We start from the raw sequence: 57,671 nt of genomic DNA, 5'->3' as shown, positions 1-57,671 counted from the left end.
TGGGCGGTCCACGCCACCCGGGCCGCGCCCGCGATCAGGCCCTGTACCCGGGCCACATGGGTGGCCGTCAGCCGGTCGGCGCGCAGCGCGGAGAACTGCCCGACCTCGATGAACGCGTGCAGCACCTCCGGCGGTCCGGCCAGCGCGACCTGGGCGGCCGCGGACAGCTCGGGCCCGCCGCTCTCCTTCAGCTGCACGGCCCGTACGCGCTCGTCGGTGGTCCGGGCGGTGAAGTAGCCCGTGGTCAAGAACTCCCGCATGCGGTCGGTGGAGTTGGAGTCCAGCGCGGCCTGCCCGGCCTCCTTGACGCCGGGACCGGCCCCGTCGAGGAGCTTGGTGATCTCGACGCGGTAGTCGTTCGCCGCGGCCTTGTGCTGGCCGGTCGTCAGGAACGCGCGGATCGCGGCGGTGTCCCCGTCCAGTGCCGTCTCGGCCGCCGTGCGCACGGTCGCGGAGCCCGCGTCGGTGGCCAGCTGGTCGACGCGGCCCCGCTCGTCCTGCTCCTGCGCCCGCTTCAGGTCGGTCCGCAGGTACGCCACGACCTCGGTGTCCGAGGAGGACAGCGCGACCTCGGCGGCCGTCACGCTCCACGGACCGCGGGTGTCCGCGATGTGCAGGGCCACCTTGCGGCCCTTGGCGGCGGCCTCGGGGATCTCCACGGCGGGGGACGCCGCCTCCTCGGCGAGCGCGGCGGCCTCGGCGTCCTTGGCCCGGGCCTCCTCGGCCTTGGCCCGCTCGCGCGCCTCGCGCTCCTCGGTCAGCCGCTTCAGGTACTCGGCGCGGGCCGTGGACTGCGCGCTGCGGGCGGCAAGTTCGGCCGCCTCCACCTCGCGGGCCAGGTCGAAGGTCGTACGGGCCTTGGCCACGGCCGCGGTCGCCGCGTTGGCGGCCTCGGTGGCGGCGTTGGCGTGCTTGGTGGACTCCTCGGCGGCCTTGGCGGCGTCGCCCGCGTGCTTGGCGGCCTCCTCGGCGGCGGTCGCCGCGTTCTCGGCGTGCACGGCGGCCGAGTTGGCCGCGTCCCGCGCCTCGTAGGCCGCCTGCGCCGAGCGCGTGGCCAGCGCCTCGGCCCGGTTGGCGGCGGCGGTCGCGTCCGCCGCGTGCCGACGGGCGTCGGCGGCGGCGTCCCGGGCCCGCTGGGCCTGGGCGTCCGACACGCCCGCGTATCCGCTCGCGGCCGTCGCCGCCGCGGCCGCCGCGTCCGCGTTGGCCCCGGCGCTGAGGGCGGCCTTGGCAGCCTTGCCGGCCTCGGTGGCGGCCACGCCCGCGTGGTTCGCGGCCTCGGCGGCCTTCTTCGCGCCCTTGGCCGCGTCCCGGGCCTTCGCCGCGGCCTTGTTGGCGGCGTCCGCCTTGGTCGCGTCGGTCGCCGCGTCCGCCGCGGCCGAGCGCGCGCTCGACGCGGCCTGGGCGGCAGCCGCGGCGGCCGAGGCCGCTTGCGCGGCGGCGTTCGCGGCGATGCGCGCCGAGGTGTTGGCGGCGCGCGCGGAGGCGATGGCCTGCTCGGCGGCGCGGGCCGCGCCCCGGGCCGCGTCCGCCGCCCGGCCCGCGGCGCCGGAGGCCCGCTGGGCGTCGTCCTTGGCGGCCTCGGTCTCCCGCGCGGCCTTCTCGGCGGCCTCCTTGGCGAGCTCGGTCGCCGCGATCGCCTTCTCCGAGGCGTCCTTCGCGGCCTCGGTCTCCTCGGCGGCCTGCCGACCGGCCTCCGTCGCCTGCTCCGCGAGCTGGGCGATGGTGGCCTGTTCCTGGTCACGGGCGCGGGCGATGTGCTGGCCGACGGCGAGGAACTCGCGTACGTCGTCCATCGTGCCGTTCAGTGCCGCCCGGCCCGCCTCCCGGGTGGCCTGGCCGCCGGTGCTGATGATCTGCACCACGGCCACGCGGTCGTCGTTGTCGCGGGCCGCGTACTGGCCCTCGTTCAGGAAGGCCCGGACGTCGTCGATGCTCCCGTTCAGCGCCGCCCGGCCCTTGGCCTGCACCTCACGGCCGCCGAAGGCCACGACGCGTGCGGCCTGGACCCGCTGGTCCTCCTCCAGAGGCTGTTTCCAGCCGTCCTTCAGGAACGCCGTCAGCTGCTCGGACGTGCCCGCGAGCGCGGTCTCGGCGGCCTCGCGGACCGCCCGCCCGCCCATCGACAGGATCTGCACGGTGGCGACCCGGTCGTCACTGAGCTGCGCGACCACCCGCTCCTGGTCCAGGAAGCGGCGTACGGCCGTGTCACTGCCGGTCAGCGCGGCCTCGGCGGCCGCGCGCACTCCCGGCCCGCCGGTCTTCCACAGTGCGACGACCTTGCCCCGGTCGGTCGCCGGTATGTGTTCCAGGCCGGTCGGCTCGGGTTCGACGGGGTCGTCGACGGCCGCGGCGGGCGCGGCGGACAAGAGCCCTGCCAACAGGGCCGGCAGCAGGGAGAGACCGACGGCCGTGGTCAGCCGCCTCCCCCTGCCGAGCAGTCTATTTCTCAATTGAGAAGCAACCTTCCGCTTCCCGGCCGTTCCCCTGGCCGGGGGTCGGATCTCGACCGGGAGAGCATACGCTTTGCCTCTGCTTTGTGAGCGCTTTGTTTTTGCTCCGTGCTTTGTTATGTTCGCTTTCCGCAACGGGGAGGCGGATGCCCTGCGGTTACAGCGGGCAAAGGGGGCTTTCGTCATTCGCTCTGTGTGGCGAGTGACGCACATCACTTTTCCTTTCCTTTTTCTGCTTCATTCCTGCTGCGTCCTATTTCGCGCATTCACCGGAAGGGAAACTTTGTGATATCCAGAACCCGCAGGCTGCTGAGCGCCGGTCTCGCCGGTGCCGCGGTCCTGGTCGGTGCCGCCGCCTACGCCGTCGCCGCCCCGCCCGACGCCGTCCGGACCGCGGCCGACGACGTCCCGCCGGTCGCCGTGGAGGACTTCAACTACCCCGGCGCCGCGAAGATCCTCGCCGAGCAGGGCATCACCCTCAAGCGCGGCGACGGCCGCATCACCCTGGCCGCCTGCAACGCGGCCGCCACCGACCAGATCGAGGTCTGGACCCGGAACAGCGCCGACGGCAAGTTCTGCTTCCGCTCCACCGCCGCCACCGGCTGGCTCACCCTGGAGATCCCCGAGGTCTACGCCCTTGCCACCGAGGCCCGCGCGGTCCGCGCCGAACTGAGCGCCGAGGGCCAGACCCAGACCGTCGACGTCGCCAAGGGCGAGTTCAAGGGCGTCGGCGAGGGCGTCGGCGATGCCCCCACCATCCTGCTCGAACTCCGCGTCACCGGCTGACCTCCGCGCACCCGACTCACAAGGGACAACTTCACCGTGGCCCACCACAGACCCCGTACGGCGCTCACCGGCGCCCTGCTCGCCGCGTCCGTCGCGCTCGGCGTCGCCGGCCTCACGCCCGCCGCCCACGCCGTCGCGGGCGACCCCGCCGCCGACGGCGCGTACGCCTTCACCGCCCGGCTCGACATCGGCGACGGCGCCCGCCGCTGCTCCGGAGCCCTGGTCGACCCGTACTGGGTGCTGACCGCCGCGAGCTGCTTCGCCGACGACCCCTCCGGCAGCTTCCAGATCCGCGCGGGCAAGCCCGCCCAGGCCACCACCGCGGTCATCGGCCGCACCGACACCACCACCACGAGCGGCCAGTCCCGCACGGTCGTCGAGCTCGCCCCGCGCACCGACCGCGACCTCGTCCTCGCCCGGCTGAACAGGCCGGTCACCGGCATCGCCCCGGCCGCGATCGCCACCGCCATGCCGACCGCGGGCGAGAGTCTCGTGAGCACCGGCTACGGCCGCACCGCCACCGAGTGGGCGCCCCTGCGCATGCACCAGGGAACGTTCACCGCCGACACCGTCGGCGTGACCACCCTCGCCGTCACCGGCAAGGACGGCGACGCGATCTGCGCCGGCGACACCGGCGGCCCCCTCTTCCGCACGGTCAACGGCAGCACACAGCTCGCCGGGGTCAACAGCCGTTCCTGGCAGGGCGGTTGCTTCAACTCCACGGAGACCCGCACCGGCGCCGTCGCCACCCGCCTCGACGACATCCGCGACTGGGTCACCACCCGCGTCCAGGCCGCCCACGTCGTCGACTTCAACGGCGACGGCGTCCGCGACACCGCGATGGCGGACCCGCAGGCCGCCGTCGGGACCGTCGCCAAGGCAGGTGTCGTCCACATCGTCCTGGGCGGCGGCAAGGGCACCCTCGCCCTGTCCCAGAACACCGCGGGCGTGAGCGGCGGGGCGGAGGAGAACGACCAGTTCGGCTCCGCGCTCGCCGTGGTCGACCACAACCTCGACGGCTACACCGACCTGGTCGTCGGCACCCCGGCCGAGGACATCGGCAGCGCCGCCGACGCCGGTCTCGTCCAGGTGCTGTACGGCTCGGCGGAGGGCCTCACCAAGGGCCCCGCCGAGCTCGCCCTGGAACAGGGGCAGGGCGCCGGCTCGATCCTCGCCTCCGCCTCCGAGGCCGGCGACCGCATGGGCCACTCCCTCGCCGCCGGCGTCACCACCGCGGGCGACCCCTACCTCGTCATCGGCGTCCCCGGCGAGGACCTCGACGGACTGGCCAACGCGGGCAGCAGCTTCTACCTGCGTGGTTCCACCAACCGGGCGATCAACCAGGGCTCGGCCGGAGTCCACGGGACGGTGGAGGCCGAGGACCGCTTCGGCACCACGGTCGCCGCCTCGCCGCAGCACCTCGCGATCGGCACGCCGTACGAGGCCATCGGCACCGCCGACGACTCCGGCGGCCTGGAGATCCTCAGCCACACGCTCAGCGCGGACGGCATCCCGACCCCGCTGGCGGGCATCGACCAGGACAGCACCGCGCCCGAGATCAGCGGTGCCTCGGAGGCCGGCGACAAGTTCGGCTTCTCCCTCGCGATGACGTCCTACCGGGCCACCGCGTCCTCCTCCACCGCCGCGACCGACTCGATCCTCGCGGTCGGCTCGCCCGGCGAGGACAACAGCACCGACGCGGACACCGGCCGGGTGGTGAACCTGCGGATCACGGCCGCGGGCGCGGTCAGCGAGCTGGCCGAACTCAACCAGGGCTCGGCCAACGTGTCAGGTGACCCCGAGACCGGTGACCGCCTCGGCGAGCAGGTCTCCGCGGTCTCGCTCGCGCCCGGCGCCGTCGCCTCGACGAAGAACACGCTGATCGCGGTGGGCGTCCCGGGCGAGGACATCGGCACCGTCGCCGACGCCGGATCCGTGACGGTCTTCACCCCGATCGGGGCGCCCGGCGACAACGAGGTGGTCGTCGAGCCCGGCAAGGCCGGCGTCCCCGGTGCGGCGGGGGCGGGACAGCAGCTCGGCGGGTACATCGCCGCCGGTGCCACGCACCTGTACCTGGGCATGCCCAAGGGGCCCGGCACGCGCGGGTCCGCCTACGCGGTGCCGTGGGGCAACGTGACCAACGCGGGCGCGGAGACCGTCGTGACGTACGCGCCGGGCGCGGACGGTGTGCCCGCGGCGGGGGTGGCTTTCGGCACGGTGGTGCGCTGACCGGATCAGCGGTTCACGTGGTACCCCGCGTCCCCGAGGGGCGCGGGGTACCACCGTGTCGGTCAGCTCTTCCGGCGTCCTATCAGGCGCGGCTTCGCCTCCAGGCCGTCCAGGCCGTGCCATGCCAGGTTCACCAGGTGTGCCGCCACCTCCGCCTTCTTCGGGCGGCGCACGTCCAGCCACCACTGGCCGGTCAGGGCGACCATGCCGACCAGGGCCTGGGCGTAGAGGGGGGCGAGCTTCGGGTCGAAGCCGCGTCGCTTGAACTCGCGGCCCAGGATGTCCTCGACCTGGGTCGCGATGTCCGAGATCAGGGAGGCGAAGGACCCCGTGGACTGGGGGATGGGGGAGTCGCGCACCAGGATGCGGAAGCCGTCCGTGTACTCCTCGATGTAGTCGAGGAGGGCGAAGGCCGCCTGTTCGCACAGTTCACGGGGGTGCCCGGCGGTCAGGGAACTCGTCACCATGTCCAGCAGGCGCCGCATCTCGCGGTCCACGACCACCGCGTACAGGCCCTCCTTGCCGCCGAAGTGCTCGTACACCACCGGCTTGGAGACGCCCGCCTTCGCCGCGATCTCCTCCACCGACGTGGCCTCGAAGCCCTTCGCGGCGAAGAGCGTGCGACCGATCTCCAGAAGCTGGGCGCGACGCTCGGCACCCGTCATCCGGGTGCGCCGGGCACGCCGCGGCTTCGCCTCGTTGCTCGGGGTACTGCTGGAGTCGGTCGCCACGGCGTCCATCATGCCGCCTCGGCGGTCTCCTCCTTGCGCCGGGAGCCGTCCCCGCCCGTGTTCCGGCGTGAATCGATACGCGAGCGTGACGGCCAGCGCACGTCGTACGCCCAGCCGAGCATCTCGAACCAGCGGATGATCCGTGCCGAGGAGTCCACCTGCCCGCGCATCACACCGTGCCGGGCCGAGGTCGGGTCGGCGTGGTGCAGGTTGTGCCAGGACTCACCGCAGGACAGCACGGCCAGCCACCACACGTTGCCCGAACGGTCACGGGACTTGAAGGGCCGCTTGCCCACCGCGTGGCAGATCGAGTTGATCGACCACGTCACGTGGTGCAGGAGGCAGACGCGGACCAGGGAGCCCCAGAAGAAGCCGGTGAACGCGCCCCACCAGGACATCGTCACCAGTCCGCCGATCACGGCGGGCAGGGCGAGGGAGAGCATCGTCCAGTAGATGAACTGGCGGGAGATCGACCGGATCGCCGGGTCCTTGATCAGGTCCGGCGCGTACTTGTCCTGCGGGGTCTGCTCCTCGTCGAACATCCAGCCGATGTGGGCCCACCACAGGCCCTTCATCAGCGCCGGGAGCGTCTCGCCGAACCGCCACGGCGAGTGGGGGTCGCCCTCGGCGTCGGAGAACTTGTGGTGCTTGCGGTGGTCGGCCACCCACCGCACCAGCGGCCCCTCGACCGCCAGCGACCCCATGATCGCCAGCGCGATCCTGAGCGGGCGCTTGGCCTTGAAGGAACCGTGGGTGAAGTAGCGGTGGAACCCGATCGTGATGCCGTGACAGCCGAGGTAGTAGAAGAAGACCAGAAGGCCCAGGTCGAGCCAGCTCACGCCCCAACCCCAGGCCAGCGGCACGGCCGCGAGCAGGGCGAGGAACGGAACGGTGATGAACAGGAGCAGCGTGATCTGCTCGAGCGAGCGCTTCTGCTCACCACCCAGGGTCGCGGAGGGCGGTGTCGAGCCGTCGGTCGCCTTCGGGGCGTCTGCGATCACATCGGAGCGCGTGGTCATGGGCGTCCCCTGTGGGGTTTCGAGGGTTTGAGACAAGTGCCGGGCTGCGGGAATCCTTCCCGGGGTCCGTTACGACGGTCCCTACGGTTCCGTAACCTACGGCGTCGTAAGTATGGCAGTGCGGCGCCTTGCGGCAAGAGCCCGAGAGTCTGCGCGTCCGCATGGACACCTATCCTTGGAGTCGGTCGGACAGCGCGGTCCGCTCTGATTTCTTCCCGGATGTCCGGCCCGTATGCGGCGGCTGCCGCACGACCGACCTCCGGGTTCCCTCCAGACGAGCTTCAACACTGCAAGGAGCCGCACCTGTGAGCAGTGCCGACGACCTGACTACGAGCGCCACGTCGACCAGTAGCGAGCTGCGCGCCGACATCCGCCGGCTGGGCGACCTCCTGGGCGAGACCCTCGTCCGCCAGGAGGGCCCCGAGCTGCTGGAACTCGTCGAGAAGGTGCGCCGCCTCACCCGCGAGGACGGCGAGGCCGCCGCCGAGCTGCTGCGTGGCACCGAACTGGAGACCGCGGCCAAGCTGGTGCGCGCCTTCTCCACCTACTTCCACCTGGCCAATGTCACCGAGCAGGTGCACCGCGGCCGCGAGCTGCGGGCCCGGCGCGCCGCCGAGGGCGGACTGCTCGCCCGCACGGCCGACCGGCTCAAGGACGCCGACCCCGAGCACCTGCGCCAGACCGTCTCCAACCTCAACGTCCGCCCGGTGTTCACGGCCCACCCCACCGAGGCCGCCCGCCGCTCGGTGCTGAACAAGCTCCGCCGGATCGCCGCGCTCCTGGAGACGCCGGTCATAGAGGCGGACCGGCGCCGCTACGACACCCGTCTGGCCGAGAACATCGACCTCGTCTGGCAGACCGACGAACTGCGCGTGGTGCGCCCCGAGCCCGCCGACGAGGCCCGCAACGCCATCTACTACCTCGACGAGCTGCACGCCGGCGCCGTCGGGGACGTGCTCGAGGACCTCACGGCGGAACTGGAGCGCGTCGGCGTCCGGATCCCCGACAGCACCCGCCCGCTCACGTTCGGCACCTGGATCGGCGGCGACCGCGACGGCAACCCCAACGTCACCCCCCAGGTCACCTGGGACGTCCTGATCCTGCAGCACGAGCACGGCATCAACGACGCCCTCGACCTCATCGACGAGCTGCGCGGCTTCCTGTCGAACTCCATCCGCTACACCGGCGCCACCGAGGAACTCCTGGAGTCCCTGCAGGCCGACCTGGAGCGCCTCCCGGAGATCAGCCCCCGCTACAAGCGGCTCAACGCCGAGGAGCCGTACCGGCTCAAGGCCACCTGCATCCGGCAGAAGCTGGAGAACACCAAGACCCGGCTGGCCAGGGGCATCCCGCACGAGGACGGCCGCGACTACCTCGGCACCAGCGAACTGCTGCACGACCTGACCCTGATCCAGACCTCGCTCAGGGAACACCGCGGCGGCCTGTTCGCCGACGGCCGGATGGACCGCACCATCCGCACCCTGTCCGCCTTCGGCCTCCAGCTCGCCACCATGGACGTCCGCGAGCACGCCGACGCCCACCACCACGCCCTCGGCCAGCTCTTCGACCGTCTCGGCGAGGAGTCCTGGCGGTACGTGGACATGCCCCGCGAGTACCGCGCCAAGCTGCTCGCCAAGGAGCTGCGCTCCCGCAGGCCGCTGGCGCCCACGCCGGCCCCGGTGGACGCGGCCGGCGAGAAGACCCTCGGGGTCTTCCAGACCGTGAAGCGGGCGCTGGAGGTCTTCGGACCCGAGGTCATCGAGTCGTACATCATCTCGATGTGCCAGGGCGCCGACGACGTCTTCGCGGCCGCGGTGCTGGCCCGCGAGGCCGGTCTGCTCGACCTGCACGCCGGGTGGGCGAAGATCGGCATCGTGCCGCTCCTGGAGACCACCGACGAGCTGAAGGCCGCCGACACCATCCTGGAGGACATGCTCTCCGACCCGTCGTACCGCCGCCTGGTCGCGCTGCGCGGGGACGTCCAGGAGGTCATGCTCGGCTACTCCGACTCCTCCAAGTTCGGCGGCATCACCACCAGCCAGTGGGAGATCCACCGGGCGCAGCGCCGCCTGCGTGACGTCGCCCACCGCTACGGGGTCCGGCTGCGCCTCTTCCACGGCCGCGGCGGCACCGTCGGCCGCGGCGGCGGCCCCTCGCACGACGCGATCCTCGCCCAGCCCTGGGGCACCCTGGAGGGCGAGATCAAGGTGACCGAGCAGGGCGAGGTCATCTCCGACAAGTACCTCGTGCCCTCGCTGGCCCGGGAGAACCTGGAGCTGACGGTCGCGGCCACCCTCCAGGCGTCCGCCCTGCACACGGCTCCCCGTCAGTCCGACGAGGCGCTGGCCCGCTGGGACGCCGCGATGGACATCGTGTCGGACGCCGCCCACGCCGCGTACCGCAGGCTCGTCGAGGACCCGGACCTGCCGACGTACTTCCTCGCGTCGACGCCGGTGGACCAGCTCGCCGACCTGCACCTCGGCTCACGGCCCGCCCGCCGTCCCGGCTCGGGCGTCTCCCTCGACGGACTGCGCGCCATCCCGTGGGTGTTCGGCTGGACCCAGTCCCGGCAGATCGTGCCCGGCTGGTTCGGCGTCGGCTCGGGGCTGAAGGCGCTGCGCGAGGCGGGCCCGACCGCGACGTTGGGGGGAGAGGGCGTGCTCGACGAGATGCACGAGCAGTGGCACTTCTTCCGCAACTTCATCTCCAACGTCGAGATGACGCTCGCGAAGACGGACCTGCGCATCGCCCGCCACTACGTCGAGACGCTCGTCCCCGCCGAGCTCCAGCACGTCTTCGCCGACATCGAGGCCGAGCACGAGCTCACCGTCCGCGAGGTCCTGAGGATCACCGGCGAGTCCGAACTCCTCGACGCCACCCCGGTCCTCAAGCAGACCTTCGCCATCCGCGACGCCTACCTGGACCCGATCTCCTACCTCCAGGTGGCCCTGCTCAAGCGTCAGCGCGACGCGGCCGCGGCCGGTGAACAGCCCGACCCGCTGCTCTCCCGCGCGCTGCTGCTGACCGTCAACGGCGTGGCCGCCGGCCTGCGCAACACCGGCTGACCTCCGCACGGAGAAAGGCGGAAGGCGGTGCCCCCGGGATTCCGGGGGCACCGCCTTCCGCCGTCTGCGTCAGGCCCGGCGCCGCCTGACCACGAGGTAACCGCCCGCCGCCACCAGCGCGGCGGCGAGCCCCGAGAGCAGGCCGACGGGAGCGCCGTTGCCGGTCTCGGCGAGGTCGCCGGTGGAACCCTGCGCGGAGGCGGAGGAGGAGGCCGACGCGGAGGCGCCGGCCTCGGTGGACTCGCTGGGCTCGGCGCCGGGCCCGGTGGTGGGCGAGGCGGACTGGCCGGGGGTGGCCGAGGCGGTGGGGGTGGCCGACGTGGTGGGCGTGGCCGTACCGCCGCCACCGCCCTGCTCGTCCTCGCAGTCCGTCCAGAACACCTTGTGCTTGGCGGCCCCCTTCTCGCCGTCGAAGTTCCAGAACAGCTTGTAGTGCCCGTCGGGCAGCGACAGGTCCTCGGTGCGGCCGTGGCCGTCCGCGTCCAGCGTGATCTCGCCGGACTTCACGGTCTCGCCCTTGACGTCGGCCGTCGGGGCCCAGGCCTCGATGTGCCAGTCGACCTCCTGGACGGCGTCGAAGCCGAAGGCGTCCAGATAGAAGGTGCAGACGTGCGGCTCGTTCTTGCGGAGCTCTTCGCCGGTGGTGGCGTCGTGGATCTTCACGGTTCCGTTGTCACCGGGAGCGGTGGCGTGGGCGACCGGCGCGACCAGGAAGGCCGCCGAGGCGACAGCGGACAGGACGCCGAAGCGGGTGAGGGTGCGCATGGGGCAGTGATCCATCTTCGAGAGTGAAACGGGAAGATGTGGAGGGGGCGGCTCAGCTTCCAGCCCCCATTGACCTCTGGTCAATCACGAACAGACAACAGTCACGTTCTCCACAGAAACAGAGAACGGCGAAAGCTGTCAGATGGTCACGAAAGCCGCCGTGAGCAGTGCGACCCCCGACCCTGCCAGCACCCACGCGAACCGGGTCCTGCGCAGCCCGCCCGCCACGACCACCGACGCGAGCAGCAGCGCCCCGCCCATCGGCACCCAGGAATAGAGCACTCCGGCCGGTCCGGACCGTACGACGTCATCGGTGCCGGGCTTGACCACCACCGTGTAGGTCCGCCCCTTGCGCACGGCCACCGTCTTCTCGATGGCGACCCGGTCCCGCGCCTCGGACCCGTGCGACAGCGGCGTGTACGGCCCGCTGCACTGGTCCTGCGAGCACCGCGCGACCTCGATCGTGCCGCGCTCCCGGCCCTTGGTGAGCATCACGTACTGGGCGCTGCCCCAGGAGGCCCACACCCCGGCGATCAGGATCACCAGCGCGACCGTGCCCATCGACGCCAACCGCCCGAACCGCAGCGCGGCCGTCGAGGTCTGGCGGGCTGACGCGGCGATGGCAGGCATGGCCGGGATCATTGGCCATGGCATCGCTCGAAGTCAATGCGGGCTAGGAGTTGTAGGTGCTCTGTGCCCGCTCCAGACCCTCGATCACCAGCGCCTCCACCGCGTCGGCGGCCCGGTCCACGAAGTAGTCGAGCTCCTTGCGCTCAGTCGACGAGAAGTCCTTCAGCACGAAGTCCGCGACCTGCATACGGCCCGGAGGACGCCCGATCCCGAACCGCACCCGGTGGTACTCCGCCCCGAACGCCTTCGTCATCGACTTCAGCCCGTTGTGGCCGTTGTCCCCGCCGCCCAGCTTCAGCCGCAGGACGCCGTAGTCGATGTCCAACTCGTCGTGGATCGCCACGATGTTGGCGACCGGCACCTTGTAGAAGTCCTTGAGCGCGTTCACCGGACCACCGGACAGGTTCATGTACGACATCGGCTTCGCCAGGACCACCCGCCGGTTCCCCGGCCCCGGCGGCCCGATCCGCCCCTCCACGACCTGCGCCTGCGCCTTCCCGGCCCGCTTGAACCGGCCCCCGACCCGCTCGGCCAGCAGATCGGCCACCATGAAACCCACGTTGTGCCGATTGCCCGCGTACTCGGGCCCCGGGTTCCCGAGGCCGACGATCAGCCAGGGGGCGTTGGCGGGGGTAGTCACGTCCATCTCTCCTCTGCACAAGCCGCAGCCGCCGCCCCCTGGACAGGGGGCGGCGGCTGGAGCGTATATCGCTACCGCACTGCCGGGCGCCGGGGAAGCGGCGGCACGACAGTCACGGCCGAACCGCCGGTCAGGCCTCCGCGGCCTCGTCGCCCTCGGCGGCCTCGCCCTCGGACTCCTCGGCCTGCGCGGCCAGGACCTGCAGGACGACGGTGTCCTCCTCGACAGCCAGCTTGGTGCCCTTGGGCAGCGGGATGTCCTTGGCGAGGACGGAGTCACCGGCCGTCAGACCCTCGACGGAGACCGTGACGGACTCGGGGATGTGGGTGGCCTCGGCCTCGACCGGAAGCGCGTTCAGGACGTGCTCCAGCAGGTTGCCGCCCGGGGCCAGCTCGCCCTCGGTCTGGACGTAGATCTCGACGTTGACCTGCTCGCCGCGCTTGACCAGCTGAAGGTCGACGTGCTCCAGGAAGCCCTTGATCGGGTCGCGCTGCACGGACTTCGGGATGGCCAGCTCGTTGGTCTTGCCGTCGATGTCCAGGGAGATCAGGACGTTCGGCGTGCGCAGCGCGAGCAGCAGGTCGTGGCCCGGGAGGGTCAGGTGCAGCGGGTCGGAACCGTGACCGTACAGAACACCGGGGACCTTGCTGTCGCGGCGGATACGGCGGGCGGCGCCCTTGCCGAACTCGGTGCGGGTCTCGGCGGTGAGCTTGACCTCGGACATGCGGATCACTCCTCGTAGAAAGAGAACGGACGTGGTCACCCGGCCACGAACGGCCTGCTACGAAGAGCGCGTCGATAACGGATCGCCGTATCCATGGATACGGCCTCCCTCGCCGAGCAACTTGGACAGTCTACTCAGCCAGGGAGGCCACAGAAAAATCGATCATGCAGAAGCGTTTTTCGGCTTACTGCTCGTCGAAGAGGCTGGTCACGGACCCGTCCTCGAACACCTCACGCACCGCGCTCGCGATCGTCGGCGCGATCGACAGGACCGTCAGCTTGTCCAGGTCCCGGCCCAGCTCACCCGGGGTCGGCAGCGTGTTCGTGAACACGAACTCGCTCACCCGGGAGTTCTTCAGCCGGTCCGCGGCCGGACCCGAGAGCACGCCGTGCGTCGCGGTGACGATGACGTCCTCCGCGCCGTGCGCGAACAGCGCGTCCGCGGCCGCGCAGATGGTGCCACCCGTGTCGATCATGTCGTCCACCAGGACGCACACACGACCCTTGACCTCACCCACGACCTCGTGGACGGTCACCTGGTTCGCCACGTCCTTGTCACGCCGCTTGTGCACGATCGCGAGCGGCGCGCCCAAGCGGTCGCACCAGCGGTCCGCGACCCGCACCCGGCCCGCGTCCGGGGAGACGACGGTCAGCTTGTTCCGGTCCACCTTCCTGCCCACGTAGTCCGCCAGCAGCGGAAGGGCGAACAGGTGGTCGACCGGCCCGTCGAAGAAGCCCTGGATCTGGTCCGTGTGCAGATCCACGGTCAGGATGCGGTCCGCACCCGCCGTCTTCATCAGGTCCGCGATCAGCCGCGCCGAGATCGGTTCACGGCCACGGTGCTTCTTGTCCTGCCGCGCATAACCGTAGAACGGCACGATCACCGTGATGGAGCGCGCCGAAGCCCTCTTCAGCGCGTCGATCATGATGAGCTGCTCCATGATCCACTGGTTGATCGGAGCCGTGTGGCTCTGGATCACGAAGCAGTCCGCACCTCGCGCCGACTCCTGGTAACGGACGTAGATCTCACCGTTGGCGAAGTCGAAGGCCTTCGTCGGGACGACCCCGACACCCAACTGCTGGGCGACCTCCTCGGCAAGCTCGGGGTGGGCGCGGCCGGAGAAGAACATCATCTTCTTCTCGCCGGTCGTCTTGATCCCGGTCACAGCACTGTCTCCTCAGAGGTGTCACAGCTTGATGCCGACAGACCGCGCCGCTGGGCGCGACGGGCCGTCTCAGCTGGTGGGGTGCGGGTGTGCACTTATCACGGTACGACGACTTCGGCGCACGTGTTTCCGGTCAGTCCTCGCTCGCGCCCTCCCGGGAAGCCGCCTCGGCTGCCTTCGCCGCCGCGCTCCCCGGACGCTTCCGGGCCACCCAGCCCTCGATATTCCGCTGCTGGCCACGGGCCACGGCCAGCGAACCGGGCGGCACATCCTTCGTGATCACCGACCCTGCGGCGGTGTACGCACCGTCCCCGACCGTGACAGGCGCCACAAACATGTTGTCCGAACCCGTGCGGCAATGCGACCCCACGGTCGTGTGGTGCTTGTCCTGGCCGTCGTAGTTCACGAACACGCTCGCGGCGCCGATGTTGGTGTACTCACCGATCGTCGCGTCCCCCACATAGGAGAGATGCGGAACCTTCGTCCCCTCCCCGATGGAGGCGTTCTTCGTCTCCACGTACGTCCCGATCTTGCCCTTCGCACCCAACCGGGTGCCGGGACGCAGATAGGCGAACGGGCCGACCGTCGCACCGGCGCCGATGTGGGCGCGGTCGGACACGGTGTTGTCGACCCGGGCGCCGGCGTCGACGACCGTGTCCCGCAGACGGCTGTTGGGGCCCACCTCGGCGCCCTCACCGACATGCGTCGCGCCCTGCAGCTGCGTCCCCGGGTGCACGACGGCGTCCTGGCCGAAGGTGACGGTCACGTCGACCCAGGTCGTCGCCGGGTCGACGACGGTCACACCGGAGAGCATGGCGGCGGTCAGCAGCCGGTCGTTCAGGATCCGCCGCGCCTCGGACAGCTGCACACGGTTGTTGATCCCGGCGATCTCGCGGTGGTCGGCGGCGACACAGGCGCCCACGCGGTGCCCGGCCTCACGGAGGATCCCGAGCACATCGGTGAGGTACTCCTCGCCCTGCGAGTTGTCGGTCCGCACCTTGCCCAGCGCGTCCGCGAGCAACTGCCCGTCGAAGGCGAACACCCCCGAGTTGATCTCCCGGATGGCCCGCTGCGCCTCGGAGGCGTCCTTGTGCTCGACGATGCCGGTCACGGCACCGGAGACCTCGTCCCGCACGATCCGCCCGTACCCCGTCGCGTCCGGCACCTGCGCGGTCAGCACGGTGACCGCGTTGCCGTCCTCGGAGTGCGTGGCGGCAAGGGAGTTGAGCGTCTCGCCGGTCAGCAGCGGAGTGTCCCCGCACACCACCACGACGGTTCCGTCGACGCGCCCGCCGAGCTCCTCCAGCGCCATCCGCACGGCGTGCCCGGTGCCGTTCTGCTGCGCCTGCACGGCGGTTCGTACGTCGGTGTCGGTGCCGGCGAGGTGCGCGGTGACCTTCTCGCGCGCGTGCCCCACGACCACGACGAGGTTCTCGGGGTCCAACTCGCGGGCGGCGGCGAGCACATGCCCCACCAGGGTGCGGCCACAGATCTCATGCAGGACCTTGGGTGTGGCCGACTTCATACGGGTGCCCTCACCCGCTGCGAGAACGACGACGGCTGCCGGGCGAATGGCGCTCACGGGATGCCCTTCGGCTGTGGAGGGGGTGGGGTGACATCCGCAGGATACCGGGGCGTTTCGTGGGGGACATGAGAGTGGGCCCGGACAGTGCTGTCAGGGCCCGAACAGGGTGTGGCTCCCCCGCCAGGACTCGAACCCGGACAGATGGCACCAAAAGCCACAGTGCTGCCAATTACACCACGGGGGAATGAATTCGACTGAACCGGACAATCAGTCAGGTCGCCGAGTGGCGGCTCCTACTATGCCGTACCGGGCGCCCTCCATGCGACGGTACAGATCGACGACGCTGACGCTCGAGGTCGGCGTATCCGCTCCGCAGATGTGTCATGGGCGTACCGTCCGGGCGGAATGCGATGTTCCGGCATCGAACAGTGAGCGATTCAGCAGTTCGAGGGATATCGGGCGGTTTCGTGGTCGATCGGTCACTCAGGGTGGTGTAGGCCAGTCGTCGAAATGCACCGGAAAACCTCGCACCGCCGAACGTAGGCTGGAGGCATGACCACGACGGGGGAAGACACCACCGCGGCTCAGACGGGGCCGTGGTGGTGGTCACGGTGGCGCAGTGCGGTACTGGACGTGGGCCTGGCGTCGGCGTCCGCGGTGGAGTGCGCGTTCGAGGGGGTCCGGTTCGCCGAGGACGCGGGGATCCCGATGGCCGCGGGGATCGTGTTCGGAGTGCTCGCGGGGTCCGTGCTGGTCGTCCGCCGCAAGTGGCCGATCGCCGTCGTGCTGGTCTCGATCGCCATCACACCGGCCCAGATGGGCTATCTCATGGGCATCGTCGGCCTGTACACGCTCGCCGCGTCCGAGCTGCCGCGCCGGATCATCGGCTCGCTGGCGGGGATGTCGCTGGTCGGGATGCTGATCGTGATGTTCGTGCGGGTGCGGCAGGACATGGCGCACGGCGAACTGGACCTGGGGGACTGGTTCGTCCCCTTCGCGTCGATCACGACCGCGATCGGGATGACCGCGCCGCCCCTGCTGCTGGGGCTGTACGTGGGGGCCCGGCGCCGGCTCATGGAGAGCCTGCGGGAGCGGGCCGACGACCTCGAGCGGGAGCTGCAGCTGCTCGCCGAGCGGGCCGAGGAGCGGGCGGAGTGGGCGCGCGGCGAGGAGCGGACCCGGATCGCCCGCGAGATGCACGACGTGGTGGCGCACCGGGTGAGCCTGATGGTGGTGCACGCGGCCGCGCTTCAGGCCGTGGCCCGCAAGGACCCCGAGAAGGCCGTGAAGAACGCGGCCCTGGTGGGGGACATGGGGCGGCAGGCCCTCACCGAACTGCGGGAGATGCTCGGAGTGCTGCGCAGCGGGGACGGTCTCGGGCGGCAGCAGCGGACGCCGGTCCCGCTCGTCGCGGTCGGGGTGGCGGCGGCCGCGGCCGCCTCGCGGGTGGCGGACGAGGCCGAGGGGCCCTGCCTGGACGATCTGGAGACGCTGATCGGGCAGTCGGCCGAGGCGGGGATGGCCGTGGACCTGTCGGTGGAGGGCGACGTGCGGTCGTATGCCGCGCAGATCGAGCAGACGGCGTTCCGGGTGGTGCAGGAGGCGTTGACCAACGTCCACAAGCACGCGGCGGGTGCGAAGACACACGTACGGCTCGCGCACCGGGTGTCGGAGATCGCGATGCAGGTGGAGAACGAACCGCCGCCGGAGGTGTCCGCCCTCACGTCGGCGCGGCTGCCGTCGGGGGGCAACGGCCTGGTGGGGATGAAGGAACGGGTCTCCGCGCTGGGCGGGGTGTTCGTGTCGGGGCCGACGGAGGCGGGGGGCTTTCGGGTGTCGGCGGTCATTCCGGCGGTGTAGGGCGGCGGGGAGCCGCAGGGGTCAGCCCGCGGTGAGGCGGGCCGGTTCGATGCCGGAGACGAGGCCGGCGAGGGCCTGGTCGATGTCGGGGCCGAGGTACCAGTCGCCGGTGTGGTCGAGGGCGTAGACGCGGCCGTCGGTGTCGATGGCGAGGAGCGCCTGGGTGTCGGTCTCGGCGCCGAGGGGGCAGACCTCGGTGTCGAGGGCGCGGCCGAGGTCGGCGAGGGTGCGGGCCATGTGGAGGCCGTGCAGCGGGTTGAGGTGGAGGTGGGCGGGGGCGACCTGGCGGCCGGGGCCGGTGGGGGTCAGATGCAGTCCGCCGAACTCGGCCCAGGCCTCGACGGCGGCCGGGAACACCGCGTGCCGGTGTCCGGCGGGTGAGGTGTGTTCGCGCAGCGCGTCGGCCCAGATCTCGGCCTGCTTTATGTCCCAGCGTCCGGGCTGCCAGCCGGCGGCGCGCAGGACGGCGTCGACAGGGACGGGGAAGCGGGTGCTGTTGGTGCGGTCGGGGTGCATCTGCCCTTCGCGTTCGTCGAGGTCATGGGTGGGCGCCGAGGTGCGTGGGGCGCCGTCGTTCGGGTCGTGCGGGTCGTTCGGGCGGTGGGGTGCGGGGGTGCTGGGGGTGGTGGGGGAGTCAGCCGCCGTTCGCCGTCGGGTCGACGATGCGTACGCCGAAGTGGGCGCTCAGGGCGGTGCAGGCGCGGCAGGGTGCGGCGAAGCTGCCGTGCAGCGGGTCGCCGTCCTCGCGGATGCGGCGGGCGGTGAGTTTGGCCTGCTTCAGGGCGCGGCGCGCCTCGCCGTTGGTCATCGGCTTGCGGGCGGCCCGCTTGCTGCGGGCCTCGTCGGCCGCGGCGATGTGCCGGGATATGAGCATGGTCTCGGCGCAGCGGCCGGTGAAGCGGTCGCGCCGGTCGCTGCCGAGGGTGTCGAGGAAGTCCTGGACGAGTGGGTGCAGGGGCGGGGCCTGGTCGCCGCGGGCGGCGGTGGAGGTGAGGGTGGCGCCGCGGACGGAGAGGGCGGCGGCGACGGTGGGCAGTATGCCGTCGCGGCGGTGGCGGAGGGCGGGCGCGTGGGGTCTTTCGGCACTGCTCCAGCCGATGCGGGGATCGCCGTTGGCGCCGGCGTGCGGGCTGGTGTTCGTGCCGGTCGTCCTGCCCGTGTGCGGCCCTGTGTGCGGTCCCGTCTGCGTCGTGTTCATGATCGTCATCCCCTCCCGAGCATCCCCCCGGAGGTCACAGACTGCCAAATGGCGTGGCTGGTGCGGAAGCTGGGGCGGTGCGACACGCCCGGGTTTGGGCGGGCTGTCACGGCGGGGTGACGGCTGGTCACGGAAGCGGAGGGGGGCTGGCCGGTGCCCGGTGACCGGTGTCGTCGTACCGCATAGGCTGTCGGCACCGCGATCCAAGTGGTCGCCGCGATGCGCGCGGTTGACGCGTGGAGACGGACGAGACAGTCGATACGGCGCGTGACGGCCCTGCTTTGCCGAAGGGGTCGCCGCGGGTCGTACCAGAGCGCCGCAGGGGGCTTTCGCCATGACGACAGGTCGGCTCGGGCAACAAGCCGCGCCGCCGAACGCGGCCTATGCCGGGCAGGTCGTGCATTTCCCGGATCCGGTCCGGGCCGCGCGTCATCCCAGGGGGGTGCGGGTGGACGAGCGTGGCTACCCCGACTTCTCGCCCTACGCGCGGGCCGCCGCGGAGATCGCCGAGCCGCCGGAGGGGTTCGGGGTCGACGAGTTGCGGCTGACGGACTACGTGTCGGCGAACGCGGCGCTCGCGGCGACCGGGCACGAGCTGTGGGACACGGTGCCGGCGGTGGCGACGCCGCACGGCTGGACGTGGCACCACGTGGTGAACTCGCGGCGGCTCGAGCTGATCCCGGTCGAGGTGAAGGCGCTGCTGCGGCATCACGGCGGGATCGCGACGACACGTGTCGACCAGAACAAGCGGGGGACGCGGCCGTTGCAGGAGACGCGTCCGGCGCACTTCGGTCTGCCGAAGTCCGCGGTCGCGGTGACGGAGTCGCAGGTGCAGGGGGTCGAGGAGGACCTCGGGTACCGGCTGCCGGGCGCGTACCGGTCCTTCCTGAAGGCGGCGGGCGGGTCGGCGCCGGTGGGGGCCGCGCTGGACGCGGAGCTCGGGCTCCTGGTCGACCAGCCGTTCTTCACGGTGCGGGACGAGGCCGCGGTCAACGACCTCGTCTACGTCAACAAGTGCCTGCGGGACCATCTGACCAAGGACTATCTCGGCGTCGGCTTCGTCCAGGGCGGTCTGCTGGCCGTGAAGGTGAAGGGCGGGGGGATCGGTTCGGTGTGGTTCTGCGCGTACGACGACGCGCGCGACGTCGATCCGGCGTTGCCGCCCGCCGAGCGGGTGGAACGCCTGCTGCTGCCCTGCGGTGCGGACTTCGACGTGTTCCTGTCCCGACTGGCCGGTAATCCACCGGAGTTGGAGACGGTGGCGAACCTGATGGTGGACGGCGGGTTCGCGCGGTCCGTTGCGGTGGCTGGGGAGTGAACTGACCGATGGTGACGTTCGCGCAGGCGCAGGAGCGCGCGGAGGAGTGGATCAACGGGGACGTTCCGTCGTACCAGCATCGTGAGGTGCGGGTACGGGAGTTCGGCCTCGGATTCGTGGTGTGGGCCGAGGACCGTGCGGAGGGACCGCGTTCGGACGGGGGAGCGCAGCGGCTGGTGATCGCCAGGGACAGCGGGGAGGCCACGCTGTGGCCCTCGCTGCCGGTGGGTGAGGTGATTCGCCGGTACGAGGAGGAGTACGGGCGCGAGGACGAGGCTGTCGACGGGGGCGCGGGGGGCGCGTCCGCGGCGTCCCGGGTCGATCTGAACCAGACGTCGTTCCTGCTGACGCCTCCGGAGTGGTTGCAGGACGCGGCGGACAAGTTGGGGATCGGTGGGCACGGAGGGTCGGGGGCCGGTGCAGGTGCCGGTGCCGAAGCGGGTTCGGGTTCGGGTGCCGCGTCGGGGGCGTCGGAGGTGCCTGCCGGGGCGAGGCCGTGGACGGGGACCGACACCAACGGGGGCGAGGACCTCTCCGTGGCGTTGCCGGACACAGTGTTCTCGGCTCCGCCGGTGAACGATGCCGGTGGGGGCGAGGAGGAGGGTTCTGCGGCTTCGTCGGCTTCGTCGGCTTCGGAGATCGCTGAGGTTTCCGAGTTGTCGGAGGTGTCTGAGGGCTCGGAGGTCACGGAGGTCTCGGGCTTGTCGGAGACGGCGGGGGATGCGTCGGCGGGTGGGTCGGCGTACGGGTATCCGCAGGCTCCTGGGGCTGGGGCTGGGGCTGGGGCTGGGGCCACGCCTCCGGCTCCGCCTGCGCCCGGTCAGGTTTCGTACGGCTATCCGCAGGCCCCGGGTGCCGCGGCTCCTTCGGCTCCGCCTGCGCCGGGTGCGTCTGCGTACGGGTATCCGCAGGGGCCCGCCGGCCGGCCCGGGGCCGGTGTGCCCGCGGCTCCGGGGCCCGCGCCGAGTGCCGGGGACATCGCTGATGTCGCCACCAGCAAGCTGGCGCCTCCGTCGCGGGGGCCGGCCGGAGGGTCGGCACCGCCGCCTCCGCCGGGGGCTCCCGGCGTGCCCGGTGCGCAGCCGAGTGGTGCGACTCCGCCGCCCGCGCCTGGCGCGCCGGGGGGCGGCTACGTGCCCACCCAGTTCGTGTCGGCGCCGGGTGTCGAGGGCCCCTCGGGCTCGGGGGCACCACAGCCTCCGGGTCCGCCGGTTCCCGGCGCACCGACTCCGCCTCCGCCGGGCGCGCCGGGGATGCCGGGTGGGCCAGTTGGTCCGGGGTTCCCGGGTGCTCCTGGGAGCCCGGGTGGGGCCGGTGCTCCGCAGTCGGCCGGTGCTTCCGGAGCGCCGGGAGGTGTTGCCGGGTCGCAGTCTTCCGGCAGTCAGGGTGCATCGCCGTTCCCGGGTGCACCGCCGCAGCCTTCCGGTGGACACGGTGCTCCGCAGTTCCCGGGAGCTCCGGGGGCTCCTGGCGCCCCCGGTATGCCTGGTGCGCCGCAGCCGCCCGGTGCGCCCGGGGTTCCCCGGAATGCGCCCGGAGCCGTGCATCACGCGGAAACCGTGTTGTCGTCGCCCCCGGTGGGCGGCCCCGGCATGCCTCCGCCGCCGCAAGCCCCCGGCGCCCCCGGTGGGTCAGTCGGCGCCGGTGCCCCCGGCGCTCCGCAGCCGATCCCGCCCGGCACGATGCCGCCCCCGCCTCCCGGCGCCGTACCGTCGCCGGGCCCGGTACCTCCGCCGGGCAACCCCGCACCGGGCAACCCCGCACCGGGCCACCCTGCGCCGGGCCATCCTGCGCCGGGCCATCCCGCGTCCGGCCATCCCGCGCCCGGGCACCCCGTACCGGGACAGCCGCCGTCGGGGCAGCCGATGCCGGGACACCCCGGTCCCGGCCACACCGCTCCCACCCCGCCCCCGGCCTACGGCTACCCCCAGCAGTCGCAGCCCACCGTCGGTCCCGGGTACCAGGCCGTGCTTCGTTACCGGGCGCAGGACGGGTCGGAGCAGCAGTTGATCCGGCGGTCGGCGCCGGGGACTCCGCACCCGGAGTGGCAGATCTTCCACGAGCTGCGCGGCATGAACGTGCCCCCGGACCAAGTACTGGAGCTGCACACCGAGTTGGAGTCGTGCGAGCTGCCGGGGGCGTACTGCGCGCGGATGATCCGTGAGCAGTGGCCGCAGGCGCGGATCGCGAGCATCGCACCGTACGGCACGGATCACGCGAGCCGGCAGCAGGGCATGCAGCAACTGCTGGCTCACCAGGGCGAGTTGCACCAGGTGGCGGACGGCCCTGCCCGCCCCGCACCGGTGCGCGCGCCGCTGCCGCCCGTCCAGGCCGCGCCGCCGATCCCGCCGGAGGGCGTGGCGCAGGAGCTGGCGGGGGCTTTCGGTCCCGGGATCTTCCGGTTCGAGCAGGTCGCGGTGGACCGCCAGGGCGTGCCGCCGGTCGTCGCGCACTCACTGGTCGTCGCGGGGCTGCCGTTGGACATGGGCCCGTTCTTCTGGGCGCAGGCCCAGCCGGGGCGGCCGGTGCCGACGCTGGCGGAACTGGCGGCCGAGCGCGGGGTGCAGCCGGCCTCCGACGCGGGCTCGTACCTCGTCATGGGCAGCGACTTCGGCAAGGCGATCTGCGTGCAGTACGGCACGGCGAACATCGTCGCCGTGCCCGTGGAGGCGGGGCCGGGCGGTGCGCCCGTACCGCCGCAGTTCGTGAACACGGGCCTGCCCGAGTTCCAGCGCTGCCTGGCACTGCTCGGCCGGATGTGGCGGCTGCGCTTCGGCCTGAACCAGGAGCAGGCGGGCCGTTGGACCGTCGACTTCCAGGCCCAGCTGGCCTCGCTCGATCCGGCGGCGCTGGGTTCGCCGGAGAGCTGGTGGTCGGTGCTGCTGGAGCAGATGTGGGACGGGCTGCTGTGACGCCCCGCCGCCGCTGATCCACGCGCGCGTGGAGGGCCGGACCCGGTCGCACTGGACCGGGTCCGGCCCCTTTTCGTGTGCACCCGCCGACGCGGCGATCCGTGACGCCCGTGACCTGTGCGCGGAGTGTCGCGTTATGAACATTTCCGTCCGATACATCAAGATGTGCGCGAAATCATCATTTCGCGTCCGTTTGTGTCGTTCGGCGGAGAGGGGTTCCAGGATGAGCAGCGCACCGGTGTCGCCCCAGGGGTTCGTGGCCGTACGGGGGCGCGGCTACCGCCCCGAACAGGTCGACGCGTTCGCCGCCGCCCTGTCCCGGGACCGTGACGCCGCCTGGGAACGGGCCGCCCGGCTCACCGTGCTCGCCAGGGAGATGGAGGCCGAGGCGGTCGGTCTGCGGGAGGTCGTGGCGGCACTGGCCCCGCAGTCGTACGAGAGCCTCGGCGAAGGGGCCCGGCGGCTCTTCGCCCTGGCCCAGGAGGAGTCCGAGGCCGTCCGGGAGGGGGCGCGGCAGGAGGCACAACACCTGGTGGACGAAGCGCGGGCGCACGCCGACGGCGTACGGGATGCCGCGCAGGCGCATGCCGACACCGTGCGCGCCGAGGCGGACGAACGCGCCCGTCAGCGTCTGCTCGCCGCGCGCGCCGAGGCCGACGAGATCCGTGTCGCCGCCCGGCGTGAGGTGAAGGAGGGGCGCGGGGAGGCGCTCGCCGCGTTGCGTGACGTACGCCAGCGCACCATCGGGATGCTCGCCGAGCAGGCCAAGGAACATGAGGCACGGTGGGCCGAGGTCGAGCGGGCCGAGGAGAAGCGGGCGGCCGAGGCGGACGTGTGGGGCGCCGAGCGGGTCGCGCGCGCGGAGGCGGCGCTGTCGGAGGCGAAGCGGGGGTTCGCCGAGGCCGAGGCATCGGTGGAACAGGGCGAGGAGGACGCACACGCGCGTGCGGCGGAGATCCTGGCCCAGGCCCGGGCCCGTGCGGAACGGATCGCCCGGGACACGGAACGGGTGCTGCGCGAGCACGGCGAACGCTGGGACGAGGTCCAGGCCCAGATGGACCACGTCCGCAGCAGCCTGACCGCACTCACGGGCAGAGCGGCGACGGAGTAACAGCAGGGACGGCGCAGGGCGGCGGGGCGGCTGGGACGGCGGCCGGTCGGGGGACGTGGCAGCGGCCGGGCGGCCAGGACAGTCGGTCCCGCCGCACAGGGCAACAGGCCGGACACCCACCCAGGGGCGCGGGGAACTGCGCGACCAGCCCCCACCCGGCCCGCGCCCGACACACGACCCCAGGCGCCCGGACCCGGCCCCACGCCCCGTCACCCCCTCCGCACAGCCCCCGCCAGAATCCACCCCTCCACGGCCTCGTACTGCTGCCGCTGCTCCTCCGCCTTCCGGCGGCCCGAGATCACCGTCCCCAGCCACCCGAGCAAGAACCCCGCCGGAATGGACACCAGCCCGGTCGTCGTGAACGGCAGCCAGTTGAAGTCGGCTTCGGGGAACGCGGACACAGGCGACCCCGACACGAGATTCGTGCCCGGCATCAGCAGGAGCACCGTCACCGTGCCGCCGATCAGCGTGCACAGCAGCCCCGTGCGGGTGTAGCGCCGCCAGAAGAGGGTGTAGACGAGCGCGGGCGCCAGCGCGGACGCGCCGACGCAGAAGGACAGGATCACCAGCGGCTGCAGACTGCGGTGCTGGATCAGCGTCGCGAGGAAGATCGTGGGGACGCCGACCGCCAGCGCCGACACCCGGGCCAGGAGGATCTCGCGCTGCGGCGGCATCGACCGGGCCCGCGCCGCGAACACGTCGTGGGCCAGGGAGTTGGCACAGGCGAGGATCATGCCGGCGACGGAGGCGAGCAGGGTGAGGAAGAGCGCCGTGGTGACCGTGGTGAACAGGAACGTCTCCCCGGTCGACACGTCGGGCCCGAACACCGCGCGGGAGCCCAGCAGATACGCCGTGTTGCCCTGCGGGTCCGCCTCCGCGATCACCGTCCGCCCGATCATCGCCGTCGTTCCCACCCCGACGACCGTGATGACCAGGATGAACACGGCCACCGCCGACACCGCCCAGGACATCGAACGCCGTACCTGACGGGCGCTGGAGGCGGTGTACATGCGCATGGTGACGTGCGGCAGACAGGCCCCGCCGATGACGACCGCGAGCTGCGCGGTGATCATGTCGACGCGCGGGTACGGCCCGCCCGCGAACTCCAGCCCGGACTGCAGGAAGTCGGACCCCACCCCGCTCTGCCGGGCCGCCGTGTCGAACAGCGCCGCCGGGTTCCAGTCGAACCGGTGCATGACCAGTACGGCGATCACGGCGCCCGAGCCGAGGAGCATGACCATCTTCAGGATCTGGATGAGGGCGGTGCCCTTCATGCCGCCGATGGCCGCGTAACTGATCATCAGGATGCCCAGGCCGATGATGAAGCCCGTCTTCAGCGAGTCGCCGGAGAACCCCAGGATGAACGCCAGCAGTTGGCCGGCCCCGGCGAGCTGCACCAGCATCAGCGGCAGCAGCGCGGCGAGGGTGACCAGGCAGGCGGCGATGCGCACCGCGCGTCCCGGCATCCGGCGCGCGAGGGCGTCGCCCATGGTGAACCGGCCCGCGTTGCGCAGGGGTTCGGCCAGCAGGAACATCAGCAGCATCAGCGACAGGGCCGTGCTGAGCGCGAGGACGATGCCGTCGTAGCCGTAGAGCGCGATGACCCCGCCGGTGCCGAGGACGGTCGCGGCGGAGATGTAGTCGCCCGCGATGGCGAGGCCGTTGCGCATGGCGGACAGGGAGCTGTAGCCGGTGTAGAACTCGTCGAGGTCGTCGCCGTCCGGGCCGGTCATCACGCACAGCAGGAGCGTGATGGTGGCGACGGCGGAGAACGCCACCAGGCTCATCGCCTGCGCGGAGTCGCTGAAGCCGGTCATCGGGCCGCCGCCTCTCGCCTGGCGTCCACCTCGGACTGCTTGCGGATGCGGTCCGCGAGCGGGTCGACGTAGCGCCGCGCGGTGTGCTCGTACACCGCGATCGCCAGCCAGGTGACGGGCAGTTGGAGCAGGGCCAGGAGCAGGCCGGTGGGCAGTCCGTCGGTGATGCTGCTCGCCATGAAGGACGGCGCGTACGCGGACAGGACGAGGAAGAGCGTGAAGTAGCCGAGCGCGGTGAGCGTGGCGGTGCGCCGCTGCCAGCGGTAGGCGCTGCGCAGGATCCGCAGATCGCTGTGGTGGCCGAGCGGGGAGCGGTGACGCGAGCGGTGCGGGGCGGGTTCGGGCGGTGGGGCGGGGGGCTGCCAGGGATAGGTGGGATACGGCTGCGACGGGTGGTGAGACATCCCGTTGCTCCTTGCGTGGCTCGGGCCCGGCGCGGCGGGCCGCAGGGAGTTGGGGGGTGGACGGGGGAGCGGAGCCCCGCACGTTACTCGGCGGTTCGGAATTGCACAGCCCTTTCAGCAAACTGATTGGTCGGTATGCGCTTACTTCGCTGACCTGCGGTGTTACCCGCGTTAACTCGGACTTTTGGCCTCACCGGAGCGTGCTCGGGCGCCTACGTCGGGTGCATGTACGGGTGCATGTACGGCGATCCCGGCGACCGTGTCGTCGACCGCCCCGTGGACTCCGCCACGGCCTCGGGCGCTCACTGCTCCTTGAGCACGGGGAAGCGTCGTGGCGCCAGCACCAGCAGGACCCCGAACGCCAGCGCCGCCGCGCACCCCGCCCCCACGTACACCGCGTGCACCGCGTCCGCGATCGCCGCGCGGGTCGCCTCCGGGGCCGTACCGGCGTCCAACGCGCGCGTGACGGAGTCGAGATCGCTCGCCCCGCCCAGCCGGCTCGCCAGGACGCCGTTGGCGACCGCGCCGAAGACCGCCGCGCCGACCGTCTGACCGGTCTGGCGGCAGAAGAGGACGGACGCCGTGGTCGTGCCGCGTTCCGCCCAGCCGACCGTCGACTGGACCCCCACGATCAGGGGGAGTTGGAACAGGCCCAGCGCGGCGCCCAGGAGCAGCATCAGGAGGGTGGGCTGCCAGGCCGCGCCCGGGTAGGGGAGGAGAGGGAAGGCGAAGAGGATCAGGGCCGCCGCGGCGATGCCCAGCATCGCCGTGCGGCGGAAGCCGATGCGCCGGTACACGTGCTGGCTCAGCGCCGCGGAGACCGGCCAGCTCAACGTCCATACGGACAGCACGAATCCGGCCGCGACCGGACCGAGGCCGAGCACCGACTGGGCGTACGTCGGCAGGAAGACCGTGGGCGCCACCATGAGGAGGCCCAGGGCGCCCAGGGCCAGGTTCACCGCGGCGATCGTGCGGCGGCGCCACACCCAGCCGGGAATGATCGGTTCGGCCACCCGGCGTTCGATCAGGACCACGGCGGCCACCAGGGCGAGTCCGGTGCCGAACAGGCCCAGTGACGGCCACGACAACCACGGCCACGCCACCCCGCCCTGCACCAGCGCCGTCAGCAGCACACCCCCGCACGCGAACACCGCGAGCGCGCCCGCCCAGTCGACACGCGCGCGCGTGGAGCGTGCTTCCCGGACCGGTTCGTGCAGATGACGGACGATCAGCCACAGCGCCACCGCGCCGATCGGCAGGTTGACCAGGAAGATCCACCGCCAGTCCGCGTACGCGGCGAGCACGCCGCCGATCCCCGGCCCCGCGACCGCCGCCACCGCCCACACCGTGGACAGCTTGGCCTGGATCCTCGGACGCTCCTCGAGCGGGTAGAGGTCGGCGGCGAGCGTCTGGACCGTGCCCTGAAGAGCCCCGCCGCCCAGCCCCTGCACGATCCGGAACGCGATCAGCGCCCCCATGTTCCACGCCAGCGCGCACAGCAGCGAGCCGAGCAGGAACAGCACCGAGCCCGCGATCAGCACCGGCTTCCGCCCGAAGGTGTCGGACAGCTTGCCGTACAGCGGCAGCGTGACCGTCACGGCCAGCAGATAGCCGGAGAACAGCCAGGAGAAGACCGAGAAGCCGCCCAGGTCGCCGACGATCTGCGGGACCGCCGTGGAGACGATGGTGGCGTCCAGGGCGGCAAGGGCCATCGCCAGCATCAGGGCGGCCACGACGGCTCCGCGCCGGTTCGTGGAGACCTGCCGCGCGGACTCGTGTATCGCCGGCTTCGTGTCGTCCACGCGGATTCCTTCCCCCTGCATCTATCTGCCGCCGACCACTCTCCCACTTGACCCTCACGTGGCGGCAGGGTGCAGCCTCGGTGGGCCGAAGGGTGGAGCCGACCCCTAGATCGCCTCCACCTGTCGGTGGACTGCCCCTAGGGGTACCTCCGTACCAGGGCTCGGGGAGGGTTCGTACCGTCGGAGGACGAGAAGGGCCCTGGCCCGTCCTTAACCTGGCTTTACGCCGCTGGGGAGCGGTGGGGGAGGGGCGGCCGGATCGACGGGGGTGGGGTTTTCCCCCGTAGAAGAGGGTGCTGAGCACCAGCGCGCCGGACCGTCCCGCGGGACCAGACTGAACGCCGTACCCAAGCGGGCACCACCACTTACCGAACGCCGGGCGGTCCCGGCGGCTCATTGACTGACCGATATAGGAGACATACCGTGACATCGGCTGTAACAATCACCAGGCACGGGGGCACTGGAGGGCGTACGGCCGTTGCCGCGCGGGCGCGGCAGGTCGTCAAGGCGTACGGGTCCGGCGAGACCCGCGTCGTCGCCCTGGACCATGTGGACGTGGACATCGCTCGCGGACAGTTCACCGCGATCATGGGGCCCTCGGGGTCCGGCAAGTCCACCCTCATGCACTGCCTCGCCGGTCTCGACACCGTGACGAGCGGTCAGATCCATCTGGACGACACCGAGATCACCGGCCTGAAGGACAAGAAGCTCACGCAACTGCGCCGGGACCGGGTCGGGTTCATCTTCCAGGCGTTCAACCTGCTGCCGACGCTCAACGCGCTCGAGAACATCACGCTGCCCATGGACATCGCCGGACGCAAGCCCGACAAGCAGTGGCTCGCGCGCGTGGTGGACACCGTTGGACTTTCGGACCGGCTCAGGCACCGGCCCACCCAGCTCTCCGGCGGACAGCAGCAGCGTGTCGCCGTGGCCCGCGCCCTGGCCGCCCGCCCCGAGATCATCTTCGGTGACGAGCCGACCGGAAACCTCGACTCGCGCGCGGGCGCCGAGGTGCTGGGATTCCTGCGCCGTTCCGTCGACGAGCTCGGGCAGACCATCGTGATGGTCACGCACGACCCGGTGGCCGCCTCGTACGCGGACCGCGTGCTGTACCTCGCCGACGGCCGGATCGTCGACGAGATGTACAAGCCCACCGCGGAGGCCGTCCTGGACCGCATGAAGGACTTCGACGCCCGGGGGCGCACGTCATGACCGTCATGAAGACCTCGATGCGCAACTTCTTCGCGCACAAGGGACGCATGGCCCTGTCGGCCGTGGCCGTCCTGCTGTCGGTCGCCTTCGTCTGCGGGACGCTGGTGTTCACCGACACGATGAACACCACCTTCGACAAGCTCTTCGCGGCCACGTCCTCGGACGTGACGGTGAGCGCCAAGGGCGCCTCCGACAGCGGCGAGACGACCTCGGACAACGGCAAGCCGCCGGTCATGCCGGCCTCCGTGCTCGGCAAGGTGCGCGAGGCACAGGGCGTGAAGACGGCGGAGGGGACCGTCTTCTCGACCTCGGTGACCGTGGTGGACGCCGACAAGGACAGCCTCTCGCCGTCCGGCGGCGGCCCGACCATCGTCGGCAGCTGGAACGGCAATGACGCCCGCACCATGAAGATCACCTCCGGTGCGGCGCCGAAGAACTCCGGCCAGGTCATGGTCGACAAGGACACCGTCGACAAGCACCACCTGAAGCTCGGTGACGAGATCGGCGTGATCAGCGCGGTCGGCACGCACCGGGCGAAGATCTCCGGCATCGCCGAGTTCCAGGTCACCAACCCCGGTGCGGCGATCTTCTACCTGGACACCAAGACCGCCCAGGCGGCGCTCGTCGGCCAGCCGAACGTGTTCACCAACGTCAACGTCACGGCCGCGTCCGGGGTCACCGACGCGCAGCTGAAGCAGAACGTCGCCGGCGAGCTCGGCGGCGCGTACAAGGTGCAGACGGCCAAGGAGACCGCCGACGCCAACCAGAAGGACGTCGAGGGCTTCATGAACGTCATGAAGTACGCGATGCTCGGCTTCGCCGGGATCGCCTTCCTCGTCGGCATCTTCCTGATCATCAACACCTTCTCGATGCTGGTCGCGCAGCGGACCAGGGAGATCGGCCTGATGCGGGCCGTCGGCTCCTCCCGCGGGCAGGTCAACCGGTCCGTGCTGGTCGAGGCGCTGCTCCTGGGCGTGTTCGGGTCGGTGCTGGGGGTCGCCGCGGGCGTCGGGCTCGCGGTCGGGCTGATGAAGCTCATGGGCTCCATCGGGATGAACCTGTCGACCAGCGATCTGACGGTCGCCTGGACGACCCCGGTGGTCGGCCTGCTCCTCGGCGTGGTCGTCACCGTCCTCGCCGCCTGGCTGCCGGCCCGCCGCGCGGGCAAGGTCTCGCCCATGGCCGCCCTGCGGGACGCGGGTGCCCCCGCCGACGCCAAGGCCGGCCGGGTGAGGGCCTTGGTGGGCACGGTCCTGACCGCCGGTGGCGGCTACGCGCTCTACCTGGCCGCCGCGGCCGACAAGGCCAAGGAGGGCTCGCTGTGGCTCGGCCTCGGCGTGGTGCTCTCCCTGATCGGGTTCGTCGTGATCGGCCCGCTGCTCGCCGGTGGCATGGTGCGCGTCCTGGGCGCGGTCGTCCTCAGGGTGTTCGGTCCGGTCGGCCGCCTGGCCGAGCGCAACGCCCTGCGCAACCCGCGCCGGACGGGAGCCACGGGCGCCGCCCTGATGATCGGCCTCGCGCTGGTGGCCTGTCTGTCGGTCGTCGGCTCGTCCATGGTCGCCTCGGCCGGTGAAGAGCTCGACAAGTCGGTCGGCACGGACTTCATCATCCAGTCCGACAGCGGGCAGCTGGTCACGCCGGCCGCGGTGAAGGCCGTCAAGGACACGCCTGGCCTCGAACACGTCACCGAGTACCGGATCACGGAGGCCGACTACACGACCCCCGACGGCAAGACGCTCAAGGACACCGACATCACGGCGGCCGACCCGTCCTACGCGACCGACCTGCGCACCAAGACCGTCGCCGGGAAGCTCGCCGACGCCTACCGGCCGGACTCGATGTCCGTGCACGAGAAGTTCGCCAAGGCGCACGGCATCCACCTGGGCTCGAAGATCAAGGTCGACTTCAAGGACGGCGCGACCGCCGAGCTGACGGTCCGGGCGATCACCAGCAGTGACGTCGTCATCGACGCGGGTTCGAAGTACATCTCGATCGCCACGCTCGCCAAGTACGTGCCGGCCGACAAGATGCCCCTCGACCAGCTGGTCTTCGCCAACGCCAAGGAGGGTCAGCAGGACGCCGCGTACAAGTCGCTGAAGGCTTCGCTGCACGACTACCCGCAGTACACCGTGCGCGACCAGACCGACTACAAGCAGGCCTTCAAGGACCAGATCGGGCAGCTCCTGAACATGATCTACGGTCTGCTGGCCCTCGCGATCATCGTCGCGATCCTGGGTGTCGTGAACACCCTGGCGCTGTCGGTGGTCGAGCGGACCCGGGAGATCGGCCTGATGCGGGCCATCGGCCTCTCGCGGCGCCAGCTGCGACGGATGATCCGCCTGGAGTCGGTGGTGATCGCCCTCTTCGGCGCCCTGCTGGGACTGGGACTGGGCATGGGCTGGGGCGCCACCGCCCAGAAGCTCCTCGCCCTGGAGGGCCTGAAGGTCCTGGACATCCCCTGGCCGACCATCACAGCGGTCTTCATCGGCTCGGCCTTCGTGGGCCTGTTCGCCGCCCTCATCCCGGCGTTCCGGGCGGGCCGGATGAACGTCCTGAACGCGATCGCGACCGAGTAGCCGCCCCTGGGGACGGGGGAGCACGGGGGAACGCCCGGCGCCGAGAAGCCACGGGGGGCTTCTCGGCGCCGGGTTCTGCGTGTGCGGTCCTCCGAGGCGTGTGCGGGCCACTGCTGTGCGCGGGCGTGCGTCTTCCGGCCGACTTCAAGCCGTCCAGCCGGGGACGTTCTCCGGGATGCCATGCGGGGTATCCATCCTCAGACGCGATGGCGGCCCGTGACGCCGTGTCCTGGTGTCCGAGGGGTCGCGTCGCACGTCAGGGGTCGATGAGGAACGCGCCTTGAGCAGCGAGAGGGGGGCAGCGTTGCGTCGTGGCGGGAGCACGTTCACATGGCGGAAGAGCAGCTACAGCACAGAAGCTGGGACCTGCTGCGAGGTCGCTTTCACGGCAGCTCGGGTCCTGGTCCGCGATTCCAAGGTGCCCGGCTCTGGCGTACTGTCGTTCACCCCGCAGGCATGGCACGCGGTAGTGCGGTACATAGGGTCCCGGATGGAATCAGGACCGGTCGGGAAGTGATGGCGAGACAGCCGGACGTGAACATGAACGGCCAGAAACGCAAGACCTGTCCGCCGGCCCACTCCGGGTTCGGCCTCTACTGCATCGTGATGGGGATGGCCGCCACCGCGCTGGGAGCGGCGGCGTCGTTGCTCGCTGCAGGGCTCGTCGCTCGCGTTGTCGTATGGGCGGTTGTCCTGATCGCCACCACAGTGGGCGCCGCGTGGTGGTGGAATCACGACCCCACTACCGCTCGTCGTTGGACGGTCGGTCTACTGGTGCGTCCGGCAGTGAAGACCGCACCACATCGAAAATCCTGGTGAAGGCTCTGACGAGGAGCGAGGCGCTGGTCACGCCCCCGACGACGCACGCTTCCGGAGGGATCCCGGCTTTTATGCCGGCGTAGGCGACCACCGTCAGGGTCACCAGGGCGAACACGGCCATCGCGGCGACGTTCCGGAAAACCCGTATCAGATCGTCGACGTGGGCATGGCGTTGTCTGATTCTGTCGTCGGTTTCGGAGCCGCTGATCTTCCGAAGGCGCGAGGAAGCCGCATTGCTGGCCATTCCCTGCTGCACCAACGAGTTGTGGGTGGGGTTGCGGGTGAGGTCACGATCCGAAGCCTCAGGGGGGCGGACACCGGCCGCCGAACAACTCGGGCAGGGGCGCGGCTCGCGTCCCTTCCTGCTCTTCCTGCCGGCGGTCACGGCGTTCCTCCCCCCTGTGAGGGTGCGTTCTAGCTTCGGGTGTGATGGAACTCGACGAGTTCGTCGAGCAGGGCGATCGTGTCTGTTTCCGACAACGCCTTGTTGCGCAGGTCCTCGTAGCACTCCTGGTACCGGGCGATGACTTCCCGGTCGTCCCGGTTGGTGAGGGTTCCCCCGGGGCCCACCAGGTAGAGGGCGTCTTCCTCGTCCTGGAAGCTGAGCAGGAAGAAGCTGCTCTCCAGGCTGTCGTGAGCCCCCGCGGTGAAAGGCAGGATGTAGGCGGTCACCTGCTCGCCGGAGGCGAGTTCCTTGATGTGCGACACCTGTTGCCGCATCGTCGCGGGACCGCCGATCTGGCGGCGGAGCGCCGCTTCGTCGAGGATCACTTCCACCTTGGGGCCGCCCTCCTGCAGGACGCGCTCCTGCCGTGCGAGCCGCATGTCGAGCGTGCGCTGCATGCGCCTGGTGTCCATCGGGCTGGTTTCGAACAGCGCGGTTGCGTAGTCCGTCGTCTGGAGGAGGCCGGGGACCAGGCTGGGGTGGTAGGCGCGGATCAGGGTCGCAGCGCTCTCATAGCCCAGGAACTGGGTGAACACCGGAGTCATGACGTCGCTGTACTCCGACCACCACGACTGCCCTTTGCTGCCGCGAGCGGCTTCCTCCAACTCGGAGACGGCTTCCTGATCGGTGACGCCGTACTCCCGGAGCATGGCCCGAAGATCCGTCACCGACAGGCTTACCGTCCCGGCCTCAATTCGGATGATCTTACTGAGTGACCATTCCAGGGCCTCCGCTGCGTCTCGCTGTGTCAGTCCAGCCTTGTCGCGAGCGCTCCTCAGGGCGAGACGCAGCTTCCGGCGGTTGAGGCTGGGATCCAAAGCGGTGGGCATGATGCTCCTTCGAATGTGACGGCGCGAGTCGACATGCAGCGACTTGAAGGCGGCGAATTGACAGGTTCTGGGGAGCCACACCCTACTCGACCGCTCGCTGTGTGCTGATAGTCGGACTAGTGTCGTCTATGAGGTAGCTACCCGGATGACACATGTCTAATCGACGCCAGCTTCACGAATATGACAGCCGAGGATCGACAACTGCCCTTCTGTGTACGTGTGTTGCGGGTGAGGCGTGAGCGAACCGGATCGAGTCCGTCGTGAAGGGGAGCGGCGAGTGGAGCCGACCGGTGTCTGGGCCGGACGGGCGAGGCATCAGCCACGCTTCGCCGCCGGGCACGCCGCTACCGCCCCGGTCGGGCGGCCGTCCGCCAGGGGTTCATCGCCCGGTTGGTGCGACAGCCGGGGTTGTCCACAGGCTCCGACGGTCGGGGCGGCGCCGTCGTAGGCTGGAGACCCCCCGGCCCTTGATTGTGTCGGGCCCTTCGCGTTGCCCACCCCCACGCCCAGCCCAGCCCCCCTCGGACGAAAGCCGCCCCGAATGAGCCTGCACGGTCTGCTCGACGCCGTCGTCAAGGACCCCGCCCTCGCGGAAGCGATCACGGCGGCCCAAGACGGCAACCGCATGCACGTCGACCTGGTCGGCCCCCCGGCGGCCCGCCCCTTCGCGGTCGCCGCGCTCGCGCGTGAGGCCGGACGACCGGTCCTCGCGGTGACGGCGACGGGCCGCGAGGCGGAGGACCTGGCCGCGGCACTGCGCTCCCTGCTCCCGCCCGAGGGGGTCGTGGAGTACCCGTCCTGGGAGACCCTTCCGCACGAGCGCCTCAGCCCCCGCTCCGACACCGTCGGCCGCCGCCTGGCCGTCCTGCGCCGCCTGTCCCACCCGCGTCCCGACGACCCCGAGACCGGCCCCGTCTCGGTCGTCGTCGCGCCCGTACGGTCCGTGCTCCAGCCGCAGGTCAAGGGCCTCGGCGACCTGGAACCGGTGGCATTGCGCACCGGCCAGACCGCCGACCTGAACACGATCGTGGAAGCCCTCGCCGCAGCCGCCTACGCGCGCGTGGAGCTCGTCGAGAAGCGCGGCGAGTTCGCCGTCCGAGGAGGCATCCTCGACGTCTTCCCGCCCACCGAGGAACACCCCCTGCGCGTCGAGTTCTGGGGCGACGACGTCGAGGAGATCCGCTACTTCAAGGTCGCCGACCAGCGCTCCCTGGAGGTCGCCGAGCACGGCCTGTGGGCCCCGCCCTGCCGCGAACTGCTCCTGACCGACGACGTACGCGCACGCGCGCGTGCCCTCGCCGAGCAGCACCCGGAGCTCGGCGAACTGCTCGGCAGGATCGCCGAGGGCATCGCCGTGGAGGGCATGGAGTCCCTGGCTCCCGTCCTCGTCGACGACATGGAGCTCCTGATCGACGTCCTGCCCAAGGGCGCCATGGCCGTGGTGTGCGACCCGGAGCGGGTGCGCACGCGCGCGTCGGACCTCGTGGCTACCTCGCAGGAGTTCCTCCAGGCATCCTGGGCGGCCACCGCGGGCGGCGGCGAGGCGCCCATCGACGTCGGCGCGGCCTCTCTGTGGTCCATCGCCGACGTCCGCGACCGCGCGCGCGAGCTGGACATGATGTGGTGGTCGGTCTCCCCGTTCGCGGCCGATCTCGAACTGGAGGCCGACACCCTCAAGCTCGGCATGCACGCGCCCGAGACCTACCGCGGCGACACCGCCAAGGCCCTCGCCGACACCAAGGGCTGGCTCGCCGACGGCTGGCGCGCGGTCTTCGTGACCGAGGCGCACGGCCCCGCGGCCCGTACCGTCGAGGTGCTGGGCGGCGAGGGCATCGCGGCCCGCCTGGACGCCGAACTCGCCTCCCTCAGCCCCTCCGTCGTGCACGTGGCGTGCGGCTCCATCGAGTACGGCTTCGTCGACCCGGCGCTGAGACTCGCGGTGCTGACCGAGACCGACCTGACCGGGCAGAAGGCGGCCGGCAAGGACGGCGCCCGGATGCCCGCACGGCGCCGCAAGACGATCGACCCGCTCACCCTGGAGGCGGGCGACTACATCGTCCACGAGCAGCACGGCGTCGGCCGCTACATCGAGATGGTCCAGCGGACCGTGCAGGGCGCCACGCGCGAGTACCTCGTCGTCGAGTACGCCCCCGCCAAGCGCGGCCAGCCCGGCGACCGGCTCTACATCCCCACCGACCAGCTGGAGCAGATCACCAAGTACGTCGGCGGTGAGGCGCCCACCCTGCACCGGCTCGGCGGCGCCGACTGGACCAAGACCAAGGCGCGCGCCAAGAAGGCCGTCAAGGAGATCGCCGCCGACCTGATCAAGCTGTACAGCGCGCGGATGGCGGCCCCCGGGCACACCTTCGGCCCGGACACCCCGTGGCAGCGCGAACTGGAGGACGCCTTCCCGTACGCGGAGACGCCCGACCAGCTGACCACCATCGCCGAGGTCAAGGAGGACATGGAGAAGTCGGTCCCCATGGACCGTCTGATCTGCGGCGACGTCGGCTACGGCAAGACGGAGATCGCGGTGCGGGCCGCCTTCAAGGCCGTACAGGACGGCAAGCAGGTGGCTGTCCTCGTCCCGACGACCCTGCTGGTGCAGCAGCACTTTGGGACCTTCAGCGAGCGGTACTCCCAGTTCCCCGTGGTCGTGAAGGCGCTGAGCCGCTTCCAGACCGACACCGAGGCGAAGGCCGTCCTGGAGGGGCTGCGCGAGGGCTCGGTGGACGTCGTCATCGGCACCCACCGGCTGTTCTCCTCGGAGACCAAGTTCAAGGACCTCGGCCTGGTCATCGTCGACGAGGAGCAGCGCTTCGGCGTCGAGCACAAGGAGCAGCTGAAGAAGCTGCGCGCCAACGTCGACGTGCTGACCATGTCCGCGACGCCGATCCCGAGGACGCTGGAGATGGCGGTCACCGGCATCCGCGAGATGTCGACGATCACCACGCCCCCGGAGGAGCGCCACCCGGTGCTCACGTTCGTCGGGCCGTACGAGGAGAAGCAGATCGGCGCGGCCATCCGCCGTGAACTGCTGCGCGAGGGCCAGGTCTTCTACATCCACAACCGGGTCGAGTCGATCGACCGCGCGGCGTCGCGCCTGCGCGAGATCGTCCCCGAGGCGCGCATCGCCACCGCGCACGGCCAGATGTCGGAGCAGGCCCTTGAGCAGGTCGTCGTCGACTTCTGGGAGAAGAAGTTCGACGTGCTCGTGTCGACCACGATCGTCGAGTCGGGCATCGACATCTCCAACGCGAACACCCTGATCGTCGAGCGCGGCGACAACTTCGGCCTGTCCCAGCTGCACCAGCTGCGCGGCCGGGTGGGCCGTGGCCGCGAGCGCGGCTACGCGTACTTCCTGTACCCGCCGGAGAAGCCGCTCACGGAGACCGCGCACGAGCGGCTCGCGACCATCGCCCAGCACACCGAGATGGGCGCGGGCATGTACGTAGCGATGAAGGACCTGGAGATCCGCGGCGCGGGCAACCTCCTCGGCGGCGAGCAGTCGGGCCACATCGCGGGCGTCGGCTTCGACCTGTACGTCCGGATGGTCGGCGAGGCCGTCGCGGATTACCGGGCCTCCCTGGAGGGCGGAGTCGAGGAGGAGCCGCCGCTGGAGGTCAAGATCGAGCTCCCGGTCGACGCGCACGTCCCGCACGACTACGCGCCGGGCGAGCGGCTGCGCCTGCAGGCCTACCGCGCGATCGCCTCGGTGAACACCGAGGAGGACATCAAGGCCGTACGCGAGGAACTCGTCGACCGGTACGGCAAGTTGCCCGAGCCGGTGGAGAACCTGCTGCTGGTGGCGGGCCTGCGGATGCTCGCACGCGCGTGTGGCGTCGGCGAGATCGTCCTCCAGGGCACCAACATCCGCTTCGCACCGGTGGAGTTGCGGGAGTCGCAGGAGTTGCGGCTCAAGCGGCTCTATCCGGGCACCGTCATCAAGCCGGCCGTGCACCAGGTGCTGGTGCCGCGCCCGAAGACCGCGAAGGTCGGCGGGAAGCCGCTGGTCGGGCGGGAACTGCTCGGCTGGGTGGGGGAGTTCCTCACGTCGATCCTGGGGTCGTGACGAGGTGAGGTGCGGTCGGGCCGTCGGACGCGTGTGGGAGCCGGTGGCCCGACGGGGGTGAGTCCTCGGCGTTGGCCGCCGGCGCCAGTGCCGGCGCTGCTGTTGGTTGCGGTGCCTGTGCTGCCTGTGCTGGCGCTGGTCGGCGATGCCGTGGGGCGTGGTCGCCCTGGCGCCGGGCGGCTTCGGGCGGACGTCGGTGTTCCGCGTTCCGGTGTTCCGCGTTCCGGTGTTCCGGCGGCTGAGGCCTCCGGGGTCAGTGCGTGCGGAAGAGCGTGGTCGCCAGAGTCCGGAACACCTCCTCGGCGTCCCTGTCGCCGACCGGGCCGTCCAGGTTGTGGCTGAGGAGCAGCGTGGCGAAGCCGTGGGCGAGGGACCAGGCGGCGACTCCCGCGAGGCGGCTGTCGATGCCGAAGTCGTCGGCGCGCACCGCCGAGACCGAGGTGCGCAGGGCCTCGGTGGCCAGGGCGCGGGCCGTGGTGAGTTCGAGGTCGTCGGCGCGCAGCAGTTCGGGCGCGAACATCACCTGGAAGTGGGCCGGGTGCTCGCGGGCGAAGCGTACGTAGCGCGCGCCCGCGTCCTTGAGGTCCGAGGCGTCGTTGACCGCGGCCGCCAGCAGCGCGAAACCGTCCGCGGCGATCGCCGTGAGCAGTCCGGTGCGGTCCCTGAAGTGGTGGGCCGGGGCCGCGTGCGAGACACCGGCGCGGCGGGCCAGGTCGCGCAGGCTCAGCCCGGCGGGGCCGTCCACGGCGATGACGTCGAGGGCGGCGGTGAGGATCGCGTGGCGCAGATCGCCGTGGTGGTAGGGGCGGTTCGGCTTCTCGGTTTCCGCAGGTGCCATGGTCGGCAGCGTACCCGCAATCTAGGCATTGACAAGTTCGACGGGTCGAGGCAATCTAGTCAGTGTCAAGTTCTCGATGGGCGAATGCGACGGGGGTTGTGTCATGTCGATGCACGGCGACGGGATCGATGCGGGTGCGGTGGAGCTGAGCCAGGTGCGCCGGCTCTGGCATCTGCTGGAGCCCCTGCACGCGGTGCTGTACTACGCACCGGAGGTCTTCGAGGAGGCGGCCGCGCTCGGGTACGACACGAAGGAGCGCTGGCCGAGCTACTTCCCGCTGCGGGCCGCGCCGTTGGGACCGGTGGGCGCCGAGCGCGTGGCGTCCGCCTTCTACAGCTTCAGTCCCCGGATGGTCGCCCAGCACATCGACTCCGCGTGGGCGATCGCCGAACCCGGTGCGGTGCTGGCCGCGAGGCTGCGGGGGATCGACCGGGCCTACCGCGCGATATTCGGCGACCGCGTCGACAGTCCTGAGCTGGCGGAGGCCGCCGCTCTGGCCCGGAGCGCGGCCGAGGCGGCGAACACGGCGGGCCGCCCGCTCGCCGCGGCCAATGCCGAGGCGCAGTGGCCCGAGGCCCCTCACCTCCAGCTGTGGCACGCGGCGACGATCCTGCGTGAGCACCGCGGCGACGGCCACACAGCGGCCTTGCTCGTGGCCGGACTCGACCCGGTCGAGTCGCTGGTCTCCTTCGCCGCGATCGGCGCCGCGTCCGTGGAGCGCTTCCAGAGCCGAGGCTGGAGCGCCGGCGAATGGGAGGCCGCGCGCGAGTGGCTGACGGCCCGCGGCCTGGTCCACGGGAACGGCGAGGCCACGGACGCCGGCCGCGACCTGCGCCATCGCGTGGAGCACCACACAGACCAACTGGCCGCCGCCCCGTGGCGGTTGCTCGGAGCGGCCCGAGCCGACCGGCTCGCGGATCTGCTCGGCGACTTCTGGGTCGCGGTGCTGTCCACCGGGCTGCTCCCGTCGGAGACGACCCTGGGCATCGGCAAGGTCTGACCGTGATAGTCAGGACGGATGCTCGGACGACTTCCCCTCGCGGAACAACTCGACGCGTTCCGTTCCGTGCTCTGCCGGAACGAGACCCTGACCGAGGTGCTGACCGGGACGGCGACGCTTGACCTGCCGGGCTGGTACGTGACGGCGGGCTGCCTGTTCCAGACGGTGTGGAACGAGGTCACCGGCAGGCCCCCGACGGAGGGCATCAGGGACTACGACGTCTTCTACTTCGACGACACCGACCTCTCCTGGGAGGCCGAGGACACCGTGATCAGGAAGGGGCAGGAGGTGTTCGCCGGCCTGCGGGCCGAGGTGGAGATCCGCAACGAGGCCCGGGTGCACCTCTGGTACGAGCAGAAGTTCAACGTGCCCTGCCCGCCGTTCGACTCCACCGAGTCCGCCATCGACCGCTTCGCCGCGACGACTTGCTGTCTGGGCGTGCGGCTGGACCCCGACGGGCAGTGGCGCGTCTACGCGCCGCACGGACTGTCCGACGTGTTCAACCTCGTGGTCCGCCCCAACCCGGTGCTGGCTCCGAGAGAGGTCTATGAGGCCAAGTCCGCACGCTGGAAAGGGGAATGGCCACAGCTCACGGTGCTGCCATGGCCGGCCGACCCACCCGCGTGACCGCCGGTGCGACTCCCGTTCGGCACGCGGTGGACGAGTACGGAGGCGGCCCGCTCGGGTCGTGCCCGGCGGGCCGCTGTCCTTGGTGAGTCCTGGGGTCTACGGCTGTTCGGGCCTGTCACGATCCATGCCGAGCGACCCTTCGATCTTCTGCTGCGCGCCGTCGACCTGGCTCTCGTACTTGTTGCCCGTCCGGTCGTTGACCTTCCGTTCCGCCATGTCGGACATGTCCTTGGCCTTGTCCTGCATCTGGCGGTTGCTCTTGAACCTGTCGAAGATGCCCATCCAGAGCTCCTTCCGGAGATGACTCAGCAATGACGATACGACCGATATGTCCATCATGGCCACTCGAAAGGAGTGAGGCCCGGACCTCCTGAACGCCGCGGTGCGCCCGCTCGCTACGGTGTGCGCGACGTCGTACGAGGGAAGGCGCTCCCTGCGGGGGCGGACCGGGTTGCAAGGGGAGGGGCGCACGTGATGCGTCTGAGGGGCGGGGCCGCGGCCGCCGTCGTGCTGGTGTTCGCCGTGGCCGGGTGCAAGGCGGAGACGACCACAGGGTCCGGCGGGCCGCCGGAGACCGGGGGCGCGGGCGGTTCAGGTGCTGCCCTCACCGCGGCCGAGTCGCTCACCGTGAAGGGGCGGGCCCCCAAGACGGGGTATGAGCGGGAGAGGTTCGGCACCGCGTGGGCGGACACCGACTCGAACGACTGCGACACCCGCGACGACATACTCAAACGCGACCTGGAGGACGTGAAGTTCACCCGCGGGGACTGCAAGGTCTCCTACGGCGTGCTCGAGTCGGACCCGTACTCGGGCAAGGAGGTGACCTACCGGCGCGGGCGCAGTCAGGTCGACATCGACCATGTGGTCGCGCTCTCCGACGCCTGGCAGAAGGGGGCCAAGTACTGGGACCCCGGCAAGCGGATAGCGCTCGCCAACGACCCCCTCAACCTCCTGGCCGTCGACGCGAGCACCAACCGTTCCAAGGGGGACGGCGACACGGCGACCTGGCTGCCGCCGAACAAGGCGTACCGGTGCACCTATGTGGCCGCCCAGGTCGCCGTGAAGAAGAAGTACGACCTGTGGGTCACGGCCGCGGAGAAGTCCGCGATGAAGAAGGTCCTCACGGGCTGCCCCGGCCAGAAGCTCCCGACCGGTGGCAACCCGACGGCCGCGCCACCGCGGTTCCACGCGGACTGACGGGCCCGAGATCACGAGTCGTGGGCCCGTGGCGGGCACCGGAGCGAACGGGAAATGCGCTTTCACGGTGGGCGGACCCGCGCTTACGGTGATCGTATGGAACTGAGGATCGCGAGTCTCGCCGAGCGTCCCGAGATGCGGGAGCGCGTTCTCGGTATGGCCAACAGCTGGCCTGAGTTCGTGACCGAGGACCTGGTGGGCAACGCCCACTACGCACGGATCTCCGCCGAACTCCCCGAGTACGTGCTGTTCGCCGAGGACGAGCGGGGTGAGATCGTCGCGCACGCCCACAGCGTCCCCTTCGCGCTCCACGCCGAGGACCGCGGTGAACTGCCCGCCCGGGGCTGGGACGAGGTGCTCGTGTGGGCCTTCAGCGATCTGCGGCGTGGCGTACGGCCCGACACGGTCAGCGCGATCTCGGTCGTCGTCGACCCGCGCGCGCAGGGCCACGGCCTGTCCGCCCGGATGCTCTCGGCGATGCGCGACAACGCCCGCGCCCACGGCTTCAGCGAGGTCGTCGCCCCCGTCCGCCCCAGCGCCAAGCACCTGGAACCGCACACCCCGATCGAGGAGTACGCCCATCGCGTACGCCCCGACGGCCTGCCGCACGACCCGTGGCTGCGGGTGCACGTCCGTGCCGGTGCCGCGGTGCACGCGGTGGCGCCGGCCTCCATGACGGTGTCCGGCTCGCTGGCACAGTGGCGCCGCTGGACCGGGCTGCCCTTCGACACCCGGGGAGATGTCGAGGTGCCCGGGGCACTGGTGCCGGTGCGGTGCGAGCCGGAACGCGGCTACGCGGTGTACGTCGAGCCCAACGTGTGGATGCGGCACGCCCTTTGAGTGTGCTCGAGCGTGCCGCGTCCTCGTGTCCGTCGGTCCCGGTGGCTCAGCCGCCCAGGGCGTCGAGGTCCACGATCTCGCCGGCCGGCTTCTGCGTCGGGACCGGTTCGTCGAAGTCGCTGAAGGTGACGGACCCCCGGTCCGCTCCGGTCGTGCTGTCGATGCGCAGCAGATACGGCTTGCCCTCGGTAGCGACGTACAGCGTGTAGCGGTCCTTGCCGTCCTTCTCGTGCAGCGTGATCGCCGGCGCCCCGTCGACGGTGGCCGTCTTGCCGCGGCTCGCGTCGGAGTCGTTGCCCTCGGCTCCGTCGAGCACCGAGCCCAGGTCGCAGAAGTCCTCGAACTCCTTGGCGTCCGCACCCGTCGCCTTCGTCTTGGTCCACTTGCCGGCCAGCATGGCCACGGCCGCGTCGGTGTCCGCCTTCGACTCGCCCTCGCTCTGCTCGCGCAGGAGCGCCTCGTCGAACTTCATGTACACGACGTCACCGGTCTTGATCAGGTCGGCCTTGCCCTTGCCGCCCATGCCGATGGTGCCGGCGCACTCCCCCTTCTTGTTCAGGAGGACATCGAGGCTGATGGTGCCCCCGCTCTCGTCGTCGGGGATGTCGCCCTTCATGCGCAGCGACGAGGCGCCGGTCGTGGCCTTCGTGGCACGGTCGGCTATCTCGCCGCCGGTCAGCCCGGCGAAGGCCTCCTTCTTCGCGGCCGACGTGCCCGGCTCGGCGGAAGAGCTGGACGCGCTCGACCTGCTGTCCGCCTTGTCCTGACCCGGCTGACAGCCGGTGAGTCCGGCGGTGGCCGCGGCGGCGATGCAGAGAGCGGCAAGTGCGGTACGACGCATGGTGATTCCTTGATGGGGATGCGGTGAGGTGATGAGGTGCGGGGCGCCCTGTGTGCGGGGCGCGCCCCCGTGGTGAGCGAAGAGGAGACCGGGAGCGAGAGGGGAGCGAAGGGGGACGGGCCGGTTCAGCCGGTCTTCTTCCAGTCCTTGCAGCCGGTCGTCTTGAAGTAGGCGTCCGAGGCGCTGATCCTGACGACGGCCGTGCCGTTGACGTTGTCGTTCGCGAGGATCGAGTCGATGCCGTGGTCGGCGTCCTTGGTGCGCTCCCAGTAGCAGGAGTCGTCGGCATTGCCGGTGGACTTGTAGGTGCCCGGGACGATGTCCGCACCGACGCCGAACATGCCGCCGTCGCCGGACATCCGGGAGGCGGGGGAGCCCTTCGCCTTCTTGTCGACGGCCTCCCAGTCGTTGCAGTCGCTCGACTTGAAGAGCTTGTCGGTGGCCTTGACGGTGACGTAACTGGTGCCGGTGACATTGTCGTTGGCCAGCAGCGAGTCCATCTCGCCCGAGGCGTCCTTGGCCCGCTCCCAGTAGCACATGCCGTCGCTGTTGCCGGTGGTGCGATACGTGCCGGGCTTGACGTCCGAACCGACCTGGAAGTCGCCGTCCCCGGAGAACGCGGCCTTCTTCTCGGCGACTTCGGCCTTGTCGGTGCCCTTGGTGCCCTTGCCGTCCTTCTTGCTCCCGGCGGAGCGTTCCGCGGACGCCGAAGAGCCCTTGCCGGTGCCGCCGGAGGTGCCACCGTCGCCGTTGTCCCCGGCGTTCGCCGACACGGCTCCGATGACGACGACTCCCACGACGGCACCCAGCGCGATCTTGCCCTTCATGCCCATGACTGTGTCCCCCTCCGACGCGGCGACCACCGCCGATCAGCGGCCGCTCGTTCGCTGGGTCAATAAGACCAGAGCCTGTGAACCGAGTCAACACGATTCACATCTTCCATCGTGTACACGGCCGTGAAGGGGTGGATCTTGCGTGCATCGGTATGCTCGGCGTCACACGCGGGGCGCAGGCCTGGTGCGGTACGACGAGGGGAGCAGGCGGTGCAGGACGACGCGACTGAGGTGACCGCCGCGGGTATCGCACGGCTGGCAGGTGTGGGCCGCGCCGCCGTCAGCAACTGGCGCCGTCGGCACGCCGACTTCCCGAGGCCCGTCGGCGGCACCGAGACCAGCCCGTCCTTCGCGCTCGCCGAGGTCGAGTCCTGGCTCCGCAAGCAGGGGAAACTCGCCGAGGTGCCGCTGCGGGAGCGCGTCTGGCAGCAGCTCTCCGGCCACCCCGACGGCCCGGTCACCGCCCTCACCCACGCGGGCTGCGTCCTGCTCCTGATCCACGACCGGCCGCCGGTCTGGCTGGAGGTGAGCGCCGGCTCCGACGAGCGCCTCGCCGAGACGCTGCCCGGGGTGCTGCGGGAGGTGTTCACGCCGAGATTCGGGCCGGAGTCGGCCGTGAACACCACGGCGGCTGTGAACACCGAGAACGGCGCGAAAGCCCAGAGCGCTGCGAACGCCGCCGCCCCACACACCGTGAACCCCGCACTCCCCGCCACTCCCCACCCGGCACTCCCCGCCACCCCCCACCCTGCCGTTCACACCCCGACCGGCGCGGAACTCCTCCCCTCCGTCCCCCTCCTGCGCGGCGTCGCCGAACTCGCCGCCGAGCTGGGCGCCCGCCAGACCTTCGAGTTCCTGCTCGGCCGGCACCTCGACGCGAACCCGCGCCAGTACACGCTCACCCCCGCCGACCTGGCCGGTCTCATGGCCGACCTCGCCGGCCCCGCCCGCACCGTCCTCGACCCGGCCTGCGGCACCGGCGCCCTGCTGCGGGCCGCCGCCACCCGGCCCGACCAGAAGCTCTACGCACAGGACAGCGCCCCCGAACTCGCCGCGCTCACCACGCTCCGGCTCGCCCTGCACACGTGGTCCACGGTGCGCGGCGCGACCGGCGACACCCTGCGCGCCGACGCCCACCCGCAGCTGCGCGCCGACGCCGTCCTGTGCCACCCGCCGTTCAACGAGCGCAACTGGGGCCACGACGAACTCGCCTACGACCCGCGCTGGGAGTACGGCTTCCCGGCCCGCACCGAGTCCGAGCTCGCCTGGGTCCAGCACGCACTCGCCCGCCTCAAGGACGGCGGCGCCGGCGTCCTGCTCATGCCGCCCGCGGCGGCATCCCGCCGCTCGGGCCGCCGTATCCGTGCCGACCTGCTGCGCCGCGGTGCGCTGCGGGCCGTGATCGCCCTGCCGGTCGGGGCGGCACCGCCGTACAACATCCCGCTGCACCTGTGGGTGCTGCGCCGCCCCGAAAGGGCGCCCGCGCAGCCCGAGGTGCTGCTCGTCGACGTGGGGCAGTTCGCCGGCGAGGGGCGTGGCGGGCCGGACTGGCGGGCCGTGCGCGAGGCCGTCCTCGACGCCTGGCAGGCCTTCGGACGGCCCGGCCGCTTCACCGAACGGCCCGGCCTGGCCCGCGCGCTGCCCGTCATCGACCTCCTCGACGACGACGTGGACCTCGCCCCCGCCCGCCACCTGCCGCCCCCCACGGCGGCCGACGGCGCCGAACAGCTCACGGCCGTGCGGGAGCGGCTGGGCGAGACCCTGCGCCTGACCGCGGACCTCACCGCGCCGCGCACCGGTTCCGCGCACCCCGCGCGGTGGCCGCTCACCACCGTCGGCGAACTCGCGCGCGGGGGAGCACTGATGCTGCGCACGGGCGGAAACGGCGGCCACGCACGCGTGCCTGTCCTCACCGACCACGACGTTCTCTCCGGGAGCGACCCCTCCGGGACGCTGCCCGAGAGCGAGGAGGAGGCCGTGCTGACCGAACCGGGCGACGTCGTCGTACCGGTGCTCGGCGGGGGCTCGGTGGCGCGGGTGATCGACGAGACGACACGGGGCGCCGCCCTGGGGCGCAACCTCGTGCTGCTGCGCCCCGATCCGGCGGCGCTAGATCCCTGGTTCCTGGCCGGTTTCCTGCGCGGCACCGCCAACAACCGTCAGGCCAGCAGCTACGCGTCCACCGCGACCCGCCTGGACGTGCGCAGACTCCAGTTGCCCCGGCTGCCGCTCGACGAGCAGCGACGCTACGGCGAACGCTTCCGCGTGCTCGACGAGTTCGAGCGGGCGCTCAGGCACGCGGGCCGGCTCGGAGAGCAGCTCGTGCGCGGGATGTACGACGGGCTCACGGACGGAACGGTCGCGCCGGACTGATCAGGACGACAACGGTTCGGTACAACCCGTGACCAGTTGTCGGTATCGGCCTATACGCTCGAACCCCACATCGAATCCCGGTTCAGGAGCGTTCATGTACGGCCACGGCGCGGCGCCGCCCGCCCGCGACTCGGGCACGGTCATCACCCTGCGCGTGGTGCTCGCCGCCGTCGGTTTTCTCTCGTGCGGTCTGCTCGCCTGCGCACCGCTGTTCCGCGTCGCCTTCCTGCGCGGACGGTGGGTCGACTGGGTGCTGGCCTGGGCGAGCCTGCCGTTGTCCATCGCGTGCTTCGCGGTGGTCGGCGCGCTGCCGGAGAGCGACCGCAGGACCGACGTCGCCATGGCGCTGGTCCTGCTCTTCGGTCTCTTCAGCAGCGTGTACTTCCTGGTGATGGACATCCGGGTGCACCAGGAGAGGCGGGTCGTCGGCTACCCGCCGCCGCACGGCCCGACCGTCCACACCGGCTACGGCTATCCGCCCCCGTCGCCGCAGCACCAGCCGACGCCCCCGTACACGTCCACGCTCCAGCCGCAGCCGCAGCCGCAGCCGCAGCCGCAGCCGCAGCCGCCGGTTCCTCCGGTCCCCGCCCCCGGCGTCGTCCCGCCCCCGCCGCAGCGCCCCGCGCCCGCCCGCATCGACCAGGTGCGTGCTGAGCTCGACGAGCTCAGCGACTATCTGCGCAAGCACGAGGGCGGTACCGGCGGCAACCACGACGGCGGCAGGTGACCGTGGCGACAGGGCGAGTCGTCGCCGACCGCTATGAACTGTCCACGCTCATCGGACAGGGCGGCATGGGCCAGGTGTGGACGGCGTACGACCGGCGACTCGACCGGCGCGTGGCGGTGAAGCTGCTGCGCCCCGACAAGGTCGCCGGGCAGGAGGCGGACGAGCTGCGCCGCAGGTTCGTGCGGGAGTGCCGGGTGACCGCGCAGGTCGACCACCCCGGGCTCGTCACCGTGCACGACGCGGGCAGTGAGGGCGAGGAGCTGTTCCTCGTCATGCAGTACGTCGACGGCGCGGACCTCTCCGACCATCTCGCCGAGCACGACCCGTACCCCTGGCAGTGGGCGGTCGCGGTCGCCGCGCAACTGTGCGCCGTGCTCAGCGCCGTGCACGCCGTGCCGATCGTCCACCGCGACCTCAAGCCGCGCAATGTGATGGTGAAGCAGGACGGCACCGTCACCGTCCTCGACCTCGGAGTCGCCTCCGTCATGGACACCGACACCACCCGCCTCACCCACACCGGCTCCCCGATCGGCTCGCCCGCCTACATGGCCCCCGAGCAGGCGATGGGCGGCGCGGTCGGCCCGTACACCGACCTGTACGCACTCGGCGTACTGCTGCACGAACTCCTCAGCGGAGACGTACCGTTCGCGGGCTCCACGGCGCTCGGCGTGCTGCACCGGCACCTGTACGAGCCCCCGCTGCCCGTGCGCCGCACCCGCCCCGAAGTCCCCGAGGCCCTGGAAGCGCTCGTCCTGAGGCTGCTCGCCAAGGACCCGCAGCACCGCCCGGCGTCCGCGCAGGACGTGTACGAGGACCTGGCGCTCCTCCTGCCCGCGCGCGGGATGCCCACCGGAGCACCCCTCGACCCCACGCGCCCCTTCCTGCGCCCGCACGCCCCGTGGCCGGACCGCGCCCGCACGCCCGCGCCCCAGCCCGCTCCGGTCACACCGGTCCCGGAGAAGGCCGAGAAGCCGGATGTCGCGCGCGCGGTCGACGAGGTCAAGCGACTCCTCGGCGAGGGCCGCATCACCCAGGCCGTCGACATCCTGGGCGCGATCCTGCCCACGGCCGCCGAGCAGCACGGCGCGAACTCCCCGGTCGTACGCACCCTGCGCAAGCAGTACGCCGCCACCCTCATGGACGACGGCCAGTACCGGCGCGCACTGCCCGAACTGCGCCGCCTGGCCGACGAACGGGCCGCCGAGGCCGGCCACGCCGACCCGCAGTCCCTGCGCTTCCGCTACGACGCCGCCCAGTGCCTGGAACAGCTCGGCGAACCGGCGGCGGCACTGGCCGAATACCGAGCCCTGCTGCCGTACTACGAGAACCAGTACGTGGCCGGCGACCCCCAGCTCGCCCATGACGTCCGCCGCCGCATCGGCCACCTTCTGCTCGCCCTCGGCGACCGCGCCGCCGCCCACGACACCCTCGCGCGCCTGCTGCACGACGTGGAACGGCTCCATGGACCGGGCGACCCGCTCGCGGTGGAGATCCGCCGGACGCTCCAGTGGCTCGGCCAGGTACGCGGCTAGGCACGCGGCTGGAGCACGCACCGGACTTTGCCGTACCCAGAGGGAAAATTGCCCCCTGGCGGGGCTTGCGTTTCCGAAAGGCGGGACGGGAGCCGGATAGCTTTGCGTTTCGTTTCAGCCATGCACAGCACAACCAGGGGTGGGGTCGTCCATGTCGTCCAGGTCCAGCCATCGGCAGTCGAAGAAGCGCAGATACATCACCTGGGGCGTCGCCGGGGCCGCAGTGGTCGCCGGCGCCGGCCTCGCCGCGCAGAGCTCGATGGCCGCGACCACCTGGCCCGCGCAGAAGACGTACACCGGCCGCGCCTTCGACACCTGCGCCGCCCCCTCCCTGGCCGCGATGAAGGCCTGGCACGGCGGCCTCTACGGCGCCGCCGCCGTCTACGTCGGCGGCAAGAACCGCGGCTGCTCCCAGCCCAACCTCACCGCCTCCTGGGTCAAGTCGGTCAGCACCGCCGGCTGGAAGCTCATCCCGCTCTACGTCGGCGCCCAGCCGCCCTGCCAGAGCGGCTCCAACCCCGAGAAACTCACCGCCTCCACCGCCTCCTCCCTCGGCGCGACCGACGGCGCGGACGCGGTCGCCAAGGCCTCCGCGCTCGGCATGAGGATCGGCAGCCCGATCTACCTGGACATGGAGGCGTACGACATCACGAACAAGGCGTGCAACGACGCCGTGCTCACCTATGTGCGCGCCTTCGACAAGACCCTGCGCGCCAAGACGTACCGCGCGGGCTTCTACGGCTTCACCAGTTCCAGCGCCAAGGCGATCGCCAACGCGACGGACAGGACCGACCTGCCGGGCAACCTCTGGTACGCGCTGTGGGACAAGCAGAACACCACGACGACGGACTGGCCGTTCGGCAGGACCCAGTACACCGATCACAGCCGCGGCCATCAGTACCTGGTCAACAGCAAGGAGACGCGGAACGGCTACACCATCACCGTCGACCGCGACGCCTGGGACGGCCCGGTGGCCGTCACCGGCTGACCCCGGCACGCGCGTGTGCGTGCAGTGCTGCATGCGGTGCTGCGCGCGCCGCGCAGCGCGGCGGTGCCCGAAGTCCTGGTGAATCGTTGGTCGAATGGGTTGGCCAGAGCCTGTCCCCTGCCTACCATCGATCACCGCAAGACCTTGTGCACCGTCGCACAATCTCCTCGGGAGGCCTCCTTGCACCGCCGTCGTCGCACCGCGCTCGTCCTTACCGCCGCGCTCGCCGCCGCGGCACCCCTGCTCACCGCCTGCGGAAGCGACGCGCATCCCGGCGCGGCGGCCGTCGTCGGCGGGCAGCGGATCACCGTCGCCCAGCTGGAGAACCGGGTGACCGAGGTGCGTGACGCGCAGCGGGCGGCCGTCACGGACGAGGCGCAGTACAAGCAGGCCATCGCCAAGACCGGCACCCTCACCCGGGACGTCCTGCACGGGATGGTCCTCGACCGGGTGCTGCACCAGGCGGCCGCCGACGCGGGCGTGAGCGTGACCCGCAAGCAGGTCCAGGAGCTGCGCTCCGGCCTGGAGGAGCAGGCGGGCGGCGCCAAGGGCCTGGAGACGGCCTGGCTCCAGCAGTACGGCATCGCACCCGAGCGCCTCGACGAGAACCTCCGCCTCCAGCTGGAGGCCCAGAAACTCGCCGCGAAGCTCGGCACCGACACCAGCGACCCCGCGTTCTGGGGCGCCCTGAGCAAGGCGTCCAAGCAACTCGACGTCGACCTCAACCCGCGCTACGGCACCTGGGACGTGACCAAGAGCACCCGCGTCGACGCGAAGACCCCGTGGGTACGGGAGGTCACGGCGACGGGGAGCGAACAGAGCGCCTAGCGGGCCGGGGGCGGCCGAGAGCACTGAGGGACGCCCCCACCGCAACCGCAAGGCATCCCGACCGCAAGGCACCCCTGCCACCGGGCATCCCGACCGCTAGGCGCCCCGACCACCGGGCGCCCCGACCGCCGCGCGTCCCGACCGCTAGGCGCCCCAACAACTGGGCGTCCCGGCCACCGGGCGTCCGGGCGGTAAGGCGTCCCGACCACCGGGCGTCCGGGCGGCAAGGCATCCCGATCACCGAGCGCCCCGGCCGCAAAGCGCCCCGACGACCAGGCGCCCCCACGGCATGACGCCCCCACGGCATGGCACCCCCACCACCAGGCCCCCACCGTGGACGGATGATCGTACGATCACCCCGCCGCCCCCGGCCTGTGGACAAACTGATCGCCCCGTCGGCGCCGTGCGTTAGCTTCGAATCGTGAACGCAACCGGCTTCGAGCCCGCCCCCGACCAGGACCCCGACACGGCGTCCGCCCCCGGCCGCATCGTCCTGCTCACCACCAGCCACCGCGTCGCCCCCGGCCTGCTGTCCTGGCCCGCCTGGCAGGCGCTGCACGCCGCCGACCGGGTTCTGTGCGCGGACGGCGCCCACCCCCAGCTGCCCTATCTGCGGGAGGCGGGGACAGCCGTCGACGAGACGTCCCCGACCGCCGAGGAACTGGTCGGAGCGTGCGCGGGCGGACGGACGGTGGTCGTCGTGGCCACGGGCGAGGGCGAGCCGGCCCTCACGGACGGTCTGGCCCGCCTCGCCGGATCCGGACGCGTGCAGATGCCCGAGCTGGAGCTGCTCCCCGCCTCCTACGACCTGCCCGGCGCCCGGCTCCTCGACCTCGTCCAGGTCATGGACCGCATCCGCGCCGAATGCCCCTGGTCCTCCCAGCAGACCCACAAGGGCCTCGCGAAGTACGGCATCGAGGAGGCGTACGAACTCGTCGAGGCCATTGAGGAGGGTGACCGCGACGAACTCCGCGAGGAACTGGGAGACGTCCTGCTCCAGGTGATCTTCCACTCCCGGATAGCCGAGGACGACCCGGACGCCCCCTTCTCCATCGACGACGTCGCTGGCGGCATCGTCACCAAGCTCATCCACCGCCACCCGCACGTCTTCGGCGACGAGACGGCCAGCACCCCCGAGGAGGTCAAGGCGCACTGGCTGCGCACCAAGGCGATAGAGAAACAGCGCACCTCGGTGACCGAAGGCGTCCCCCTCGGCCAGCCCGGTCTCGCCCTCGCGGCCAAGCTGGCGTCGCGGGTGCGGACGGCCGGGCTGGAGGTACCCCTGCCCCAAGGGGAGGGCATCGGCTACCGACTGCTCGCCCTGGCCGCGCACGCGGAGGCGGAGGGCGTGGACCCGGAGGCGGCCCTGCGGGCGGCGGCACGGGCGTACCGGGATGCCGTCCTCCGAGCGGAACAGGGGAGCTGAGCGCCGGCGACAGGGGAGGGGAGGGGAGGGGGGACACCTCCGACCGCCGAGAAGACGGCCCCGCCAGACAAAGTGCCCCCGGGAAGCCCCCGGAAGCGCCCCGGAAAATCCCGGATACCGTCAGAGAGTGACCGACCACCCCGCCTCTCCCACCCCCACCCCCACCCCCTCCCCCTCTCCCTCTCCCTCTCCAACTCCCGCCCCCGACCTCTTCACCTGGGAGTTCGCCACCAACCCCTACCCCGCCTACGCCTGGCTCCGGGAGCACGCGCCGGTGCACAGGACCCGGCTGCCCAGTGGGGTGGAGGCCTGGCTGGTCACCCGGTACGCCGATGCCAAGCAGGCTCTCGCCGACCAGCGGCTCAGCAAGAACCCGGCGCATCACGACGAACCCGCGCACGCCAGGGGCAGGACCGGTATCCCGGGGGAGCGCAAGGCGGACCTGATGACGCATCTGCTGAACATCGACCCACCGGACCACACCAGGCTCCGACGGCTCGTCAGCAAGGCGTTCACACCCAGGAGGGTCGCCGAGTTCGCGCCCCGGGTGCAGGAGTTGACCGACCGTCTCATCGACGGGTTCGCGGCCACCGGAAGCGCCGACCTCATCCACGAGTTCGCCTTCCCGCTCCCCATCTACGCGATCTGCGACCTGCTCGGCGTCCCCCGCGAGGACCAGGACGACTTCCGGGACTGGGCGGGCATGATGATCCGGCACAGCGGGGGGCCGCGGGGCGGGGTCGCGCGGTCGGTGAAGAAGATGCGCGGTTATCTCGCCGAACTCATCCACCGCAAGCGGGAGGCGCTGCCCGACGAGCCCGCTCCGGGTGAGGACCTCATCTCCGCGCTCATCCGCGCCTCCGACCACGGCGAGCACCTCACCGAGAACGAGGCCGCGGCGATGGCCTTCATCCTGCTGTTCGCGGGCTTCGAGACCACCGTCAATCTCATCGGGAACGGCACCTACGCCCTCCTCACCCACCCGGGGCAGCGCCAAAGGCTCCAGCAGTCCCTCGCCGAGGGCCGCAGGGACCTGCTCGAAACCGGGGTGGAAGAGCTCCTGCGGTACGACGGCCCCGTCGAGCTGGCCACCTGGCGGTTCGCCACCGAACCCCTCCGCATCGGCGGACAGGACATCGCCGTCGGCGACCCGGTGCTCGTCGTGCTCGCCGCCGCGGACCGGGATCCGGAGCGGTTCGCCGACCCCGATGTGCTCGATCTGTCCCGCCGTGACAATCAGCACCTCGGTTACGGCCACGGCATCCACTACTGCCTCGGTGCCCCGCTCGCCCGTCTGGAGGGCCAGACCGCGCTCGCCACCCTCCTCACCCGGCTCCCGGACCTTCAACTCGCGGTGGATTCGGCTGATTTGCGCTGGCGTGGTGGGCTCATCATGCGTGGACTGCGTACTTTGCCCGTGGAGTTCACGCCCGTCCGGTAATGGACCGAGGGGTCCGGCGTATCCCCGAGGGGGGCCGCCTAAACATGACGTGCCCTCAAGTCTGTGATCTTCACGTGATCTACGCGGCATTAACTTGTGACAAGTGATCGAATCCCTATACGTTCACGGACCAGCGCGGTGCCTGTACCACCTGCCGCGCTGGTCCCTGCTCTCTCGGGAAAGGTCCCCCCATGCTCTCCGGGAACGGTCGTCACCGTCGCCCCCGTCAGGCTCCGGCTCTCCTCGTTGCGGCCGGTGTGACGGGATCCGCCATCGCGATCCCACTGCTCGGGGCGACCGGGGCGAGCGCCGCCACCGGCACCACGTGGGACCGGGTCGCGGAGTGCGAGAGCGGCGGCTCCTGGAGCGCGAACGACGGCAACGGCTACTACGGCGGCCTCCAGATGTCCCAGGAGAACTGGGAGAAGTACGGCGGCCTCGAGTACGCCAAGACCGCCGACCTGGCCAGCCGCAACCAGCAGATAGCCGTGGCCGAGAAGCTCCTCGCGGACCAGGGCATCGCCGCGTGGCCGACCTGCGGTCTGCTCAACGGCCTCAGCAAGGACTCGAGCTCGGCCGACGTGGACACGGGCGTGGGCAGCGGGACGCCCTCGGCCTCGGCGTCCGGATCGTCTGAATCATCCGGTTCCTCTAGTTCGTCGGGTTCTTCCGGATCCTCCGGTTCATCCAACTCGTCGGGCTCCGAGGATTCTTCCGGACTGCTCGACGCGCTGGACGGCTCGTCCGCGACGCCTTCGCCGTCGGCCACTCCCTCCAGCGGCAAGGACAGTTCCGACAGCTCGGACAAAAAGAACTCTTCGGGATCCGAGGGTTCCGCCACGGGGGAGGCGCAGTCCTCCGACAGCTCGCCCGTGGTGAGCGCGGATGAGGATGAAGCGGACAAGTCGTGGCAGGAGGGCAGTTCTTCGGCTCTCGTGGACGTCGGCGCCCTCGGCTCCGGCAAGCACCGCGGCGACAGTGCCGAGGAGGCCGTGACGAAGAGCGCGGCCCCGTCCTCGGTTGGCGGCCGTCATGCCGCCCGCACCTACACGGTCCAGGAGGGCGACTCGCTGGTCTCCATCGCCGACTCCCTTGGTCTCGACGGCGGATGGCGTGCCCTCTACGCCGAGAACAAGGACCGCATCGGGGCCGACCCGAGCAACATCGTCGCCGGTCAGACGCTCGACACAGGGGCTGAATAGGGCCGAAAAGGCCTGAAAAACAGCGCGAGTTCACGTCACACTTCGCACCGAATGTCCACTTTGGTGAAAGTGTGGGATGAGTCTCAGAAGCCCTGATCGTCTTTGAAATTCCGCCGAGCGCGTGTCTACGGTCGTCACCGCTCGGCAACCCGAGCCCCGTCTGTCGCAACGCCGAATCCTGCCAGCGGCCGTACGGGAACAGTCGTCGCGTCATGCGCCGTAGGCAGGAGCGGGGGACCCAAGGTAAGTGCCGGACCCAGCAGTTCACGCTGGACCGGCTTGGGGTGAAGTCACGCAGCTCGCGTGACCGGGCAACTCAACCGGCCCGAACCCGACAGCTCACCTCGCAGGCGTCGGTGAGGGGATCCACCATGCTGTTTTCCGGTAAGGGCAAGCACCGTCGTCCGTCCAAGGCCACCCGTGCCGCCGCGCTCGCCGGTGTCACCGGTGTCGCCATCGCCGCCCCGCTGATGGCGGCCGGCAGTGCCTCCGCCGCCACCGCCTCCGAGTGGGACGCCGTCGCCCAGTGCGAGTCCGGCGGCAACTGGTCCATCAACACCGGCAACGGCTACTACGGCGGCCTGCAGTTCTCCGCCTCCACCTGGGCCGCGTACGGCGGCACCCAGTACGCCGCGCAGGCCAACCAGGCCAGCAAGTCGCAGCAGATCTCCGTCGCCGAGAAGGTCCTCGCCTCCCAGGGCAAGGGTGCCTGGCCGGTCTGCGGCACGGGCCTGTCCAGCGCCACCTACAACGGCGGCAGCAGCTCGTCCTCCTCGAACTCCGGCTCCTCGAACACGAGCAGCCGTTCGACCGAGGAGCAGAGCGCCTCCCGTTCGACCGACCGCCCGGCGGCCAAGAAGACCGTCACCACCCCGACCGGCAAGAAGGTCAAGAAGGGCGACGGCGAGTACAAGGTCGTCAAGGGCGACACCCTCAGCTCGATCGCCGAGAAGCACAAGGTCAAGGGCGGCTGGCAGAAGCTGTTCAAGCTGAACAAGGACATCATCGCCGACGCCGACTTCATCTACCCGGGCCAGCAGCTGCACCTGAAGTGACGCTCAGCTGAACCACAGCGCCCTCACATCCGTGGTCCTCATACTGAAGGACCTCGTGAGGGTTCCCCCCCCCGTCCCCACGGGCTCCCCGCTCCGGTGCGTGTTCCCCCGTACGCACCGGGGCGGGGTTTTTTGTGCGCGCTTGCCGGGACGTCTTTGTTCAGTTCAGAAACAATTTACTCTCGGTTCTGTCCACGGGGCGGTCCACACGGTGGCCGATCCCCCGGAGCCGGTTAGGCTCGGTCTCGCAGAACCCACCGCGGTCCCGGCGGACCGTGTCACATCCCAAGAAGGAGATGCTCGTGCCGTCCATCGACGTCGTCGTAGCCCGGGAAATCCTCGACTCGCGAGGGAACCCCACCGTCGAGGTCGAGGTCGGCCTCGACGACGGCAGCACGGGTCGTGCCGCCGTCCCGTCCGGCGCCTCCACGGGCGCCTTCGAGGCCATCGAGCTGCGCGACGGTGACCCGAACCGCTACCAGGGCAAGGGCGTCGAGAAGGCCGTCCTCGCGGTCATCGAGCAGATCGGCCCGGAGCTCGTCGGCTACGACGCCACCGAGCAGCGCCTGATCGACCAGGCGATGTTCGACCTGGACGCCACCGACAACAAGGGCTCGCTCGGCGCCAACGCCATCCTCGGCGTCTCCCTCGCCGTCGCCCACGCCGCCTCCGAGGCCAGCGACCTCCCGCTCTTCCGCTACCTGGGCGGCCCGAACGCGCACCTGCTGCCGGTGCCGATGATGAACATCCTGAACGGCGGCTCGCACGCCGACTCCAACGTGGACATCCAGGAGTTCATGATCGCCCCGATCGGCGCGGAGTCCTTCTCCGAGGCGCTGCGCTGGGGCACCGAGGTGTACCACACCCTCAAGAAGGTCCTGAAGAGCAAGGGCCTGTCCACCGGCCTCGGCGACGAGGGCGGCTTCGCGCCGAACCTGGAGTCCAACCGCGCCGCCCTCGACCTCATCCTCGAGGCCATCAAGGAAGCCGGCTACATCCCCGGCGAGCAGGTCGCCCTGGCGCTGGACGTCGCCGCCTCCGAGTTCTACAAGGACGGCAAGTACCAGTTCGAGGGCAAGGACCGCTCGGCCGCCGAGATGACGGAGTACTACGAGGAGCTCGTGGCGGCCTACCCGCTCGTCTCCATCGAGGACCCGCTGTTCGAGGACGACTGGGCCGGCTGGAAGGTCCTCACCGACAAGCTGGGCGACAAGGTCCAGATCGTCGGCGACGACCTGTTCGTCACCAACCCGGAGCGTCTGGCCCGCGGCATCGAGGACGGCGCCGCCAACGCGCTGCTCGTCAAGGTCAACCAGATCGGCTCGCTGACCGAGACCCTCGACGCCGTCGAGCTCGCCCAGCGCAGCGGCTTCAAGTGCATGATGTCCCACCGCTCCGGCGAGACCGAGGACGTCACCATCGCCGACCTCGCCGTCGCCACCAACTGCGGCCAGATCAAGACCGGCGCCCCGGCCCGCTCCGAGCGCGTCGCCAAGTACAACCAGCTCCTGCGCATCGAGGAGATCCTCGACGACGCGGCGGTGTACGCCGGCCGCAGCGCCTTCCCCCGCTTCAAGGGCTGAGCAGCGTCAAGGGCTGACCCCTACAGGGCCAATCCTTAGCCAGTCGTACGTACGTCCCCGTACCGGTCCCGTACCGTGTGCGGGGACGTACGCACGTAGAAGGGGAGGCGGAGAGCCGATGGCCGTGAAGGACCGGGACCGTTTCTCCACCACGACCAGGATCAGGCTGCTCGGCGAGCAGACCGCGGCCCGTGTCTACCGCTCCCAGACCAGAAGGCAGGCCCGCCGC

Annotated in this window: 46 protein-coding genes, 1 tRNA gene and 1 riboswitch (2 of these 48 running past the window's edge); of the genes, 26 read left to right on the top strand and 21 right to left on the bottom strand. The window is 71.1% G+C overall.

Features of this window, described 5'->3' with window-relative positions; genetic code table 11:
- Positions 1-2,453, bottom strand: the 5' portion of a protein-coding gene (locus IOD14_RS40295; RefSeq protein ID WP_249126189.1) for a hypothetical protein. 1,144 nt of this gene lie to the left of the window's left edge; 2,453 of the gene's 3,597 nt are visible here — the first part of the coding sequence; it begins with the start codon at positions 2,451-2,453; the stop codon falls past the left edge of the window.
- Between the two features lie 285 nt (positions 2,454-2,738).
- On the opposite strand from IOD14_RS40295, the gene IOD14_RS40290 reads away from it, so the two are divergent.
- A complete protein-coding gene (locus tag IOD14_RS40290; protein WP_123989812.1) occupies positions 2,739-3,239 on the top strand; it encodes a hypothetical protein in 501 nt (166 codons plus the stop codon).
- Between the two features lie 36 nt (positions 3,240-3,275).
- A complete protein-coding gene (locus IOD14_RS40285) occupies positions 3,276-5,468 on the top strand; it encodes a trypsin-like serine protease (protein ID WP_249126188.1) in 2,193 nt (730 codons plus the stop codon).
- A gap of 62 nt (positions 5,469-5,530) precedes the next feature.
- On the opposite strand, the gene IOD14_RS40280 is transcribed toward IOD14_RS40285, so the two are convergent.
- Complete coding sequence (locus IOD14_RS40280) at positions 5,531-6,211, bottom strand: TetR/AcrR family transcriptional regulator (RefSeq protein WP_123989811.1); 681 nt, start codon at positions 6,209-6,211, stop codon at positions 5,531-5,533.
- Positions 6,208-7,218: a fatty acid desaturase gene (locus tag IOD14_RS40275; protein ID WP_123989810.1), complete on the bottom strand. Its 1,011-nt coding sequence runs from the start codon at positions 7,216-7,218 to the stop codon at positions 6,208-6,210. The genes IOD14_RS40280 and IOD14_RS40275 overlap by 4 nt, the downstream gene beginning before the upstream one ends.
- 305 nt (positions 7,219-7,523) lie before the next feature.
- Here IOD14_RS40275 and ppc point away from each other — a divergent pair, with 305 nt between their 5' ends.
- The gene (ppc, locus tag IOD14_RS40270) at positions 7,524-10,283 is read left to right on the top strand and encodes a phosphoenolpyruvate carboxylase (RefSeq protein WP_123989809.1); all 2,760 of its coding nucleotides are present in this window, start codon (positions 7,524-7,526) and stop codon (positions 10,281-10,283) included.
- Positions 10,284-10,352: 69 nt separating this feature from the next.
- Here the strand turns inward: ppc and IOD14_RS40265 are convergent, their stop codons facing one another.
- From IOD14_RS40265 to IOD14_RS40235, 7 genes are all read right to left on the bottom strand, one after another.
- Positions 10,353-11,048, bottom strand: a complete 696-nt coding sequence (locus IOD14_RS40265; RefSeq protein WP_123989808.1) for an LPXTG cell wall anchor domain-containing protein — start codon at positions 11,046-11,048, stop codon at positions 10,353-10,355.
- Between the two features lie 138 nt (positions 11,049-11,186).
- On the bottom strand, positions 11,187-11,690 hold the full coding sequence (locus tag IOD14_RS40260; protein ID WP_123992693.1) for a hypothetical protein: 504 nt from the start codon (positions 11,688-11,690) through the stop codon (positions 11,187-11,189).
- A gap of 31 nt (positions 11,691-11,721) precedes the next feature.
- Positions 11,722-12,324 carry an aminoacyl-tRNA hydrolase gene (pth, locus tag IOD14_RS40255; protein WP_123989807.1) on the bottom strand — a complete coding sequence of 201 codons (603 nt, stop codon included), beginning with the start codon at positions 12,322-12,324 and terminating at the stop codon, positions 11,722-11,724.
- 124 nt (positions 12,325-12,448) lie between these two features.
- Entirely contained in the window at positions 12,449-13,042 is a 594-nt protein-coding gene (locus IOD14_RS40250) for a 50S ribosomal protein L25/general stress protein Ctc (protein WP_123989806.1), read from the bottom strand.
- Between the two features lie 184 nt (positions 13,043-13,226).
- Positions 13,227-14,207, bottom strand: coding sequence for a ribose-phosphate diphosphokinase (locus IOD14_RS40245; RefSeq protein WP_123989805.1), 981 nt, complete (start codon positions 14,205-14,207; stop codon positions 13,227-13,229).
- Between the two features lie 133 nt (positions 14,208-14,340).
- Positions 14,341-15,789: a bifunctional UDP-N-acetylglucosamine diphosphorylase/glucosamine-1-phosphate N-acetyltransferase GlmU gene (gene glmU, locus IOD14_RS40240; RefSeq protein ID WP_123989804.1), complete on the bottom strand. Its 1,449-nt coding sequence runs from the start codon at positions 15,787-15,789 to the stop codon at positions 14,341-14,343.
- A gap of 112 nt (positions 15,790-15,901) precedes the next feature.
- Positions 15,902-15,976: transfer RNA gene (locus IOD14_RS40235), tRNA-Gln, on the bottom strand.
- Between the two features lie 308 nt (positions 15,977-16,284).
- On the opposite strand from IOD14_RS40235, the gene IOD14_RS40230 reads away from it, so the two are divergent.
- Complete coding sequence (locus IOD14_RS40230; RefSeq protein ID WP_123989803.1) at positions 16,285-17,592, top strand: histidine kinase; 1,308 nt, start codon at positions 16,285-16,287, stop codon at positions 17,590-17,592.
- 21 nt (positions 17,593-17,613) lie between these two features.
- Here the strand turns inward: IOD14_RS40230 and IOD14_RS40225 are convergent, their stop codons facing one another.
- The gene (locus IOD14_RS40225; protein WP_212672864.1) at positions 17,614-18,108 is read right to left on the bottom strand and encodes an SUKH-3 domain-containing protein; all 495 of its coding nucleotides are present in this window, start codon (positions 18,106-18,108) and stop codon (positions 17,614-17,616) included.
- 118 nt (positions 18,109-18,226) lie between these two features.
- Entirely contained in the window at positions 18,227-18,799 is a 573-nt protein-coding gene (locus IOD14_RS40220; protein ID WP_174269155.1) for a YwqJ-related putative deaminase, read from the bottom strand.
- 325 nt (positions 18,800-19,124) lie between these two features.
- On the opposite strand from IOD14_RS40220, the gene IOD14_RS40215 reads away from it, so the two are divergent.
- The 3 genes from IOD14_RS40215 to IOD14_RS40205 all read left to right on the top strand — a co-directional run bounded on the left by IOD14_RS40215 (position 19,125) and on the right by IOD14_RS40205 (position 24,131).
- Positions 19,125-20,108: an SMI1/KNR4 family protein gene (locus IOD14_RS40215; RefSeq protein WP_123989801.1), complete on the top strand. Its 984-nt coding sequence runs from the start codon at positions 19,125-19,127 to the stop codon at positions 20,106-20,108.
- A gap of 8 nt (positions 20,109-20,116) precedes the next feature.
- Positions 20,117-23,020: an SUKH-4 family immunity protein gene (locus IOD14_RS40210; RefSeq protein WP_212672863.1), complete on the top strand. Its 2,904-nt coding sequence runs from the start codon at positions 20,117-20,119 to the stop codon at positions 23,018-23,020.
- A gap of 223 nt (positions 23,021-23,243) precedes the next feature.
- Entirely contained in the window at positions 23,244-24,131 is an 888-nt protein-coding gene (locus IOD14_RS40205; protein ID WP_212672862.1) for a DivIVA domain-containing protein, read from the top strand.
- Between the two features lie 209 nt (positions 24,132-24,340).
- Here IOD14_RS40205 and IOD14_RS40200 read toward each other — a convergent pair whose 3' ends face one another.
- The 3 genes from IOD14_RS40200 to IOD14_RS40190 all read right to left on the bottom strand — a co-directional run bounded on the left by IOD14_RS40200 (position 24,341) and on the right by IOD14_RS40190 (position 28,154).
- Positions 24,341-25,948 carry a cation acetate symporter gene (locus IOD14_RS40200; RefSeq protein WP_123989798.1) on the bottom strand — a complete coding sequence of 536 codons (1,608 nt, stop codon included), beginning with the start codon at positions 25,946-25,948 and terminating at the stop codon, positions 24,341-24,343.
- Complete coding sequence (locus IOD14_RS40195) at positions 25,945-26,352, bottom strand: DUF485 domain-containing protein (RefSeq protein ID WP_123989797.1); 408 nt, start codon at positions 26,350-26,352, stop codon at positions 25,945-25,947. The genes IOD14_RS40200 and IOD14_RS40195 overlap by 4 nt, the downstream gene beginning before the upstream one ends.
- Positions 26,353-26,654: 302 nt before the next feature.
- Positions 26,655-28,154, bottom strand: coding sequence for an MFS transporter (locus IOD14_RS40190; protein ID WP_123989796.1), 1,500 nt, complete (start codon positions 28,152-28,154; stop codon positions 26,655-26,657).
- 423 nt (positions 28,155-28,577) lie between these two features.
- On the opposite strand from IOD14_RS40190, the gene IOD14_RS40185 reads away from it, so the two are divergent.
- The 3 genes from IOD14_RS40185 (at position 28,578) to IOD14_RS40175 (ending at position 32,459) form a co-directional block, all read left to right on the top strand.
- Positions 28,578-29,366 carry an ABC transporter ATP-binding protein gene (locus IOD14_RS40185; RefSeq protein WP_123989795.1) on the top strand — a complete coding sequence of 263 codons (789 nt, stop codon included), beginning with the start codon at positions 28,578-28,580 and terminating at the stop codon, positions 29,364-29,366.
- Positions 29,363-31,942, top strand: coding sequence for an ABC transporter permease (locus tag IOD14_RS40180; RefSeq protein WP_123989794.1), 2,580 nt, complete (start codon positions 29,363-29,365; stop codon positions 31,940-31,942). Before IOD14_RS40185 ends, IOD14_RS40180 begins: the two co-directional genes overlap by 4 nt.
- A gap of 232 nt (positions 31,943-32,174) precedes the next feature.
- Complete coding sequence (locus IOD14_RS40175) at positions 32,175-32,459, top strand: DUF397 domain-containing protein (RefSeq protein ID WP_249126187.1); 285 nt, start codon at positions 32,175-32,177, stop codon at positions 32,457-32,459.
- 225 nt (positions 32,460-32,684) lie between these two features.
- Here IOD14_RS40175 and IOD14_RS40170 read toward each other — a convergent pair whose 3' ends face one another.
- Both IOD14_RS40170 and IOD14_RS40165 read right to left on the bottom strand, forming a co-directional pair.
- A complete protein-coding gene (locus IOD14_RS40170; RefSeq protein WP_212672860.1) occupies positions 32,685-33,146 on the bottom strand; it encodes a hypothetical protein in 462 nt (153 codons plus the stop codon).
- 29 nt (positions 33,147-33,175) lie between these two features.
- Positions 33,176-34,036: a helix-turn-helix transcriptional regulator gene (locus IOD14_RS40165; RefSeq protein WP_123989791.1), complete on the bottom strand. Its 861-nt coding sequence runs from the start codon at positions 34,034-34,036 to the stop codon at positions 33,176-33,178.
- Between the two features lie 541 nt (positions 34,037-34,577).
- Here IOD14_RS40165 and mfd point away from each other — a divergent pair.
- Complete coding sequence (gene mfd / locus IOD14_RS40160) at positions 34,578-38,108, top strand: transcription-repair coupling factor (protein ID WP_123989790.1); 3,531 nt, start codon at positions 34,578-34,580, stop codon at positions 38,106-38,108.
- A 253-nt stretch (positions 38,109-38,361) separates the two neighbouring features.
- Here the strand turns inward: mfd and IOD14_RS40155 are convergent, their stop codons facing one another.
- A complete protein-coding gene (locus IOD14_RS40155) occupies positions 38,362-38,946 on the bottom strand; it encodes a TetR/AcrR family transcriptional regulator (protein WP_212672859.1) in 585 nt (194 codons plus the stop codon).
- A gap of 103 nt (positions 38,947-39,049) precedes the next feature.
- On the opposite strand from IOD14_RS40155, the gene IOD14_RS40150 reads away from it, so the two are divergent.
- Both IOD14_RS40150 and IOD14_RS40145 read left to right on the top strand, forming a co-directional pair.
- Positions 39,050-39,946, top strand: coding sequence for a hypothetical protein (locus tag IOD14_RS40150; protein WP_249126186.1), 897 nt, complete (start codon positions 39,050-39,052; stop codon positions 39,944-39,946).
- An 18-nt stretch (positions 39,947-39,964) separates the two neighbouring features.
- Positions 39,965-40,573: a nucleotidyltransferase family protein gene (locus tag IOD14_RS40145; RefSeq protein ID WP_212672858.1), complete on the top strand. Its 609-nt coding sequence runs from the start codon at positions 39,965-39,967 to the stop codon at positions 40,571-40,573.
- A 99-nt stretch (positions 40,574-40,672) separates the two neighbouring features.
- Here the strand turns inward: IOD14_RS40145 and IOD14_RS40140 are convergent, their stop codons facing one another.
- Positions 40,673-40,858, bottom strand: coding sequence for an antitoxin (locus IOD14_RS40140; RefSeq protein ID WP_123989787.1), 186 nt, complete (start codon positions 40,856-40,858; stop codon positions 40,673-40,675).
- Between the two features lie 192 nt (positions 40,859-41,050).
- On the opposite strand from IOD14_RS40140, the gene IOD14_RS40135 reads away from it, so the two are divergent.
- Positions 41,051-41,773, top strand: a complete 723-nt coding sequence (locus IOD14_RS40135; RefSeq protein WP_174269310.1) for an HNH endonuclease family protein — start codon at positions 41,051-41,053, stop codon at positions 41,771-41,773.
- Between the two features lie 96 nt (positions 41,774-41,869).
- Complete coding sequence (locus tag IOD14_RS40130; RefSeq protein ID WP_123989785.1) at positions 41,870-42,613, top strand: GNAT family N-acetyltransferase; 744 nt, start codon at positions 41,870-41,872, stop codon at positions 42,611-42,613.
- Between the two features lie 46 nt (positions 42,614-42,659).
- Here the strand turns inward: IOD14_RS40130 and IOD14_RS40125 are convergent, their stop codons facing one another.
- Both IOD14_RS40125 and IOD14_RS40120 read right to left on the bottom strand, forming a co-directional pair.
- Positions 42,660-43,454 carry a hypothetical protein gene (locus IOD14_RS40125; protein WP_212672857.1) on the bottom strand — a complete coding sequence of 265 codons (795 nt, stop codon included), beginning with the start codon at positions 43,452-43,454 and terminating at the stop codon, positions 42,660-42,662.
- 125 nt (positions 43,455-43,579) lie between these two features.
- Complete coding sequence (locus IOD14_RS40120; RefSeq protein WP_212672856.1) at positions 43,580-44,287, bottom strand: hypothetical protein; 708 nt, start codon at positions 44,285-44,287, stop codon at positions 43,580-43,582.
- Positions 44,288-44,497: 210 nt separating this feature from the next.
- Between IOD14_RS40120 and IOD14_RS40115 the strand changes: the two genes are divergently transcribed.
- The 11 genes from IOD14_RS40115 to IOD14_RS40065 form a co-directional block, all read left to right on the top strand.
- Complete coding sequence (locus tag IOD14_RS40115) at positions 44,498-46,660, top strand: N-6 DNA methylase (protein ID WP_212672855.1); 2,163 nt, start codon at positions 44,498-44,500, stop codon at positions 46,658-46,660.
- A gap of 94 nt (positions 46,661-46,754) precedes the next feature.
- Positions 46,755-47,387 carry a hypothetical protein gene (locus tag IOD14_RS40110; protein WP_212672854.1) on the top strand — a complete coding sequence of 211 codons (633 nt, stop codon included), beginning with the start codon at positions 46,755-46,757 and terminating at the stop codon, positions 47,385-47,387.
- 38 nt (positions 47,388-47,425) lie between these two features.
- The gene (locus IOD14_RS40105; protein ID WP_282959535.1) at positions 47,426-48,919 is read left to right on the top strand and encodes a serine/threonine-protein kinase; all 1,494 of its coding nucleotides are present in this window, start codon (positions 47,426-47,428) and stop codon (positions 48,917-48,919) included.
- A gap of 151 nt (positions 48,920-49,070) precedes the next feature.
- On the top strand, positions 49,071-49,907 hold the full coding sequence (locus tag IOD14_RS40100) for a glycoside hydrolase domain-containing protein (protein ID WP_212672853.1): 837 nt from the start codon (positions 49,071-49,073) through the stop codon (positions 49,905-49,907).
- A 180-nt stretch (positions 49,908-50,087) separates the two neighbouring features.
- Positions 50,088-50,735, top strand: a complete 648-nt coding sequence (locus tag IOD14_RS40095; protein ID WP_212672852.1) for a SurA N-terminal domain-containing protein — start codon at positions 50,088-50,090, stop codon at positions 50,733-50,735.
- A 421-nt stretch (positions 50,736-51,156) separates the two neighbouring features.
- Positions 51,157-52,161: a nucleoside triphosphate pyrophosphohydrolase gene (locus IOD14_RS40090; RefSeq protein ID WP_123989777.1), complete on the top strand. Its 1,005-nt coding sequence runs from the start codon at positions 51,157-51,159 to the stop codon at positions 52,159-52,161.
- A gap of 127 nt (positions 52,162-52,288) precedes the next feature.
- Positions 52,289-53,602, top strand: a complete 1,314-nt coding sequence (locus IOD14_RS40085) for a cytochrome P450 (protein WP_123989776.1) — start codon at positions 52,289-52,291, stop codon at positions 53,600-53,602.
- A 191-nt stretch (positions 53,603-53,793) separates the two neighbouring features.
- Positions 53,794-54,804 carry a transglycosylase family protein gene (locus IOD14_RS40080; RefSeq protein WP_212672851.1) on the top strand — a complete coding sequence of 337 codons (1,011 nt, stop codon included), beginning with the start codon at positions 53,794-53,796 and terminating at the stop codon, positions 54,802-54,804.
- A 159-nt stretch (positions 54,805-54,963) separates the two neighbouring features.
- Positions 54,964-55,172, top strand: a riboswitch (cyclic di-AMP (ydaO/yuaA leader).
- 3 nt (positions 55,173-55,175) lie between these two features.
- The gene (locus tag IOD14_RS40075) at positions 55,176-55,859 is read left to right on the top strand and encodes a transglycosylase family protein (protein ID WP_123989774.1); all 684 of its coding nucleotides are present in this window, start codon (positions 55,176-55,178) and stop codon (positions 55,857-55,859) included.
- A 296-nt stretch (positions 55,860-56,155) separates the two neighbouring features.
- On the top strand, positions 56,156-57,442 hold the full coding sequence (gene eno / locus IOD14_RS40070; RefSeq protein WP_007382562.1) for a phosphopyruvate hydratase: 1,287 nt from the start codon (positions 56,156-56,158) through the stop codon (positions 57,440-57,442).
- A gap of 118 nt (positions 57,443-57,560) precedes the next feature.
- Positions 57,561-57,671, top strand: the 5' end (the start) of a protein-coding gene (locus tag IOD14_RS40065) for a septum formation initiator family protein (protein ID WP_123989773.1). It continues 366 nt past the right edge of the window; only the first 111 of its 477 coding nucleotides appear in the window; the start codon lies at positions 57,561-57,563; its stop codon lies off the right edge, out of view.

Origin of the sequence: Streptomyces sp. A2-16, from assembly GCF_018128905.1 — a bacterium.
In the GTDB taxonomy this organism is placed as follows: Bacteria; Actinomycetota; Actinomycetes; order Streptomycetales; family Streptomycetaceae; genus Streptomyces.
The sequence above is the reverse complement of the archived record's forward strand: the minus strand, read 5'-3'. Positions and strand labels throughout refer to the sequence as shown.

What these genes read in the sequence shown, in the direction of transcription:
- IOD14_RS40280 (WP_123989811.1), bottom strand. Translation starts at nt 6,211, where the DNA reads ATGATGGACGCCGTGGCGACCGACTCCAGCAGTACCCCGAGCAACGAG.
- IOD14_RS40275 (WP_123989810.1), bottom strand. Translation starts at nt 7,218, where the DNA reads ATGACCACGCGCTCCGATGTGATCGCAGACGCCCCGAAGGCGACCGAC.
- IOD14_RS40265 (WP_123989808.1), bottom strand. Translation starts at nt 11,048, where the DNA reads ATGCGCACCCTCACCCGCTTCGGCGTCCTGTCCGCTGTCGCCTCGGCG.
- IOD14_RS40260 (WP_123992693.1), bottom strand. Translation starts at nt 11,690, where the DNA reads ATGATCCCGGCCATGCCTGCCATCGCCGCGTCAGCCCGCCAGACCTCG.
- pth (WP_123989807.1), bottom strand. Translation starts at nt 12,324, where the DNA reads ATGGACGTGACTACCCCCGCCAACGCCCCCTGGCTGATCGTCGGCCTC.
- IOD14_RS40250 (WP_123989806.1), bottom strand. Translation starts at nt 13,042, where the DNA reads ATGTCCGAGGTCAAGCTCACCGCCGAGACCCGCACCGAGTTCGGCAAG.
- IOD14_RS40230 (WP_123989803.1), top strand. Translation starts at nt 16,285, where the DNA reads ATGACCACGACGGGGGAAGACACCACCGCGGCTCAGACGGGGCCGTGG.
- IOD14_RS40225 (WP_212672864.1), bottom strand. Translation starts at nt 18,108, where the DNA reads ATGCACCCCGACCGCACCAACAGCACCCGCTTCCCCGTCCCTGTCGAC.
- IOD14_RS40220 (WP_174269155.1), bottom strand. Translation starts at nt 18,799, where the DNA reads ATGACGATCATGAACACGACGCAGACGGGACCGCACACAGGGCCGCAC.
- IOD14_RS40215 (WP_123989801.1), top strand. Translation starts at nt 19,125, where the DNA reads ATGACGACAGGTCGGCTCGGGCAACAAGCCGCGCCGCCGAACGCGGCC.
- IOD14_RS40210 (WP_212672863.1), top strand. Translation starts at nt 20,117, where the DNA reads ATGGTGACGTTCGCGCAGGCGCAGGAGCGCGCGGAGGAGTGGATCAAC.
- IOD14_RS40205 (WP_212672862.1), top strand. Translation starts at nt 23,244, where the DNA reads ATGAGCAGCGCACCGGTGTCGCCCCAGGGGTTCGTGGCCGTACGGGGG.
- IOD14_RS40200 (WP_123989798.1), bottom strand. Translation starts at nt 25,948, where the DNA reads ATGACCGGCTTCAGCGACTCCGCGCAGGCGATGAGCCTGGTGGCGTTC.
- IOD14_RS40195 (WP_123989797.1), bottom strand. Translation starts at nt 26,352, where the DNA reads ATGTCTCACCACCCGTCGCAGCCGTATCCCACCTATCCCTGGCAGCCC.
- IOD14_RS40180 (WP_123989794.1), top strand. Translation starts at nt 29,363, where the DNA reads ATGACCGTCATGAAGACCTCGATGCGCAACTTCTTCGCGCACAAGGGA.
- IOD14_RS40165 (WP_123989791.1), bottom strand. Translation starts at nt 34,036, where the DNA reads ATGCCCACCGCTTTGGATCCCAGCCTCAACCGCCGGAAGCTGCGTCTC.
- mfd (WP_123989790.1), top strand. Translation starts at nt 34,578, where the DNA reads ATGAGCCTGCACGGTCTGCTCGACGCCGTCGTCAAGGACCCCGCCCTC.
- IOD14_RS40155 (WP_212672859.1), bottom strand. Translation starts at nt 38,946, where the DNA reads ATGGCACCTGCGGAAACCGAGAAGCCGAACCGCCCCTACCACCACGGC.
- IOD14_RS40150 (WP_249126186.1), top strand. Translation starts at nt 39,050, where the DNA reads ATGTCGATGCACGGCGACGGGATCGATGCGGGTGCGGTGGAGCTGAGC.
- IOD14_RS40145 (WP_212672858.1), top strand. Translation starts at nt 39,965, where the DNA reads ATGCTCGGACGACTTCCCCTCGCGGAACAACTCGACGCGTTCCGTTCC.
- IOD14_RS40140 (WP_123989787.1), bottom strand. Translation starts at nt 40,858, where the DNA reads ATGGGCATCTTCGACAGGTTCAAGAGCAACCGCCAGATGCAGGACAAG.
- IOD14_RS40135 (WP_174269310.1), top strand. Translation starts at nt 41,051, where the DNA reads ATGCGTCTGAGGGGCGGGGCCGCGGCCGCCGTCGTGCTGGTGTTCGCC.
- IOD14_RS40130 (WP_123989785.1), top strand. Translation starts at nt 41,870, where the DNA reads ATGGAACTGAGGATCGCGAGTCTCGCCGAGCGTCCCGAGATGCGGGAG.
- IOD14_RS40125 (WP_212672857.1), bottom strand. Translation starts at nt 43,454, where the DNA reads ATGCGTCGTACCGCACTTGCCGCTCTCTGCATCGCCGCCGCGGCCACC.
- IOD14_RS40120 (WP_212672856.1), bottom strand. Translation starts at nt 44,287, where the DNA reads ATGGGCATGAAGGGCAAGATCGCGCTGGGTGCCGTCGTGGGAGTCGTC.
- IOD14_RS40110 (WP_212672854.1), top strand. Translation starts at nt 46,755, where the DNA reads ATGTACGGCCACGGCGCGGCGCCGCCCGCCCGCGACTCGGGCACGGTC.
- IOD14_RS40100 (WP_212672853.1), top strand. Translation starts at nt 49,071, where the DNA reads ATGTCGTCCAGGTCCAGCCATCGGCAGTCGAAGAAGCGCAGATACATC.
- IOD14_RS40080 (WP_212672851.1), top strand. Translation starts at nt 53,794, where the DNA reads ATGCTCTCCGGGAACGGTCGTCACCGTCGCCCCCGTCAGGCTCCGGCT.
- IOD14_RS40075 (WP_123989774.1), top strand. Translation starts at nt 55,176, where the DNA reads ATGCTGTTTTCCGGTAAGGGCAAGCACCGTCGTCCGTCCAAGGCCACC.
- eno (WP_007382562.1), top strand. Translation starts at nt 56,156, where the DNA reads ATGCTCGTGCCGTCCATCGACGTCGTCGTAGCCCGGGAAATCCTCGAC.